The sequence below is a fragment of the Marinobacter sp. P4B1 genome, assembly GCF_001447135.1.
Classification (GTDB): Bacteria; Pseudomonadota; Gammaproteobacteria; order Pseudomonadales; family Oleiphilaceae; genus Marinobacter; species Marinobacter vinifirmus.
Window position 1 is genome coordinate 171502 of record NZ_LLXM01000013.1, and the last position, 57501, is coordinate 229002.

53 protein-coding genes and 1 pseudogene (2 of these 54 cut by a window edge) are annotated in these 57501 nt (G+C 57.8%); 24 read left to right on the forward strand and 30 right to left on the reverse strand.

The genetic code is table 11. The features are described 5' to 3' along the window. From AQ621_RS10225 to AQ621_RS10235, 3 genes are all read left to right on the forward strand, one after another. Positions 1–29 carry the final stretch of an enoyl-CoA hydratase/isomerase family protein gene (locus tag AQ621_RS10225; RefSeq protein WP_058341368.1) on the forward strand. Its footprint begins 787 nt before the window's first position, so 29 of the gene's 816 nt are visible here — the last part of the coding sequence; the start codon falls outside the window, past its left edge; it ends in the stop codon at positions 27–29. A 228-nt stretch (positions 30–257) separates the two neighbouring features. After that, positions 258–2222 carry an acetyl/propionyl/methylcrotonyl-CoA carboxylase subunit alpha gene (locus AQ621_RS10230; RefSeq protein WP_058341369.1) on the forward strand — a complete coding sequence of 655 codons (1965 nt, stop codon included), beginning with the start codon at positions 258–260 and terminating at the stop codon, positions 2220–2222. 49 nt (positions 2223–2271) lie between these two features. Next, positions 2272–4101 (forward strand): long-chain-acyl-CoA synthetase, encoded by a 1830-nt coding sequence (locus tag AQ621_RS10235; RefSeq protein ID WP_058341370.1) that lies wholly within the window; start codon positions 2272–2274, stop codon positions 4099–4101. 404 nt (positions 4102–4505) lie between these two features. On the opposite strand, the gene AQ621_RS10245 is transcribed toward AQ621_RS10235, so the two are convergent. Continuing rightward, a complete protein-coding gene (locus AQ621_RS10245) occupies positions 4506–5486 on the reverse strand; it encodes an NADPH:quinone oxidoreductase family protein (RefSeq protein ID WP_058341372.1) in 981 nt (326 codons plus the stop codon). Between the two features lie 267 nt (positions 5487–5753). On the opposite strand from AQ621_RS10245, the gene AQ621_RS10250 reads away from it, so the two are divergent. From AQ621_RS10250 to AQ621_RS10270, 5 genes are all read left to right on the forward strand, one after another. Then, positions 5754–6371: a trimeric intracellular cation channel family protein gene (locus AQ621_RS10250; protein ID WP_022989973.1), complete on the forward strand. Its 618-nt coding sequence runs from the start codon at positions 5754–5756 to the stop codon at positions 6369–6371. A gap of 130 nt (positions 6372–6501) precedes the next feature. Further along, complete coding sequence (locus tag AQ621_RS10255; RefSeq protein WP_058341373.1) at positions 6502–7800, forward strand: NCS2 family permease; 1299 nt, start codon at positions 6502–6504, stop codon at positions 7798–7800. Positions 7801–7822: 22 nt separating this feature from the next. Next, the gene (locus AQ621_RS10260) at positions 7823–8365 is read left to right on the forward strand and encodes an adenine phosphoribosyltransferase (RefSeq protein ID WP_058341374.1); all 543 of its coding nucleotides are present in this window, start codon (positions 7823–7825) and stop codon (positions 8363–8365) included. Positions 8366–8386: 21 nt separating this feature from the next. Next, entirely contained in the window at positions 8387–9049 is a 663-nt protein-coding gene (locus AQ621_RS10265) for a fumarylacetoacetate hydrolase family protein (RefSeq protein WP_058341375.1), read from the forward strand. Between the two features lie 58 nt (positions 9050–9107). Then, positions 9108–10412 carry an ABC1 kinase family protein gene (locus AQ621_RS10270; protein WP_058341376.1) on the forward strand — a complete coding sequence of 435 codons (1305 nt, stop codon included), beginning with the start codon at positions 9108–9110 and terminating at the stop codon, positions 10410–10412. A 160-nt stretch (positions 10413–10572) separates the two neighbouring features. Here AQ621_RS10270 and AQ621_RS10275 read toward each other — a convergent pair whose 3' ends face one another. Next, positions 10573–11250, reverse strand: a complete 678-nt coding sequence (locus AQ621_RS10275) for an SIR2 family NAD-dependent protein deacylase (protein ID WP_058341377.1) — start codon at positions 11248–11250, stop codon at positions 10573–10575. After that, the gene (locus tag AQ621_RS10280) at positions 11250–12653 is read right to left on the reverse strand and encodes an FAD-binding oxidoreductase (RefSeq protein WP_058341378.1); all 1404 of its coding nucleotides are present in this window, start codon (positions 12651–12653) and stop codon (positions 11250–11252) included. The genes AQ621_RS10275 and AQ621_RS10280 overlap by 1 nt, the downstream gene beginning before the upstream one ends. A 185-nt stretch (positions 12654–12838) precedes the next feature. Here AQ621_RS10280 and serA point away from each other — a divergent pair, with 185 nt between their 5' ends. Next, a complete protein-coding gene (serA, locus tag AQ621_RS10285) occupies positions 12839–14068 on the forward strand; it encodes a phosphoglycerate dehydrogenase (protein ID WP_022989980.1) in 1230 nt (409 codons plus the stop codon). Positions 14069–14144: 76 nt separating this feature from the next. On the opposite strand, the gene AQ621_RS10290 is transcribed toward serA, so the two are convergent. Then, the gene (locus AQ621_RS10290) at positions 14145–14804 is read right to left on the reverse strand and encodes a YiaD family glycine zipper/OmpA-like lipoprotein (protein ID WP_036219953.1); all 660 of its coding nucleotides are present in this window, start codon (positions 14802–14804) and stop codon (positions 14145–14147) included. 56 nt (positions 14805–14860) lie between these two features. Beyond that, positions 14861–15850 carry an alpha/beta hydrolase gene (locus AQ621_RS10295; RefSeq protein WP_058341379.1) on the reverse strand — a complete coding sequence of 330 codons (990 nt, stop codon included), beginning with the start codon at positions 15848–15850 and terminating at the stop codon, positions 14861–14863. Positions 15851–15920: 70 nt separating this feature from the next. On the opposite strand from AQ621_RS10295, the gene AQ621_RS10300 reads away from it, so the two are divergent. Next, positions 15921–16814: an alpha/beta hydrolase gene (locus AQ621_RS10300; protein WP_058341380.1), complete on the forward strand. Its 894-nt coding sequence runs from the start codon at positions 15921–15923 to the stop codon at positions 16812–16814. On the opposite strand, the gene AQ621_RS10305 is transcribed toward AQ621_RS10300, so the two are convergent. From AQ621_RS10305 to AQ621_RS10320, 4 genes are read right to left on the reverse strand one after another with little or no spacing between them, the layout of a single operon-like run. Next, positions 16792–17070 carry a GIY-YIG nuclease family protein gene (locus tag AQ621_RS10305; RefSeq protein ID WP_058341381.1) on the reverse strand — a complete coding sequence of 93 codons (279 nt, stop codon included), beginning with the start codon at positions 17068–17070 and terminating at the stop codon, positions 16792–16794. The two genes, AQ621_RS10300 and AQ621_RS10305, sit on opposite strands and share 23 nt — an antisense overlap. After that, a complete protein-coding gene (locus AQ621_RS10310) occupies positions 17063–17968 on the reverse strand; it encodes a DMT family transporter (RefSeq protein WP_058341382.1) in 906 nt (301 codons plus the stop codon). The genes AQ621_RS10305 and AQ621_RS10310 overlap by 8 nt, the downstream gene beginning before the upstream one ends. Continuing rightward, a complete protein-coding gene (locus tag AQ621_RS10315) occupies positions 17965–19350 on the reverse strand; it encodes a sigma-54-dependent transcriptional regulator (RefSeq protein WP_227508295.1) in 1386 nt (461 codons plus the stop codon). Before AQ621_RS10315 ends, AQ621_RS10310 begins: the two co-directional genes overlap by 4 nt. Beyond that, on the reverse strand, positions 19347–20816 hold the full coding sequence (locus AQ621_RS10320; protein WP_058341383.1) for an ATP-binding protein: 1470 nt from the start codon (positions 20814–20816) through the stop codon (positions 19347–19349). Before AQ621_RS10320 ends, AQ621_RS10315 begins: the two co-directional genes overlap by 4 nt. A 232-nt stretch (positions 20817–21048) precedes the next feature. Here AQ621_RS10320 and AQ621_RS10325 point away from each other — a divergent pair, with 232 nt between their 5' ends. After that, the gene (locus tag AQ621_RS10325; protein WP_058341384.1) at positions 21049–21450 is read left to right on the forward strand and encodes a DUF4168 domain-containing protein; all 402 of its coding nucleotides are present in this window, start codon (positions 21049–21051) and stop codon (positions 21448–21450) included. Positions 21451–21503: 53 nt separating this feature from the next. Here the strand turns inward: AQ621_RS10325 and AQ621_RS10330 are convergent, their stop codons facing one another. Genes AQ621_RS10330 through AQ621_RS10340 form a run of 3 tightly spaced genes read right to left on the reverse strand, consistent with a single transcriptional unit; the run spans position 21504 to position 24393 of the window. Then, a complete protein-coding gene (locus AQ621_RS10330) occupies positions 21504–22304 on the reverse strand; it encodes a mechanosensitive ion channel family protein (RefSeq protein ID WP_058341446.1) in 801 nt (266 codons plus the stop codon). Between the two features lie 9 nt (positions 22305–22313). Next, positions 22314–23534 (reverse strand): hypothetical protein, encoded by a 1221-nt coding sequence (locus AQ621_RS10335; protein WP_058341385.1) that lies wholly within the window; start codon positions 23532–23534, stop codon positions 22314–22316. 19 nt (positions 23535–23553) lie between these two features. Continuing rightward, a complete protein-coding gene (locus tag AQ621_RS10340) occupies positions 23554–24393 on the reverse strand; it encodes a 23S rRNA (adenine(2030)-N(6))-methyltransferase RlmJ (RefSeq protein ID WP_058341386.1) in 840 nt (279 codons plus the stop codon). Positions 24394–24517: 124 nt separating this feature from the next. Here AQ621_RS10340 and AQ621_RS10345 point away from each other — a divergent pair, with 124 nt between their 5' ends. Continuing rightward, on the forward strand, positions 24518–25831 hold the full coding sequence (locus AQ621_RS10345) for an MFS transporter (RefSeq protein ID WP_227508296.1): 1314 nt from the start codon (positions 24518–24520) through the stop codon (positions 25829–25831). A gap of 70 nt (positions 25832–25901) precedes the next feature. Here AQ621_RS10345 and AQ621_RS10350 read toward each other — a convergent pair whose 3' ends face one another. From AQ621_RS10350 to AQ621_RS10375, 6 genes are all read right to left on the reverse strand, one after another. Beyond that, on the reverse strand, positions 25902–27374 hold the full coding sequence (locus tag AQ621_RS10350) for a thrombospondin type 3 repeat-containing protein (RefSeq protein ID WP_058341388.1): 1473 nt from the start codon (positions 27372–27374) through the stop codon (positions 25902–25904). Positions 27375–27394: 20 nt separating this feature from the next. Continuing rightward, entirely contained in the window at positions 27395–28453 is a 1059-nt protein-coding gene (locus tag AQ621_RS10355) for an OmpA family protein (protein WP_058341389.1), read from the reverse strand. A gap of 379 nt (positions 28454–28832) precedes the next feature. Next, positions 28833–29195 carry a DUF4870 family protein gene (locus tag AQ621_RS10360; RefSeq protein WP_058341390.1) on the reverse strand — a complete coding sequence of 121 codons (363 nt, stop codon included), beginning with the start codon at positions 29193–29195 and terminating at the stop codon, positions 28833–28835. 167 nt (positions 29196–29362) lie between these two features. Next, on the reverse strand, positions 29363–31396 hold the full coding sequence (locus AQ621_RS10365) for a PhoX family protein (protein WP_058341391.1): 2034 nt from the start codon (positions 31394–31396) through the stop codon (positions 29363–29365). Positions 31397–31602: 206 nt separating this feature from the next. Continuing rightward, on the reverse strand, positions 31603–31929 hold the full coding sequence (locus tag AQ621_RS10370; protein ID WP_058341392.1) for a hypothetical protein: 327 nt from the start codon (positions 31927–31929) through the stop codon (positions 31603–31605). Between the two features lie 78 nt (positions 31930–32007). Further along, positions 32008–32259: a hypothetical protein gene (locus tag AQ621_RS10375; RefSeq protein WP_058341393.1), complete on the reverse strand. Its 252-nt coding sequence runs from the start codon at positions 32257–32259 to the stop codon at positions 32008–32010. A 179-nt stretch (positions 32260–32438) separates the two neighbouring features. On the opposite strand from AQ621_RS10375, the gene AQ621_RS10380 reads away from it, so the two are divergent. Continuing rightward, entirely contained in the window at positions 32439–33710 is a 1272-nt protein-coding gene (locus AQ621_RS10380) for an alkane 1-monooxygenase (RefSeq protein WP_058341394.1), read from the forward strand. Positions 33711–33949: 239 nt separating this feature from the next. On the opposite strand, the gene AQ621_RS10385 is transcribed toward AQ621_RS10380, so the two are convergent. Beyond that, positions 33950–34729, reverse strand: coding sequence for a crotonase/enoyl-CoA hydratase family protein (locus tag AQ621_RS10385; RefSeq protein WP_058341395.1), 780 nt, complete (start codon positions 34727–34729; stop codon positions 33950–33952). Between the two features lie 422 nt (positions 34730–35151). Beyond that, complete coding sequence (locus AQ621_RS10390) at positions 35152–36954, reverse strand: acyl-CoA dehydrogenase (RefSeq protein WP_058341396.1); 1803 nt, start codon at positions 36952–36954, stop codon at positions 35152–35154. Between the two features lie 287 nt (positions 36955–37241). Here AQ621_RS10390 and AQ621_RS17915 point away from each other — a divergent pair, with 287 nt between their 5' ends. The 7 genes from AQ621_RS17915 (at position 37242) to AQ621_RS10425 (ending at position 44307) form a co-directional block, all read left to right on the forward strand. Then, the gene (locus tag AQ621_RS17915) at positions 37242–38234 is read left to right on the forward strand and encodes a GlxA family transcriptional regulator (RefSeq protein WP_058341397.1); all 993 of its coding nucleotides are present in this window, start codon (positions 37242–37244) and stop codon (positions 38232–38234) included. A gap of 303 nt (positions 38235–38537) precedes the next feature. Next, positions 38538–41339: a monovalent cation/H+ antiporter subunit A gene (locus tag AQ621_RS10400; RefSeq protein ID WP_058341398.1), complete on the forward strand. Its 2802-nt coding sequence runs from the start codon at positions 38538–38540 to the stop codon at positions 41337–41339. Continuing rightward, positions 41339–41692, forward strand: coding sequence for a Na+/H+ antiporter subunit C (locus AQ621_RS10405; protein ID WP_022987973.1), 354 nt, complete (start codon positions 41339–41341; stop codon positions 41690–41692). The genes AQ621_RS10400 and AQ621_RS10405 overlap by 1 nt, the downstream gene beginning before the upstream one ends. Beyond that, entirely contained in the window at positions 41689–43206 is a 1518-nt protein-coding gene (locus tag AQ621_RS10410; RefSeq protein WP_058341399.1) for a monovalent cation/H+ antiporter subunit D, read from the forward strand. Before AQ621_RS10405 ends, AQ621_RS10410 begins: the two co-directional genes overlap by 4 nt. Continuing rightward, positions 43206–43694: a Na+/H+ antiporter subunit E gene (locus AQ621_RS10415; RefSeq protein WP_058341400.1), complete on the forward strand. Its 489-nt coding sequence runs from the start codon at positions 43206–43208 to the stop codon at positions 43692–43694. Before AQ621_RS10410 ends, AQ621_RS10415 begins: the two co-directional genes overlap by 1 nt. Next, positions 43691–43960, forward strand: coding sequence for a K+/H+ antiporter subunit F (locus tag AQ621_RS10420; protein ID WP_022987970.1), 270 nt, complete (start codon positions 43691–43693; stop codon positions 43958–43960). The genes AQ621_RS10415 and AQ621_RS10420 overlap by 4 nt, the downstream gene beginning before the upstream one ends. 14 nt (positions 43961–43974) lie before the next feature. Then, positions 43975–44307 carry a Na+/H+ antiporter subunit G gene (locus tag AQ621_RS10425; RefSeq protein ID WP_022987969.1) on the forward strand — a complete coding sequence of 111 codons (333 nt, stop codon included), beginning with the start codon at positions 43975–43977 and terminating at the stop codon, positions 44305–44307. Between the two features lie 874 nt (positions 44308–45181). On the opposite strand, the gene AQ621_RS17330 is transcribed toward AQ621_RS10425, so the two are convergent. Further along, positions 45182–46339 (reverse strand): C4-dicarboxylate TRAP transporter substrate-binding protein, encoded by a 1158-nt coding sequence (locus tag AQ621_RS17330; RefSeq protein WP_082641030.1) that lies wholly within the window; start codon positions 46337–46339, stop codon positions 45182–45184. A 172-nt stretch (positions 46340–46511) separates the two neighbouring features. Here AQ621_RS17330 and AQ621_RS17335 point away from each other — a divergent pair, with 172 nt between their 5' ends. After that, positions 46512–47597: an alcohol dehydrogenase gene (locus AQ621_RS17335; protein WP_082641032.1), complete on the forward strand. Its 1086-nt coding sequence runs from the start codon at positions 46512–46514 to the stop codon at positions 47595–47597. Between the two features lie 61 nt (positions 47598–47658). Here the strand turns inward: AQ621_RS17335 and AQ621_RS10445 are convergent, their stop codons facing one another. Genes AQ621_RS10445 through AQ621_RS10455 form a run of 3 tightly spaced genes read right to left on the reverse strand, consistent with a single transcriptional unit; the run spans position 47659 to position 50969 of the window. Beyond that, positions 47659–49122 carry an NAD-dependent succinate-semialdehyde dehydrogenase gene (locus AQ621_RS10445; protein WP_058341404.1) on the reverse strand — a complete coding sequence of 488 codons (1464 nt, stop codon included), beginning with the start codon at positions 49120–49122 and terminating at the stop codon, positions 47659–47661. A 19-nt stretch (positions 49123–49141) separates the two neighbouring features. Then, positions 49142–50455, reverse strand: a complete 1314-nt coding sequence (locus tag AQ621_RS10450) for a TRAP transporter large permease (RefSeq protein WP_058341405.1) — start codon at positions 50453–50455, stop codon at positions 49142–49144. Further along, positions 50448–50969, reverse strand: a complete 522-nt coding sequence (locus AQ621_RS10455) for a TRAP transporter small permease (protein WP_058341406.1) — start codon at positions 50967–50969, stop codon at positions 50448–50450. Before AQ621_RS10455 ends, AQ621_RS10450 begins: the two co-directional genes overlap by 8 nt. 268 nt (positions 50970–51237) lie before the next feature. Here AQ621_RS10455 and AQ621_RS10460 point away from each other — a divergent pair. Next, positions 51238–51525 (forward strand): annotated as a pseudogene (locus AQ621_RS10460) (AMP-binding enzyme); the annotation flags it as partial. A gap of 62 nt (positions 51526–51587) precedes the next feature. Here AQ621_RS10460 and AQ621_RS10465 read toward each other — a convergent pair. From AQ621_RS10465 to AQ621_RS10490, 6 genes are all read right to left on the reverse strand, one after another. After that, entirely contained in the window at positions 51588–52841 is a 1254-nt protein-coding gene (locus AQ621_RS10465) for a D-amino acid dehydrogenase (RefSeq protein ID WP_058341408.1), read from the reverse strand. 36 nt (positions 52842–52877) lie between these two features. Next, on the reverse strand, positions 52878–53237 hold the full coding sequence (locus tag AQ621_RS10470; RefSeq protein ID WP_058341409.1) for a translation initiation factor Sui1: 360 nt from the start codon (positions 53235–53237) through the stop codon (positions 52878–52880). 19 nt (positions 53238–53256) lie between these two features. Further along, on the reverse strand, positions 53257–53784 hold the full coding sequence (locus AQ621_RS10475) for a DUF4136 domain-containing protein (protein WP_022987965.1): 528 nt from the start codon (positions 53782–53784) through the stop codon (positions 53257–53259). A 75-nt stretch (positions 53785–53859) separates the two neighbouring features. Continuing rightward, a complete protein-coding gene (locus AQ621_RS10480; protein ID WP_058341410.1) occupies positions 53860–54465 on the reverse strand; it encodes a YigZ family protein in 606 nt (201 codons plus the stop codon). After that, the gene (locus tag AQ621_RS10485; RefSeq protein ID WP_058341411.1) at positions 54462–55778 is read right to left on the reverse strand and encodes a sensor histidine kinase; all 1317 of its coding nucleotides are present in this window, start codon (positions 55776–55778) and stop codon (positions 54462–54464) included. The genes AQ621_RS10480 and AQ621_RS10485 overlap by 4 nt, the downstream gene beginning before the upstream one ends. Beyond that, a complete protein-coding gene (locus AQ621_RS10490; RefSeq protein ID WP_058341412.1) occupies positions 55775–56464 on the reverse strand; it encodes a response regulator transcription factor in 690 nt (229 codons plus the stop codon). Before AQ621_RS10490 ends, AQ621_RS10485 begins: the two co-directional genes overlap by 4 nt. Before the next feature lie 165 nt (positions 56465–56629). Between AQ621_RS10490 and AQ621_RS10495 the strand changes: the two genes are divergently transcribed. Further along, a complete protein-coding gene (locus tag AQ621_RS10495; protein ID WP_058341413.1) occupies positions 56630–56986 on the forward strand; it encodes a hypothetical protein in 357 nt (118 codons plus the stop codon). Positions 56987–57044: 58 nt separating this feature from the next. After that, positions 57045–57501: the beginning of a GNAT family N-acetyltransferase gene (locus AQ621_RS10500; protein WP_058341447.1), read on the forward strand. It continues 707 nt past the right edge of the window; only the first 457 of its 1164 coding nucleotides appear in the window; it begins with the start codon at positions 57045–57047; the stop codon falls past the right edge of the window.

Sequence of the window (57501 nt, forward strand, 5' to 3'; positions counted from 1 at the left end):
AGCGTGAGCCAAAGTGGGCTGAGAATTAACACATACAAAAACTTGAACAAGCCACTCAACAATCATTGGGCAGGCAAACACCCAAGGTCGAGGGAGCGCCACTGGCGGGATCAGCCTCCGGAAAATTTCGAAGGCCAAGGATGGCCTGAGAGAAGCGCACATGGATGTGCTCGTAGCGGTTTTCCGGAGGCTGATCCCGCCAGTGGTGCGGACGAACACCAATCTGGGGCGGTCCAGTAACAAGGTAGATAACGCGTATGCTAAAAAAACTACTCATCGCTAACCGAGGCGAAATCGCCGTCCGGGTCATCCGCACAGCCAAAGCGCTGGGCTACCGAACCGTTGCCGTCTACTCCGAAGCCGACGCCAACGCCCTGCACGTTGAACAAGCCGACGAAGCCGTCTGCATTGGCCCGGCACAAGTCGCCGCATCCTACCTGAACGCCGACGCCATCCTCGATGCCGCCGCCAAAACCGGCGCCGACTGCATCCACCCCGGCTACGGATTCCTCTCCGAAAATGCAGGCTTCGCCAAAGCCATCAAACAAGCCGGCCTCACCTTCGTAGGCCCGCCCGAAAACGCCATCGAACTCATGGGCAGCAAACGCCGCTCAAAAATCGCCATGCAGGAAGCCGGCGTACCGGTCGTCCCCGGTTACGAGGGCGATAACGCAGCCGACGACGAACTCATCGCCGCCGCCAAAGACATCGGCTACCCCCTCATGCTCAAAGCCTCTGCCGGTGGCGGTGGCCGGGGCATGCGCCTGGTCGAGAGCGAAAGCGAGCTGGCCGACAACATCAAACGGGCCCGATCCGAAGCCAAACAGGCCTTCGGCGACGACGAACTGATCATCGAAAAAGCCGTCATCGAACCCCGCCACGTAGAAATCCAGGTCTTCGCCGACCGCCACGGCAACGCTGTGTACCTCGGCGAACGGGACTGCTCCGTACAGCGCCGGCACCAGAAAGTCGTGGAAGAAGCGCCCTCACCTTTTGTCACCCCGGAACTGCGCAAAGCCATGGGCGAAGCGGCCGTCAAAGCCGCCCTGGCCTGTGGCTACGAAGGCGCGGGTACCGTGGAATTCCTGGTCGACAAAGACCGTAACTTCTACTTCCTGGAAATGAACACCCGCCTGCAGGTAGAGCACCCGGTCACTGAGCTGATCACCGGGCAGGACCTGGTGGCCTGGCAGCTGATGGTGGCCGAAGGCCGGCCACTGCCGCTGGCCCAGGAAGAGATCGAACTCAACGGCCACGCCATCGAAGTGCGCCTGTACGCCGAAGACCCGGCCAACGGCTTTACCCCGCAAACCGGCACTTTGCACGAGTTCACTCCGGCCGAGGGAGAAGGCCTGCGGTTCGACACCGGCGTGCGCTCCGGCGATGTAGTCAGCGCCCACTACGACCCCATGCTGGCGAAAGTCATCGCCTGGGGCCAGAACCGGGACGAAGCCCGCCGACGGCTGGTCCGGGCCCTGGAAGACACTACCGTGTTCGGCGTAACCACCAATCGCCACTTCCTCAGCCGCATCATCGCGGATGACACCTTCGGTGCCGGTGAAGCCACCACGGCGTTCCTGCAGCAGGCGTTCAAAGATGACCCATCGCTGGCACCGCAAGCACTGAGCATCCGCGAACTGGCCCTCAGCGCCTGCGCCCTGAGCCTCAACAGTACCGGGCAGGAAGGCTGGAGCAACGCACCGGCCACAGTGATTCCCATGAAGCTGGAGATCCAGGAAAAAACCGTCGAACTGCTGGTGCGTCACAGCGGCCACAAACTGCTGGTCTCCCATGGCGATGACCAATATGAACTGCTGATCCAGAGCCACGAACAAGGCCAGCTGTGCATTATCGACAACGGGATTCGTCAGCGGTGCCAATACTCCCGGGCCGGTGATTCCCTATATTTGCAGGCACTCGGCCGGTCGTGGTCGGTAACCGACATCACCCACCAGCCTGCCACAGGTGCCCAGGGCGCCGGCAGTGGCCGTATCCAGGCCAGTATGGACGGGGCGATTATCGATGTGCTGGTTGCCGCCGGCGACACCGTACAACAAGGCCAGACGCTGGTGATCCTGGAAGCCATGAAAATGGAGCATCCGGTGAAAGCGGACAGGGATGGCACCGTTGCCGCGGTGCACACCAGCAGCGGAGACCAGGTACGGCGCAGCCAGTTACTGGTAGAGCTGGCCGCCAACGAAACCGAAGAACAAACACAATAACAGGCGCAGGGCAGCACCCCTGCCCTGTCAGCAACGGAACGGACGCGCCATGAGCCAAGACAACGTAACCGCCAGAGACCTGATGCGCAGCCTGCCGGGCGTATTGCGCCGGTTCCCATTCATCGCCAGGGGGCTTTATTACTACGCCGTTAAAGATGACAAAAAGGAACTGACACTGGGCAAGCTGGTGGAGCGCAATGCCAGTAAATACCCGAACCGGCCCGCGATACTGTGCGACGACCAGACCATCACCTGGCAGGAATTCGATGCCTGGAGCAACCGGATCGCCCACTACCTGAAAGACCAGGGCCTGGTAAAAGGCGACGCCATTGCCGTGCTGCTCGACAACCGCCCGGAGCTGCTGGCCCTGGTGGCCGGCGCCGGCAAAGTAGGCGTGGCCTGTGCCATGCTCAACACCTCTCAGAAAGGCAAGGTGCTGACCCACAGCATCAACCTGATTGAACCGAAAATGCTGGTGGTCGGGGACGAACTGCTGGAGCACGCCGAAGGCATTCGCAAAGAAATCGATCTTAAACACAGCAACCCGTTCCTTTACCTGGCCGACACCAACACCCTGAACATCTACGGCGACGCGCCGGAGGGCTACGTCAACCTGGCACAGGAAGTCAGCCGTTGCCCCTCGGCCCGGCCAACCCTGAGTAACCCGGTGGTAATGGGCGACACCGTGGTGTACCTGTACACCTCCGGCACCACCGGCCTGCCCAAGGCAGCCCCGGGTTCACACCGCAAATTCATCCGCGCCTACGGCGGCTTCGGCATGCTGTCCCTGGCCATGGAACCGGAAGACGTTCTCTACTGCACCCTGCCTCTGTACCACGGCACTGCGCTGCTGGTCTGCTGGGGCTCGGTACTGGCCGGCGGCTCAGCCATCGCCCTGCGCCGGAAATTCTCTGCCAGCGCCTTCTGGGACGATGTCCGCCGCTACAAAGCCACCACCTTCGGCTACGTGGGCGAACTCTGCCGCTACCTGCTGAACCAGCCCCCCAGCGACCAGGACCGCAACCACAGCCTGACCAAGATGATCGGCAACGGCCTGCGCCCCTCCATCTGGAAGGAATTCAAGGACCGCTTCGGCATTGAAACCGTGGCGGAGCTGTACGCCTCTTCAGAGGGCAACATCGGCTTCAGCAACTTCTTCAACATGGACAACACCGTCGGCTTCTCCACCGCACCCTACAAACTGGTGAAGTACCACGAAGGCACCCGGGACCCGATCCGCACCGAAAAAGGCCAACTGGAAGAAGTGGAAAAAGGCGAACCGGGCTTGCTGATTGGCGAAATCACCAAGAAGTGGGCATTTGAGGGTTACACCCAGAAAGAAGCCACCGAAAAATCCATCTTGCGAGACGCCTTCAAAAACGGCGACGCCTGGTTCAACACCGGCGACGTTCTGAAAGAAATCGGCTGCCGGCACCTGCAGTTCGTCGACCGAATGGGCGACACCTTCCGCTGGAAGGGCGAAAACGTCTCCACCACCGAAGTGGAAAACATCATCGACGGCTCCGGCATGGTGCAGGAAGCCATCGTTTACGGCGTGGAAATCCCGGACACCAACGGCAAAGCGGGGATGGTAACCCTGGTGCCCCAGGATCCGGAGGCGGACTTCGATGTGGACAAGCTGTTCGCTTACCTGAGCGACAACCTGCCGGCCTATGCGGTTCCGGTGTTTGTGCGGGTAACCCACGCCATCGAGAAAACGGGAACCTTCAAGTACCGGAAGGTGGATATCCAGAAGCTCGGCTATTCCCTGGACCGGCCCCACGAGGAAGTCTATGCCTGGCTTCCCGGTACGTCCGGTTATACCCGACTGACGCCCAAGCTGGTTTCTGACATCGACTCTGGTGGGGTTCGGTTTTAGCCTTCAGCCCTGAGTTGGGGCCTGTTTTTGGCCCTAGCCTGTTGGTTTTTGGGGGGCGGCGTCTGTGGGGCATGCCTCCCAAAAACCGCTCCTTACGGCACATCCCTGTGGCGCTTCTGCTCCGCCATCCATGGCTCCGCAAATTTTTGGGAGGCATGCCCCACAGACGCCAGTCCAACTTCGCAGTAATAGTCAAAAAAACTCACCTTTGCCGCAATCAGCTTACTGACTATTACTCGTAGGCTGAAAGTCCGGGTTGGGGCGCGCTTCCAAAAAATTTCGGAGGCCATGGATGGCCGGAGAGAAGCGCACAGGGACGTGCTTGTAGCGGTTTTTTGGAAGCGCGCCCCAACCCGGGCACACCCCCGAAACAAACAGGCTAGGAGCCCAAGTTAAGCACCCACTCAAGCCCCGACGCGAAGCACGACCTTGCCGGTAGCCCGACGACCCGTCAGGGCGCCCAGGGCTTCCGCGTATTGCTCGAAATCGAACACCTCGCTGACCTTCGGGTCGATTTTGCCCTCCGAGTACATCTGCAGCAGCTCCATCATGTTCCGGGCACTCACCTCCGGCTCATTGCGGGTGAAGGCACCCCAGAACACGCCGACCACCGAGCAGCCCTTCAACAACGTCAGGTTGGCCGGCACTTTCGGGATTTCGCCGGCGGCGAAGCCGATGATCAAGTGGCGGCCGTTCCAGGCCATGGTGCGCAGGGCCTGTTCGGTGAAGTCGCCGCCGACCGGGTCGTAGATCACGTCCACGCCTTTGCCCTTGGTGAGTTTCTTCACCGCATCTTTCAGGGGCTCGTCGGTGTAGTTGATCAGCTCGTCGGCGCCGGCATCCTTGGCGATGCGGAGTTTCTCGGAGCTGCTGGCGGCGGCAATCACTTTCGCCCCCATCGCCTTGCCCAATTCCACTGCAGCCAGGCCAACGCCGCCGCTGGCGCCGAGCACCAGCAGGGTTTCGCCGGGCTGGAGGTTGGCGCGCTGTTTCAGGGCGTAGTAGGAGGTGCCGTAGACCATCATAAAGCCGGCGGCTTTTTCATCCGGCATGTTGTCCGGTACCGGCAGCAGGTTGGATTCCGGGGCGACGACTTCCTCGGCAAAGGCGCCGAAGCCGGTCAGGGCGGCTACCCGGTCGCCGGGTTTGAAGCGGGTAACCTTGTCGCCCACTTCAATGACTTCACCCGCCAGCTCGCCGCCCGGGGAAAATGGCATGGGGGGCTGCAGCTGGTACTTGCCTTCAATGATCAGGGTATCGGGAAAGTTCAGGCCGGCGGCTTTCACGCGGATTTTTACGCCCCGGTCGCCCATTTTCGGGCTGGGTACGTCTTCGATGACCAGTGTTTCAGCGGGGCCGTACTCTTTGCACAAAATGGCTTTCATGATCTCTCCTGATGGCGCCGCCACACACAGGGGGCACCGTTGTTGTTCGGTATTTTATTGAGGGAGATCAAGCTAAACAGAGTTCCAGTATGAAGCAAATAAAGTTAGCTTATCGGACTTTATTAGCCGGGCTAATAACAACGCGTGAGCCCTCCCACTTCAAGCACCTTGCGTTATCGACCGGATGAATCACCGGGAATTTTCGGCTATCCTTCGCGCACTCTTTATGAATGCATTTTTCATCCACTTTCAGCCCCAGAGCCGGCCATGTTCGACATTATCTACACCCTTGAAATGATCGGCATTGTGGCGTTTGCCATTTCCGGCATGATTGTCGCGCGCTCAAAAAACATGGATCCGGTGGGGGTCTTTGCCATCGGTTTCATTACCGCTCTGGGTGGCGGCACGCTGCGCGACCTGATCATGGACAACCACCCGCTTTACTGGATCAAGCACGAAGAACAGCCGATCCTGATCCTGGCCATGGCTATTGTGTTCAGCTACTGGAGCCGGGCCCACAGTCTGAAAGAGTCCCGCATTGTGTTTCCGGATGCCATCGGGCTCGGCATTTTCTCCATCCTCGGCGCCCAGCTGGCGCTGGATCTTGGGCATTCGTGGTTTATTGCGTCCATGTTGGGGGTGATGACCGGATGCTTCGGCGGCGCCCTGCGCGACACCCTGTGCAATGAAGTGCCGTTTATCTTCCGTAAAGACCAGATCTACGCCTCCATCGCGTTTGCCGGCTGCTGGCTCTATTTCGTCTGCCAGTGGTTCCTGGAAAGCGAGTCCCTGGCCCTGACCATCGGCCTGCTGTTTATTGTCATTGTGCGGATGGCCGCCGTGCGTTTTGATATCCGTCTACAGAGAGATAACGCGGCTCACTGAACTGTCAATCATCCCTTGGCCTGAGGCCCGTGAGCCGGTAACATTGCCGTTTTTTCACCCAGTTCACGATTTCCGCACGTCAAAAGATTTTAAACTCCAACCCAGGCATCCTGAGAGGCAGACCCCCGTCATGCTTGAACGACTGTTCCAACTCCAGGCCCACGGCACTACTGTTCGTAAAGAAGTGGTAGCGGGCATTACCACCTTCCTGACCATGGCTTACATTATCGTGGTCAACCCCAGCCTACTTTCTTCCACCGGCATGGATTTCGGCGCCGTGTTCGTGGCGACCTGCCTGGCGGCGGTCATCGGCACACTGATCATGGGCCTGTGGGCCAACTACCCCATCGCACTTGCCCCGGGCATGGGCCTGAACGCGTTTTTCTCGTTCACCGTGGTCGGCAGCATGGGTTACAGCTGGCAGGTGGCGCTGGGGGCAGTGTTCCTGTCCGGCTTGCTGTTCTTCCTGCTGAGCATTTTCAAGGTGCGGGAATGGATCATCAATTCCATCCCCCTGTCCCTGCGATTCGGTATTTCCGCAGGTATCGGATTCTTCCTGGCCCTGATCGCCCTGAAGAACGCCGGCATTGTGGTGGATCATCCTGCCACGCTGGTCAGCCTGGGTGACGTGAAAGTGCCGGAGGCCCTGCTGTTCTTTGCCGGCTTTGTACTGATCTGTGCGCTCTCTTTCCGCCAGATTACCGGTTCTGTGATGATCGGCATTATTGCTATAACCGCCGCCGCCATGATGCTGGGCATGGTGGAGTATCAGGGTATTGTGTCTGCACCGCCGAGCATCGCCCCCACCTTTATGCAACTTGACCTGGCCGGCGCCCTGAACGTTGGCATGATCAGCGTGGTCTTTGCCTTCCTGTTTGTAGACCTGTTCGACACCTCCGGCACCCTGGTGGGCGCAGCCCAGAAAGGCGGCCTGCTGGACAAAGACGGCAAACTGCCGCGCCTTGGCCGTGCCCTGATGTCTGATTCCGTGGCTACCATGTCTGGCGCAGCCCTGGGCACCTCAACCACCACCAGTTACGTGGAGTCCACCGCAGGTATCGCCGCCGGCGGCCGCACCGGCCTGACCGCTGTGGTCGTCGCCCTGCTGTTCCTGGCCTGTTTGCTGTTCTCGCCCATTGCCAGCGTAATTCCGCCATACGCCACGGCTCCGGCCCTGCTGTATGTGGCCTGCCTGATGGCCAGCGGCCTGAAGCTGATCGACTGGGACGACATCACCGACACCGCACCGGCTATCGTGACCGCCCTGATGATGCCGCTGACGTTCTCCATCGCCCACGGCATCGCCCTTGGCTTTATCACCTATGTGGCGGTAAAAGCCCTCGCCGGCCGCTGGTCTGACCTGAACTGGAGCGTCACTGTGATTGCCGTCGTCTTCGTTCTGAAATTCATGTTCCTGGACCTGGCGTAAGCCGGGCCCGCACAGGTGAGTTATGGATTATTTTTCCGAAAGCATTAAAAAGGCCATCCGCACCGTACCGGACTGGCCCAAGCCGGGTGTGTCATTCCGCGACATCACCACGGTGCTGCAGGACAAAACAGCTTTTCGAAAGCTGATTGACGCCTTTGTACACCGCTACCACGGCCAGCATATTGATGCCGTAGCCGCCGTTGACGCCCGCGGTTTTATCATCGGCTCGGCCCTGGCCTATGAGCTGAACGCCTCGCTGGTTCTGGTGCGCAAGAAAGGCAAGCTGCCCTTCGACACCATGGTGGAAGACTACGAGCTGGAATACGGCACCTCGTCTGTCGAACTGCACAAAGATGCCTTCAAGCCCGGCGACAAAGTGGTGCTGGTGGACGACCTGATCGCTACCGGCGGCACCATGCTGGCCGCCACCCGGCTGATCCGCCGCATTGGTGCGGAAATTGTGGAAGTGGCCGCGATGATCGACCTGCCGGATCTGGGCGGCTCCCGCAAGCTGCAGGAAGAAGGCCTGCAGGTTTATACTGTGTGTTCATTCGACGGAGAATAACCACAGTTACAGGAGGCGACCATGCCCGATTATCAGCACCACTGGAAAGACGGTACCCCCGTTCACCTGCCCCTTGGCAAGATCGTGTGCATTGGTCGCAACTACGCCGAACACGCCCGGGAACTGAATAACCCGGTGCCGGACGAGCCGCTGCTGTTTATCAAACCCTCTACAGCAGCGGTTCACATCACCCGCCCGCTGGATTTCCCTCGCAATCAGGGCGCGGTGCACTTTGAAACCGAACTGGCGGTACTCATCGGCCGCCCGCTCACCAACGCCTCCGCCAGCGAAGTGGAAAGCGCTATTCTGGGTTACGGCCTGGCGCTGGACCTGACCCTTCGGGATATCCAAAGCAAGCTCAAGGAAAAGGGCCAGCCCTGGGAACGGGCCAAGGCCTTTGACGGCGCCTGCCCGCTCTCGCCTTTCGTGCCCGCCGACAAACTTCCGAAGGACAACATTCACTTCACCCTGGACATTAACGGCCAGCGCCAACAGACCGGCGACACCCGTGATATGCTGAACCCCATCGTACCGCTGATTGCCCACATGAGCAGCCAGTTCACCCTGCAACCGGGGGACGTGGTACTGACCGGAACCCCGAAAGGCGTTGGCCCGCTGGAATCCGGCCAGACCCTGTCGCTGGAACTGGAAGATCTGCTGTTTGTGGAAACCACAGTGGTCTGAAATGCCTGCCTGAACGCATACTCAGGCACATCATCAGTTTCAGGGAACACCCAGCACCATGGCGAAGAAACCGGTAACCTCACGCACAGGTCGATTCTTCAAACTGGCCGGCATGACTGCCTCGGTGGCCGGCCAGTACGCCGGCCAAAGGGCACGGCGCATGTTCCGCACCGTCGATGACGAAAGCGCCCGCAGCGAAAGCTACACCCGCATGGCCGACGAGATTGCCGACACCCTGGGTGAGCTCAAGGGCGCCGTCATGAAAGTGGGCCAGATTGCCTCCCAGACCCAGGACTTTCTGCCCAAGGAGTTCTCCCAGGCACTGGAAAAACTCCAGAAAGAAGCCCCACCCATGCCCTTCGAGGTGATTCTGGAACAGGTGGAAAGCGAACTGGGCAAACCGGTGGGCGAGTTGTTCGAATACCTTCAGGAAACACCCTACGCCTCCGCCTCCATCGGCCAGGTACACCGCGCCCGCCTGCACGACGGCACGGACGTGATCGTAAAGGTTCAGTACCCCGGCGTGGACGAATCCTGCGACTCAGACCTGAAACAGCTGCGCCTGGCCCTGAAACTGGGCGGCCTTTTGAGAATGCCGAAGGAAACGGTAGACCAGCTGTTCGGCGAAATCCGCCTGCGCCTGAAAGAAGAACTGGATTACGAAAACGAAGCCCGCAACCTGAAACTCTTCCACGACTTCCACAAAGACCAGCCGTGGGTACTGATTCCGGAAGTGATCGACAGCCACTCCACCCGTCGGGTTTTGACTCTGGAACTGGTGGAAGGCGACCACGTAAGCAAGGTCACCCCCGAACGCTACAGCCAGGAAACCCTGAACGACATCGGCCACCGCATCTTCACCATCATGGCCGACCAGCTGTTCCGCTTCCAGTGCATCCACGGCGACCCACACGCTGGCAACTTCGCCTACCGGCCGGACGGGACGATCATCATGTATGACTTTGGCTGCGTGAAGAAACTGAAGCCGGAGATTGTGGAGGCGTACCGTAAAGCTCTGATCGCCGCTCTGGATGAGGACTACCAGGCACTCGACGAGTACCTGATTGATTTGGGCGCCCGCGTAGACAACCAGCCGGCGGTCGATGAAGCCTACTACGCCATGTGGCGCGACATACTGATTATTCCGTTCCTGAACGATGAACCTTACGACTTTGCCGAGGCAGACATCCACAAGCACGTCGCGGCGAAAACCAGTACGGTGTTCAAGTATCTGGATTACTTCAAGCCGCCAGTGGAAAGTATCTTTATTGACCGAATGATTGCCGGGCATTACTGGATGTTAAAAAGACTCGGCGTACAGGCCGCATTCAGAAATGAACTGGAGAAATACCTCCGAGGTTGAGCCTTGTGATGGGCCCCGGCCCCCAGCACAGCCCTGTTGCGGGATAGACCTTACAAAACACGCTCCTTGCGGCACATCCATGTGGCGCTTGGGCTCCGCCATCCATGGCTCCGCACAGTTTTGGAAGGTCTATCCCGCAACAGCGCTCCAAACTTGGGAGCTAGCCCAGAGAGCGAACCCATTCATTCAAGCCATCGCTGGCGCCTTTCCGGATCACTCTGGCACGTGAAACCGAGGCTGGTTCTCCCGGATCAATCACGGTGATGGGCACATCGATGTCCACTTCGTAGACCAGCCCAGCGGCCGGGTATACCTGTAGTGACGTTCCCACAATCAGTAACTGGTCTGCCGTGCGCACCACTTCTGCAGCGGCATCCAGCATCGGCACTTCCTCACCAAACCAGACAATGTGCGGCCGGAGCTGGGTACCCAGGTCACAGGTGTCGCCGGGCTTGATGTCGTTGTACCCGATATCGTAGATCAGATCGGGGTTAACCGAGCTGCGTGCCTTGGTGAGTTCACCGTGAAGGTGGATCACGTTGGAGGAGCCGCCCCGCTCGTGCAAGTCATCAACGTTCTGGGTGACCACTGTAACCCGGTAGCGGTTTTCCAGTTCGGCTAGCAGGCGGTGGGCAGGGTTCGGCTGGACCGACAGCAACTGCCGGCGGCGTTCGTTGTAGAACCGTAACACCAGGTCACGGTTGCGTTCGAACGCCTCCGGCGTGGCTACGTCGTACACACTGTGCTGCTCCCACAACCCGCCGTTGTCGCGGAAGGTGGAGAGGCCGCTTTCGGCGCTGATACCAGCGCCGGTGAGTACTACGATGTGCTCTTGCATCAGTCGAAGATCTTGCCCGGGTTGATGATACCGTTGGGGTCGAACACCTGCTTGATACCCTTAAGATAGGCGATTTCCGCCTCGCTGCGGGTGTAGTGCAGGTATGGCTTCTTGGTCATGCCCACGCCGTGCTCGGCAGACACACTGCCCTGGTAACGCTCGACAATTTCGAACACCCACTTGTTCACCTGCTGGCACTTCTCGAAGAAGTCTTCCTTGGCCATGTCTTCCGGCTTCAGGATGTTCAGGTGCAGGTTGCCGTCGCCAATATGGCCGAACCAGATGATTTCGAAGTCCGGGTAATGTTCGGTGACGACGTCGTCGATTTCCTGCAGGAAGCCCGGCACCTTCGAGACCACCACAGAAACGTCGTTCTTGTAGGGAATCCTCGGGGCGATGGACTCGGAAATCCGCTCCCGCAGCTGCCACAGGTTCTGGGCCTGGGTTTCGCTCTGGCTGATTACGCCGTCCAGCACCCAGCCTTCCTCTACGCAGTGTTCGAACAGGGACATGGCATCGTCCATGACCTGGTCCGAAACCGCCTCGAATTCCAGCAGCGCGTAGTAAGGCGCTTCGGTCTCGAACGGGGCCTGTACCTGGCCGTGGGCCAGTACGTGGTTCATGGCCTGGTGGGAGAAAAATTCGTAGGCGGTCAGGTCCAGCTTGCTCTGGAACTTCTGCAGCACGTCCATGGTGTTGGTCAGGTCGCCCAAACCCAGCACCAGTACCGTGAGGTTATCCGGCTGGCGGGTAAGCTTCATGGTGGCTTCGGTAATGAAGCCCAGGGTGCCCTCGGCGCCAATAAACAGGTGGCGCAGGTCGTAGCCGGTGTTGTTCTTTTCCAGGTCCTTGTTCAGGTCCAGGATATCGCCCTTGCCGGTGACCACTTTCAGGCCGGCTACCCAGTCGCGGCTCATGCCATAGCGGATCACCTTGATGCCACCGGCGTTGGTAGACAGGTTTCCGCCCAACTGGCTGGAACCGGCAGAGGCGAAGTCCACCGGGTAGTACAGGCCGTTTTCCTCGGCGAAGTTCTGTAGCTGTTCGGTGACCACGCCCGACTGGCAACGCACCGTGCGGTCGCTGGCATTGAATTCCAGGATCTGGTTCATGTTATCGAACGCCACTACCACCTCGCCGTTGGCGGCAACGGCGCCGGCGCTCAGGCCGGTACGCCCGCCGGACGGTACCAGGGCCACCTTGTGCTCGTTGGCAAACTTCACCACAGCCTGCACCTGCTCGGTGGTCTTCGGCAGCACGATCGCCAGGGGCTTGGGCGGATGGATTTTGGTCCAGTCCTTGCCATAGGAGTCCAGGTCGGCCGGATCGGTCAGAACCTTGCCCGGAGCGTCGCCGGTAGCCACCAGCTCTTTAAGGGAAGCAATGATCTGTTCGGAATTCATGGGTGTGTCTGTCTCTCAGGTTGGGCCGCGCGTGGTCAGAAGGCGTTCACAAAGAATTGATTCAGGCAAACCGGCGCGCTGTGAAAATCTCCGTTTATGGTATCATACCGCCCCTGTTCTGTGAGCCGGGTTGACGATCCCCGGCCGCGGTCATTTCACGTGACGAAAGGTTCGGAAGCTAGCCCATGTCAAATACGTCTCTCGAAAAGAGCAAAATCCGGATCCTGCTGCTGGAAGGCGTGCATCAATCTGCCATTGATACCCTGAACGCTGCGGGTTACACCAACATCGAGTACCTGACCCATTCACTGGGCGAGGAAGACCTGATCGAGAAGATTGCCGATGCGCACTTCGTCGGTATCCGGTCTCGCACCCAGCTGACCGAGAAAGTATTTGAAGCTGCCAAGAAGCTGGTGGCTGTGGGCTGTTTCTGCATCGGCACCAACCAGGTGGACCTGCAGGCTGCAACCCGCCGTGGTGTTGCCGTTTTCAACGCACCTTTCTCCAACACCCGTTCCGTAGCCGAGCTGGTTCTGGCCCAGGCCATCCTGCTGCTGCGTGGCGTGCCCGAGAAGAGCGCCAAGGCGCATCGGGGTGAGTGGATCAAGTCCGCCAAGAACAGCTACGAAATCCGCGGCAAGAAGCTGGGCATCATCGGCTACGGCAACATCGGTACCCAGTTCAGTGTCCTGGCCGAGAGCCTGGGCATGGACGTTTATTTCTACGACGTGGTTTCCAAGCTGTCGATCGGTAACGCCACCCAGGTGGGCACCCTGCAGGAACTGCTGAACATCGCAGACGTGGTTTCCCTGCACGTGCCGGAAACCCCGGCCACCAAGTACATGTTCAAGGCCGAGCAGTTCGCCCAGATGAAGCCTGGCTCCATCCTGATGAACGCTTCCCGCGGCACCGTGGTCGACATCGACGCGCTGGCCGACGCCCTGCGCTCCGGCAAGCTGCTGGGCGCTGCGGTAGACGTATTCCCGGTTGAGCCGAAGTCCAACGATGAAGAGTTTGTATCTCCGCTGCGCGAGTTCGACAACTGCATCCTGACTCCGCACGTAGGTGGCTCCACCATCGAAGCCCAGGAAAACATCGGCCGTGAAGTGGCCGAGAAGCTGGCCATGTACAGCGACAACGGCACCTCTGTGTCTTCCGTGAACTTCCCGGAAGTCGCCCTGCCGTCGCACCCGAACCAGCACCGCCTGCTGCACATTCACGAGAACGTGCCGGGCGTGATGTCCGAGATCAACCAGGTGTTCTCCGAGAACAGCATCAACGTGTGCGGCCAGTACCTGCAGACCAAGGAAGATATCGGCTACGTAGTCGTGGATGTCGACAAGGCCTACGGCGAACTGGCCCTGGAAAAACTGCGTCAGGTGAAAGGCACGATTCGCTGCCGCGTTCTGTTCTGACCCGGTTTTCACCAGCCATAAAAAAACCCCGCAGGCTTTCGCCTCCGGGGTTTTCTTTTGCGCTGGGAGCGGAGAATTACTGCTCCATCGGCACCAGCGTCAGCTCAACGCGACGGTTCTGCTCACGGCCGGCTGAGGTATCGTTAGAAGCAACCGGGTAGCGCTCGCCATAACCGGTCGCACGGGTACGGCGCGGCTCGATGCCCTGGTTCAGCAGGAAGTCCCGCACTGAAGAGGCACGGCGCTCACTCAGCAGCTGGTTGTAGCTGTCGGAACCGGTGCTGTCGGTGTGGCCTTCAATCTGGATGATGGTCTTGTCGAACTCTTTCAGTACCAGGGCCACAGACTCCAGGGTGCCGGTAAAGCCGGAACGGATGCTGGACTGGTCTGTGTCAAAGGTGATGTTGCCCGGCATAACCAGCTCGATCTGGTCGCCATTACGGACGACGCGAACACCGGTGCCTTCCAGCTTCTGACGCAGCTGCGCTTCCTGGCGGTCCATGTAGTAACCGATACCACCGCCTACAGCCGCACCACTGGCAGCGCCGATCAGGGCACCCTTGCCGCGGTCACTGCTGCTGGATGTAGCCGCACCCACGGCAGCACCGCCCAGGGCACCGATAATGCTGCCCTTGGTGGCGTTAGAGGTTTTCTCTTCGCCGGTGTACGGGTCGTACGTCATACAGCCACTCATACCAACGGTGGCAACTGCGAAAGCAAGGATTGTCTTCTTCATGGTTTTCTCCTGCGTCGGTTTTTCTTGCGGCCCTGCCAGATCCGGCGCCGGCCATTTCATTCCGAGAATGTTTCAATAATGGTGTTAAACACCGTAGCCTGCAAATCCTGGGCTTCGTTTACCAGATGATGACGACCATCCGGAATTCTTCGTTCCCTCACAGAGGAAAATTTATTACGGATAATGCGCAGATTGTGCTGCCAGTCTACGGTGGTGTCTTTCTCGCCCTGCACCACGGTAACCGGAAAATCCACCGGCCTGGCCGACTCGATGTGCGGCACCCATTTTTTCAGGGCCGTTACCCAATCAACGTGCACCGCACGGGCCTGGAGCGGGTCATGCTCACGCAAAAACTGCAGAAACCGCGTATTCCCGCTGTTTTCGTTAAAGGCTCGCTTCCATCGGGTCAGAAACGGTTTGACCACGCTGTGCAGCACCCTGGCACCTAACCAGCCCATGGGCCGAACGAGGGGCGCCAGCAGGACCACTCTCCGGAATGCGGAGGTGTCCTGGTCGTGGTGGTTGGACAGCAGGTAGTCAATCAGGATCGCCCCACCGGTACTCTGGCCCACAGCAAACCAGGGCCCGCGCACCATGTCTTTCACCTCAGCCATGACCTCAGACAACACCGCCTGGTATTCCAGGAAACTGCCAATGGCTGCCGGTGTACCGCTGGACAGCCCGTGCCCGGGCTGGTCGTAGGTCAGCACATCAAAGCCGGCGCCCAGGCAACGGTCAATCAGCTGGGTATACAGCCCCACGTGGTCAAAATAACCATGCAGGATGAACACCGTGCCCTTGCTCCCTGCCGCCTCCGGCAGCCGGAAGTAATGCACCATGACTTCGTGCCGGTCTGCCTTTACGTAGCCCTGATGGTAAGCCACCTCCGGGTGCTCCACCCAGAGATCCAGGCCGTAAAAACGGCAATAGGCTTCCATCTCAACACCGAGGTCCCGGCGCTCGGCCGGGTCGAAAGGCTCCAGACGCTCCAGCAGGGAATGTCTGTCCCAATTCGGTATTTCTATGGTATCTGTTTTCCAGTACACGTAGAGTTAAACGCCTGTCATGAATCAATAATTGACCGTCATCCTAACCCATTCACGAGGGAGAACACAGATGTTCCAGCCGCTTCTTGAGGCAGGGTTACGCCAGACCATGCACCGCCTGGTGCGCCCCATGCTCTCGAATGCTGTACCGCTGTCACTGCAACGCCGGCTGGTTCGCCAGGCCTATCGCAGCTCGGTTCCTCCCCGTGATGTCCGCTTCCGCAAAGACGACCTTGGTAATGTGCCGGTACTGAGGGCTACGCCGGCGCAACCGGCAATCGGCACCATCCTGTACCTGCATGGAGGTGGCTATATCATCGGCTCGGCCGCCACCCACAAAGGCATTGCCGGGCACCTGGCCAAGCTGAGCGGTTGTGAAGTGATCGTTCCGGATTACCGGCTGGCACCGGAACACCCCTACCCGGCCGCACCGGATGACGCAGAATCGGTTTACCGGGCACTGCTAAGCCAGGGCATTCCGGCAAGCTCGGTGGCGCTGGCGGGCGATTCGGCCGGGGGTGGGCTGTCGTTAGTCCTCGCCATGCGCCTGCGGGACCAGAACAAGCCGTTGCCGTCTTCCATCACCTGTTTTTCCCCGTGGACCGACCTGACCCAGCAACAGCTCTACCAACCGGAATGCGAACCGGTCTTGCACGCCAGCTGGACCAAAAATGCAGCCCGCCTGTATGGCGGCCAGACACCCTTGACCAATCCGATGATTTCACCGGTGTTCGGTGACCTGAGCGGCCTGTCACCGCTGCTCATTCAGGTGGGCAGCCAGGAAATACTGCTGAATGATGCCACCCGGCTGGCGGCAGTGGCCAAGCGCGACGGTGTGGACACTACGCTGGAGATCTACAACAGCCTGTGGCATGTGTTCCAGGTACACAGCGGCCAGCTGGACCGGGCCACCGAAGCCGTGGCCGTGGCCGCCGACCATATCAGGCGTCATCTGGCAGGCTGACTTCGCCCTTCAGGAGCGCTTCTTTTCGAACCCGGGGCCAGCGTTTTACCTGCCATTCCAGTTTCGAGGCCCGGCTGCGATCGCCGGCCGGGGCCTGGAACTCCAGGGTCAACGGGCCTTTACCGCGCAAGCTGCGGGCCCCCTTGGGCGCACCGGCCTGATGCTCGGCGAAGCGCCGCCCAACGTCGGTGGTAATTCCGGTATACAGCGCACCAGAGGCGGTACGCACCAGGTACAGAAACCAGCCCTCAGCCATGTTCCAGCGCCTGCTCCCGCTGTTTCACTTTTTTCTGCTGCAGCCAGAGCCCGGCAATAATCAGCACCAGCCCCACGTAGGTGGATGGCAGAATCACCTCGCCCAGAATGAAATAGATAAACACCAGTGATAAAAACGGGGAGATGAAGATCAGATTGCTCACTTTCGAGGTATTTTCCGCCTTTTTCATGGCCTGGGACCAGAGCACAAAGGCAATCCCCATCTCAAACACCCCCACGTACAGGGCCGCTGCCAGCGAGCCACCCAAAGGAAACTCCAGCCCGACGGTATACCAGCACACCAGGGCGATCACCGGCAGGCCAAACAGGAAATTCAGGAACAGGCCAACTACAGGGTCACGGGTGTCCCGGGTGGCAATAATCCAGTAAGACGCCCAGACCACTGTACTGCCCAGTGCCAGGGAGACCCCCAGCGGGTCTGAAAAACTCAGAGAGGTAACCGCCCCGCGAGTGGCAATCACCACTACCCCGGCATAGCACACCAGCCCGGCCAGGATATCGATACGGCGCAGCTTCTGGCCCAGGAACGGCACAGACAGATACGCCAGCACCAGCGCCCAGGTGTAGTTCAGGGGCTGGGCCTCCTGGGCCGGCAACCGGTCAAAGGCGCCGAACAACAGGAAATAATACAAGCAGGGATTGATCAGCCCCATGCCGATAGACTGAAGGTACTGGCGGCGGGAAAGCTGGAACACCTCCTGCCAACGCCCCATGATCACCAACGCTCCGCCCATCACCACAATGGAGGCGGCACAGGCCACCAGCAGCATCTGCACCGGCGCCAGGTCCGCCAGGGCCAGCTTGAACGCCGTAGCCACGGTAGACCAAAGCAATACAGTACCCAGACCAAACAACATGGCCTGCTTCTGGTTTTTCATGAATTCTGCTCCGGATTGGTTTCGAGCCAGCGATAGAGTGTCCGCCGGTTAATACCGAGGATCTGTGCAGCACGGCGCTTGTTGCCATCAACCGCCGCCATCACCTTGCGCACATAGTCCTGCTGCAGGGCTTCCAGTGTAGGCCATTCCGGGATGTTATCGGCCACAGGGTCAGCCGGGGGCGCCTGAAGCGAACTTTGCCGCTTGCGAATCCGCTCTGGCAGATGCTCCGGTTGGATGGTGTCGCCATCACAGAAGGTCACCGCCCGTTCAATGGCACTGGACAACTCCCGGACATTTCCCGGGAATGGATAGTCCCGGAGCACCCGGAGGGTGACATCACTGAACTTGATGAACCCCCGGTTGTGTCGCCGGCATGCTTCTTTCAGGAAGTGCATGGCCAGCATTTCCACGTCTTCATCCCGGTCCCGCAGTGGCGGCACCTGCAGCGCGAGGGTTTCCAGGCGGTAGTACAGATCTTCCCGGAACAGCCCGCCTTCAACGGCCTTCATCAGGTTTACATGGGTAGCCGCCAGAATGCGCACATCCACGGTTTCTTCGTGATCCGCCCCGACCGGCTTGATAGCGCCTTCCTGCAGCACCCGCAGCAGCTTGGCTTGCAGTGACAGCGGCATTTCACCGATCTCGTCCAGCAGCAAGGTACCACCACTGGCTTCGGCGAACAGGCCTTTGCGGGCCTGGCGGGCGCCGGTAAAGGCGCCGGCTTCGTGGCCGAAAAACTCGCTTTCCATCAGGTCTGGCGGAATGCCGGCGCAGTTCACCGCCAGGAACGCCCTGTCCGCCCGGTCACTCTGATTGTGAATGGCACGGGCTACCAGTTCTTTACCGGTGCCACTCTCACCGTTAATAAGCACCGCCGCCTGGCTGCGGGCCACCTGGCGAATTTCACCCCGAAGGCGCTCCATGGCCGGGCTGTCACCCACCAGCCCCATATTCTGTTCACCCTGCTGGCGGGACTGGATTTCTGCCAGTTGCCGGTTCACATCGGCCTGTGCCAGCAATCGTTTGATTTTCAGCCGCAAATGGTCGGTCGACAACGGCTTGGTGAGAAAGTCATCCGCTCCCGCCTTCAAGGCCTCAACCGCCTGGTCTACGGTGCCAAAGGCGGTGATCACAATAAAAGGGATGCCGGGGTGCTCGGCCTGCTGAAAGGCCAGCACCTGCATACCGTCGCCATCGGGCAGCCGCAGATCCGACACGATCAGGGCCGGCCGCTGTTGCTGCAACAGCCCCCGGGCCTCTTGCACAGTGGCGGCACGTTTGACGGCATAGCCATCCATTTCCAGCTCCTCGGCCAGGAGCTGGCCCAGGCTGGGATCATCTTCTACCAGCATAATGGTGGCAGCTGTTGCAGACATCATTCGGACTCCTTGGGGAAATACAGGCTCATGCGGCAGCCACCCAGATCACAGCTGCCTACATCCACCCGGCCTCCGTGTTCTTTCAGCACACTGTTGACCACCGCCAGCCCCAGCCCCGTGCCTTCACCGGCGGCCCGGGTGCTGTAGAAGGGTTCAAAAATCTGCGCCCGTTGCGGCTCCGGAATGCCGGGGCCATCGTCTTCCACCCGCACTTCCCAGCAGTCGCCGGCATCGTGGGCAGACACCCGTAACCGTGACTGTGCAGACTGACAGGCGTTGCGAATCACATTCAGGCAAGCCAGCCCCACCCGCAAAGGCTCCGCCCGTACCGGCATAGCCGCATCAAGGCCTTCGGTTTCCAGGGTTCTGGCTGCGCAGCGGTTATCGTCCGCCACCCGCTGCATCACATCCGCCAGCACCGAAGACAAATCCAGTGGCCTGCGGGAATCGGGCACATGCCGGAAACAATCCAGCAATTGCTGGATAATGGCGGTCATACGGGTGACCTGGTGCTCAATATCGGTCAGGTGGCGTTGCTGGTCCTCCGGCAAGCCCGAGCGGGCAAGGATTCGGGCCCGGCCCTGAATCACATTCAGCGGTGCCCCCAGTTCGTGGGCCACCCCGCCGGCAACCCGGCCGATCATGGCGACTTTTTCCTGATACTCCAGCTGCTCGGCCAGCGCCCGTTCCCGGGCAATACGACCCTCGATTTCCGATTCGGCGCCCGCCATCCGGCGGCCCAGCTCGAGAATGCCTTTGTGTATCTGCCGGATTTCCCGGGGGCCGGACGGTGGCACCGCCAATACCCATTGGCCGGGCGCAAGGCCTGCCATGTTTTCCAGTAAACGGTTCACATGCCGGCCAACGGTCCGGTAATGGCCGAGTACAACCACAAGGATGATGATGGCCGACAAGGCCGACCAGATACTCACTGCCCACCATCGGGATGAGGCGACCAGGTCATGGAAATCGCTGCGCTGGCGGGTAACCTGGAGCAGCCCCTGTATGCGGCCGTCCTCGCCCACCAGCGGGGTGAATTGGGAAAACACCGATTCGCCGTCGACCCGGCGGAAGGCTCCCCCCAGCTCACCGCTGGTGATCACTTTCTCCGCACTGGCGCTGTTGGTGACATCTGAATCCGCTACCCCCAGGCTGGCTACCCGGTTACCGGCATCATCAAACACCGAGGCCCCGGAAATGCGGCCGATCTGGAAAATGGATTTCAGGGACTCCCCCAAGACCAGCTCATCACCCTGGGACAGGGCATTGGCAACCGGCCCGGTGACGGCGCGGGCAACCAGTTCGAGGTCTTCCCTGAGCCGGTCATTCAGGGCCCGCTCCACCGCCCCCAGTCCGATGTAGATGGCGATGCCACTGAATAACAGCAGGGGCACAACGATACTCAGTACCAGAGTCAGCTGCAGGGAGCGGAATAAATCCCGGAAGCGCCGGCCAAGGGAAACCATAAACCTGTCCTTCGCAAGAAGTGTCACACCATTTTTGACACATGTGGCATTTTGCCACAACCCAAGTTACTCACCTGTAATGGCAAACACAACAATAAGCAACTGATTTAAAAGAACATTATTAGATTTGGAAAAGTTGGCACGGCGACTGCAACACACTGACCGTCATTCACTGAAATCGGGGAACACCAAATTCTTCCCCCGACCCGTTAAAGCGAAAGGAGCCTGACCTATGAACAAGCTACTCGTATCTGTAACCGCATCCCTGGCACTTCTGGCCGCAGCACCCGCGATGGCACAGCAGAACCAGCAAGAGCCGGCAGCCCAGCAGACCCAGAGTTCCGGCTATTCTGACCCGGCCGCAGCGGGCACCCAGGACACCAACTTCAGCGATGCCCAGCTGAAAGACTTCATCGAAGCCCAGGAAGGTGTCATGGAAGTGCGCGAAGAGTACATCCAGAAGATCGAAGCGGCGGATTCCCAGCAGAAAGCCCAGGAACTGCAGATGGAAGCCAACGACAAAATGGTTTCCGTGATTGAAGACGTAGGTATCGACATCCCCACCTACAACTCCATCGCAACCGCCTACAGCAGCGAGCCGAAAGTTCGCAACCGTGTTGACGCCCTGATGTAAGCAAACCCGCATCCGGTTCGTCAGTTGCCCCGCCTTTGCGGGGCTTTTTCGTTTCAGTGCAGCATCAAAGGCCGGGAGATCATTCTGACCCCCTCAGCCGCACAGATCTCCGCGGCACGGGCCGTCAGGTCAGAAATAAACCGGGTCTGGTCCCGCGGCTCCAGCGGATAAGCCTTCAGGCGGTACTTCATACCGGTGTCTCCGGCGGACACAGCCACTATCACCGGCTGATGGGTCTTGGTCAGCGGACAGGCATAGATGGTGTCGCGAAAAAGCAATTGCATGCGCGCCACATCGTGGTTCGGGTCCAGATAAACCTCAGCCACACACATCAGGTTATCGGTTCCGTCATTGCTATTGGCCAAGAGGGTGTTCCACAACAGGCCATGAGGAATCACGATGACCGTGTCATCCAGGGTGACAATCTCTGCTGCCCGGGTGCCGATGGAGCGCACCTCGCCATACTGGCCGTTCACTTCAATCCAGTCGCCGGGCCGGTAAGGCATTTCGTACAGGGTGACGATGCCGGCAATCAGGCTGTTGGCGTAGTCCTTGAAGGCAAAGCCCAGGGCCAGACCCAGGGCACCGAAGATGGCCACCATGTTTTCAAATGAAGGCTCTACCAGAACCGGTACCACCATGGTGATGGTGAGGATGATAATCAGCAGCCGGAGCAGCGGCACAGACGCCAGCAGATACAGCCGGGGCTTGCCGGACAGTTTTCCGGCCACTGCCGGCACCAGCTTCTGCACCATCAGAATCAGCAGCGACGCTACCACCACCAGGATAGCGGCTTCCAGCAAGGCTTCAGAGGTTATGGATGACAGTGCACCCTTAATATCCAGATCGCCCATCATAGCCTCCTAGAAACCGTCGACCGGGTAACCCCGGGACTGCAGATATTTTCGCACGGCGGGATAGCCCAGCGGCGTAACCCTGAACGCGCCTACGGTGTCGCCCTGCGTGACCAGGTCGGCACGCTGGAACCGCGCCAGCGACAAGCTGATCTCCTGCCCCGGCAAGCCGGTCACCAGTTGTAACTGCTCGGAGGTCAGGCCGTTGTGCAGCAACAAGGCATGCAGAATATGCCCCGGTTGCCGGCCGTTGCTCTGGGGAACCGCCGGCAGGCTCAACTGCTCCAGCGGCGCTACCCAGCAGCTCGGGCCGTTGTCAGGACTATCTTTCTTCTCTTCTTTATCGCCGTTCTCGGTGTCTTCCTCGGCCCTGGCCCTGAGGGTTCTTTGCCAGATAGCATGGGCAACCCCGCGGTTGCCCCGGGCCATGGTGGCCAGGTCCCGGGCGAAGTCGCTGTACTTGCGTTCACAACCCTCCTCCGGAGCCGGCAACACATACAGGCCATCGTTGGTCATGCGAGCGGTGAGCGGCCCACCCGCCGTACCCGACGCCAGGAAAGCCAGCCACCGGGTAAGCCGGTCATCCGTCAGGGGCGCGACCGTCAGCGGCGCCACATGCAATTCTGGCAGGTACTGCACCCAGAACTGCCAGCACCAGCTGGAACATCCCACCATGCCCTTGCCGGCACCCTCCATTGCCACCCGGGCAAAGAACTCTTTCAGCAAGCCCATGCCAGACCGATGCCTGAGCCAGAAATCCGCAAGCTCCGGTACCACCCAGTCATCGCCCGCCAGCTGCTCATCCCACCAGCCGGAGATGTCTTTCTCCGCCATCAGCAGGTTATCCGGGGGCGAGATCGCCCGCAGTCCGCTGGCGCGCAAAGCCCCCTGAATACCGGAAAACGGCGGCGCAACCAGAAAACTCACCTGCCGGTTGTGGGTGCCCCCTTGCCGCAGTGATGCCAGGCATTCATTGATCGCCCCGGCCAGCTCTCCGGCCTCCGGCTGCGGTGCGTAACGGCCAAGCTTTGCATGGGACAGTGCCGGCAGGTCGTCCAGGCTCTCGAAGGCCTGGTCCTCCGGCGTCATCCCGGCGCGCAATTGCTGAAGGATATCCCGCAAGCCACTGCGTAAGGTCTTTTGCACAGAGGTTTCCGGGGTTTTCCATTGGTCCAGCGCAATCAACCCGCCGGGCAGGCAGGGGTTTTCCTGAGCGGTCTCGGATGTCAAAGATGCTACTCCAGCCAGATTATTCGGGAACCAGCCAGGTGATCGAAGACGACCACCCCAACCCGTTTTCGCCCTGCAGTTCGTCCATCATGGCCGCAAAGCGTTGCTCAAAGCCCCAGGGCGGATTCACCACCAGCATACCTGAGCCAACCATGCCCCGCTCCGGCGGCGTATCCAGCATCACTTCGCTACGCAGAACCTTACGCACTTCACCGCCTTTCAGGGCAGAAACCAGCTGCTCCTGCAAGCCACTGGTCAGTATCGGATACCAGACAAGATAGACCCCATGGCGGCACTTTTTCCATGCCTTGGTGAGGGTTTCGGCCACTGAGGTGTAATCACTTTTGATTTCGTAGGAGGGATCAATCAGCGTCAGCAGCCGAGGCTGGGGCGGCGGCAGTTTCTGCAGCAAACCTTTCAGGCCGTCTTGCTGCACCACACGAACTCCCGCACCCCGGGCCCAGCCAGCCAGTTGCCGGCCCTCGGTAGGGTGCAGTTCAAAGGCGGTGACCGTATCGGCATCACGGGCAAAGCCCGCCAGCCAGGCCGGCGAGCCGGGATACGTTTCGAGCTCACTGTTGCCAGGATTTTCGCTTGCCAGAACCTCCAGCATGGGCTGCCAGTCCGGCGACGACAGGCTGTTCCGTAACCGCCACAGCCGCTGTACACCGGTGTCCGCCTCGGCGGTTTTTCGGGCGCGCTCACCGGTCAGGTCGTAAACCGCACTGCCGGCATGGGTATCAAAACAGGCAATAGGTGTTTTCTTGGCCTGCATCATGGCCAGCGCCAAGGTTAATGCGGCATGTTTCTGTACATCCGCAAAGTTGCCGGCGTGGAAGGCGTGAAGGTAACTCAGCATATCGGGCTCCTGCTTTCAGGTGCACATTAAGCACCAGCGGCAAGCCACAGGCAACTCCGGCAGACGGTTAAGCCACGCCGAATGTCCTGCTATGCTTGCGGGCCTGACTACGGGAGGAAAAACATTGTCCAGCCAGAACAAAGCAACGGTTGACCAGCTTTACAGCCTGATCGCCAACGAAGAAGACGCACGGGTCTGCAAAGACATTCCGGAGGATGCCTGCAGGGAAGTGCCCCGTAACTTCTTCCTGATTCTTTTCAGTAACGTACTGACCAAGCTCGGCGACTTGCTGATCAGCCCGAAAACCGTGCTGGCCTGGCTGATGAGCGCCGTGGGTGCGCCGGCCCTGGTGGCCTGGCTGGTACCCATCCGGGAGTCCGGCTCTATGGTGCCGCAGATGGTGATTGGCGCCTGGGTTCGCCGCAAAGCCGTGCGCAAGTGGTTCTGGACCCTGGGCAGCTTTGGCCAGGCGGTCAGCGTAATGGCCATGGCGGCCAGTGTGTGGTTTCTGGAAGGCTACGCGGCCGGCGGTGGCATTGTTGCGGCGCTGGTTGTGTTCTCCCTGGCCCGGGGCTTCTGCTCGGTTTCCATGAAAGACGTTCAGGGCAAATGCATTCCGAAAACCCGCCGGGGCCGGCTGTCCGGCCTGGCCAGCACTATTGGCGGTACCGCCACCGTTATCCTGACCGGGCTGCTGTTCTGGGACCGGGGCGACCCCACCATTGGCTTCTACGCCATGCTGCTGATGCTGGCCGCAGCCCTGTGGATTATCGCCGGCTTTCTGTTTGCCGGGGTTGAGGAATACCCGGGCGAAACTTCCGGTGGCGCCAATGCCCTGCCGGAGGCATTCCGCAGCTTGTCCCTGCTGCGGGACGACGCTCCGTTCCGTAACTTTGTCATCACCCGGGCCCTGCTGTTGTGCTCCGCCCTGGCCTCACCCTACTTCGTGGTGCTGGCCCAGAAAGAATCCGACATCGGCTGGATGCTGGGCGTCTTCCTGCTGGCCAGCAGCCTCGCCAGCTCACTCAGTGCCAGCTTCTGGGGCTGGGCGGCCGATGTATCCAGCCGACGAGTAATGATCCGCGGCGCGGCCATGGCCAGCGGTATTTGCCTGGTGGTGGGTGTGCTCGCCCTGATCTTCGGCCCCGGCTTCGGCGGCGCCTGGTTCTACCCGATTGCCTTCTTCGTGTTGAGCATTGCCCACGCCGGCGTACGCCTTGGCCGGAAAACCTATCTGGTGGACATGGCCGGCGGCAACAAACGCACCGACTATACCTCGGTAAGCAATACCGTAATCGGGCTGCTGTTACTCGTTACGGGCGCCTTCACCGCAGCTATCTCGATGATTTCCGATGTGGCGGTGATTATTGTGCTCGGGCTGATGGGGCTGGCGGGGATGTTCAGTGCCTTACGGCTGGAGGAAGTGACGGAGGAGTGACTGTTTTTCTTCGGTGAAATGGAAAGGGCCGGCGGGTGCCGGCCCTTTGAGTTGATAGTCACTCACTGACTTAAGGCTGGGCCACCTCCTCTTTAGAGGCACAGACGCCATAGGTATTGTATTCATCCAGGGCCGTAAGCAGTTCAAACTCGCCGCTCACGATTTCAACCGCATCAAACCGTTTCGATGTCTGAAATACCAGGAAACCGACTTCGTTCCCGCCCAGTAAACCGGAAAGCCCCAGCAAATCGAGATCAGCGCCTACTTCACCATTGGTCTGTTCCTGAATCTCACCGTCTAGCAAAGTCCGAACCTGCAGGCCTCCGTTCGACAACAAGTCTAGCTGAAGCACTTGTGCCGCTTCAGCCAGCGAAACACCAATAACGTTTTGTCCCGGGTAGGCAAATCCTGACGTTGCAGCGACTCGCAGACTGACGTTAGAAAGTCCCAACAGGTTAGTATTTGAAATGGTAGCGAAGTTGTTCAGATCATCATCAACTACGTTGTTCTCCCCAACCACGTCGCAAAGCAGACCACCGGTCAACAAAAGACAATCTGAAACATCCTTGGATGCCTGAGCCTGGATATCCTCATCACTGGCCAGCATGGGCGAGAACTGCTCACCAACACCACACGAAAACTCAACGTCATTCACCAGGTCACAGACATCACCGATGCCGTCGCCGTCCGTATCAGCCTGGTCCGGATTGGCAATCAGCGGGCAGTTATCCTCGGGCTGGCCGATCAGGTTGGTATCGTTAATTCCGTCACCATCGGTGTCTTCATCACAGGCATCGCCAATGCCATCGCCGTCCAGATCCGACTGGGAGGGATTGACGACATCCGCGCAGTTGTCCCAGGGCGTGCTGCCATCAGCCCTCAGGTTCGGAATGCCATCGCCGTCGGTATCGACCGCCTCGCTGCACATGGCCTCATCATTGCCTTCCACATACGGGCAGGCATCCTCGTCATTGAGAAAGCCGTCGCCATCGATATCGTCATCACAGGCATCACCTACGCCATCACCGTCCAGGTCCGCCTGATCCGGATTTGGCACCAGCGGGCAGTTGTCACCCTCGTCCGATGCCGCTATTACTGCAAAGCTGCCATCGTCATTCCGGACCTTGTCTTTAACGCCATCACCATCAGCATCTGTGTCACAGGCGTCGCCATACAGGTCACGATCAGCATTTTCCTGGTCCGGGTTGGGAATGGTCGGGCAGTTATCTTCACCATTCGGCACACCATCGCCATCGATATCCGTTGACGACGCAATGCGGGCATCGCACGCATCGTCGATACCATCGGCATCGGCATCAACCCCGGAATTTCGGGTATTCGGGCAGGAATCCTCGTTATCAGGGATGCCATCCCCATCAGCATCCACCGCGCCACCGGTGCCGCCATCGCCCTGCTCCCCGGTTTGCTGCCCCGAGCCATCTTCAAACGACACACGGCTACCACTGTCGGACTTACACCCGGCTACGGCCAGAAACGCCGTAACCATCAAAATCAAAGGCCAGTTCAGATTGTTCAGTCTCATTTCCAAATTCCTTCTTGCTATCACTTAGAAACCACGTTGAATTCGACTCGGCGATTGCGCTCGCGGCCTTCCTCGGTATCGTTACTGCGGACCGGGCGGGCTTCGCCATAGCCTTCGGCACTCAGCTGTTCCGGAGCCACACCCAGGTCAAGCAGGTAGTTGCGCACGGCGTCTGCCCGCTGCTGTGAGAGTTGCTGGTTGTAGCTTTCAGCCCCCACGCTGTCGGTATGGCCGGCCAGCTCTACCTTAAGGTCTGGCTGTCCTTTCAGGGCCTCGGCGGCGGGAATGAGGATGTCGCGTGCGTTGGCGGTCAGCCGGTTGGAGTTGAACTCGAAAGTCACCCCCTGCAATACCACAGACTGGGCCTTGTCGGTTTCAACGCAGCCAACGGCGTTCACTTCCAGGCCTTCCAGGGTGTTGGGGCACTGGTCTACCCCATCCACAACGCCGTCTTTGTCGGAATCCGCGAGCTGTTGCTCTACCACCACCGGCTTTTCAACAACGGTCGTTTTTTCCACGATACGGGTGCGAGTAGCGCCGATTGGAATGGTCAGGCCGACACTCAGGTGAATGTCAGATAATCCGTCGTCGTAGGAATCCCACAGGTAACGGACGTCGCCCCGCACACGCAGGCCAGACTCGGTAAAAGGGGAGGTGATGAGGCCGAGGGCGGCATTGGCATAGCCGGCAAATTCGCTGGCCGGGTTGTCAGCTACATCGTTACGGGACAGGCCACCACCAACGGATACATACGGCGTGAAGGATTCGCTGTCGAAAAACCGGTAGCTCAGGTCCGCTCCCAGGGTTTGCTGGTAGTAATCCGTTGCGCCGGTAACACCCGTCTCGATAATTCCGGAGAACAATTGAGGCTCAAGCCACCAGTGCTTACCGAAACGGTGACTGTAAATGCCCCGCAAACCGCTGCCGTACTCATCAGTCCTGTCACTGTCGGGCTCAATGTAAGCCCCCAGCACTGACACTTCACTTTCGTGCTTGACCGCATTCGCTTGCACTGCCGTCGCTGCCATCGCGGCGCACAGCCCTGCAACCGATACCGCCAGAAGTTGCTTTCTTGCCATGTGAACACTCCTTTTCCTTTAGCCCTGCCAGTTACACAAAAGAAACAAACTGCCTCTGTTTCTTGGCAGTTTGGGCCAGCTACTGGCGTATTAACTTGGCATTTTATTCACATATTGTTGTCATTTTTGCCAACCATATACTGAACTAACAGTGATCCATTTTATCGTATGGACTTATTTATGTTGAAAGCCAATGGTTTAGCTGAAATTCAGGCCTGAGGTCGCCGTGCTTACAGGCCGATGGACCGGAGGGGGATTTTGCAATTTTTTACATTTTGGCCGGGCAAGGAGCCCAAAGGGAGGTGCAAAAGACTGCCTTGCGCCCCGAAGGGCGTCTGGACAAAAGGCGCAAAGCTTTCAGGGAAAGAAGAGGAATGGATTAAATAGTCTTGCCGTCGTTCAGGGCCAGGGCACCCTTTACGATGCGATAGATCACCCAGATCGAGATACCGAGCAGAATAAACCAGCCGATGATCAATGGGGTGGTAACAATGCCAACCACCGTCCACAACAGCCCGATCCAGAAGGTACGGATTTGCCAGCGGAAATGGCTTTCGATCCAGCTGCCACGTACATCATCCAGCTTCACGTAATTGACGATGACGCCAACCAGGCCGGTGATGCCGCCGAGAAAAAAGGACAGGGCCTGAAGGATGTAAACCACGACCGCCAGGTTGCGGCCAGGCTCCGGCTGACGTTCATTGCCGTTGGGGTTTGCGGGAATAAATTCGGGTTCAGCCAAGGTGATAACTCCGGATCAGGACTTTTCCGCAGTCTACCACAGCCCTTTCGCAGCCGGCCTCGGGGTTTTTGCGGACCTTTCCACAATATGACCCTCTGCAAAAACAAAAACCGGCCCAGGTAAAACCGGGGCCGGCTTTGGTGCTGCCTTGTGGCTAACCGCTATGATCAGGCGCCGATTACGCCGCCGTCGTTGCGGGTTACGATGACGCAGGCATCGCGGGGACGAGGGTCGTTAGCATCCGGCCAGTTGGCTTTCGGGTGCTGGATATTCACGAACATGGTTTTGCTGTCCGGAGTGGTGACCACGCCGGTGACCTCACAGCCCTGGGGGCCCACGAAGAAACGCTTGATCTCACGGGTTTCCGGATTCGCAGCCAGCATCATCTGGTTACCGAAGGTTTCGTCGCTGTATCCGTCAGTCTGGATCCACAGACGGCCGTTGTAATCGAACCACAGGCCATCCGGACTGTTGAAGATGTTGTCGTCATTCAGCGTAACAACGGCGTCGCCATCAACCACGGTCTCTGTGCCCTGCTCACCGGCGAAGACAAAGATATCCCATTCGAAGAAACCGGCAGTGTAATCGTTACCGGCTTCCTGCCAGCGAATGATGTGGCCGTTCTTGTTCTGGGCTACCGGGTTGGCTGCATTCACCTGGTCTTCTGTGCGCTTGGTATTATTGGTGAGAGTGAAGTAAACCTCGCCGGTATTCGGATCAACCGCACCCCACTCCGGACGGTCCATTGGTGTGGCACCGGCAATGTCAGCGGCCAGACGGGTGTTCAACAGCACGTCGGCCTGGTTCTCGAAGCCGTCAAATGCCACATCACCAACGGTCGTACCCTTGGCAGCATTAACCTTGGAGGCAAAAGCCGGGTTGTCGAGATCCAGGGCCAGCCATTCACCACTGCCGTCTTCGTTGAATCGCGCTACATACAGCGTGCCTTCATCCAGCAGGTAACCACCAGCGGTGGCTGCATAGTACGGTTTGGAAGACACGAACTTGTAGATGTACTCGAAGCGGGAGTCGTCACCGGAGTAACAGACAACCGGCTCACCTTCTTTGGCCGGTGCGAAAATTACACCTTCATGGCCGAAACGACCGAGGGCTGTGCGCTTCTGAGGTTTGCTTTCGGGTGAAAACGGGTCAATCTCGACCATGTAACCGAAAGTATTTGCCTCGTTTCGGTAATCGGTTGTGGCAGAACCATCCACAGTCGGCGTCACATCGAAACGACGATACTGGTCCAGACCACTGTCTGCTTTTTCCCAGTCGTAGCGGGAACTACCGCCGACACCATGGCGAGCATATTCGCGAGGACGTTCTGCGACGTCGGTATCAAACGCAAAATAGCCATGCCAGTTCTCTTCTGCCGTCAGGTAGGTGCCCCACGGAGTCGGGCCCATTGAACAGTTGTTAAGCGTGCCGCGAGTCGCTGTCGCGTCCAGACTATATGGTGTTACAAGCTTTTCATATCCACGCAACGGCCCTCTGATATCCATAGCAGTACCACCGGTAACACGACGGTTGTAAGCGCTCTGAACTACGTCCCAGACACCATTGCTATCACGCTTGATGTGGACAACTGAAACACCGTGGGCAGCGATTTCCTTACGGACCTCATCCGCCGGGCGCGAACCATCTGTGTTGACGGTAGCCCCATTTGGATGGATGGCACTTTGGTTAATGTACTCATGGTTCATAACCAACAGACCTTCTTCCGAACTGCTGCCCCCGGACTTCTGGTCGAGCGGGAAGAAATGCATACCATCGTGATGCATGCCAACCTGCTGCTCCTGATCGGCACCAGTGTTCGTACCATCAGGGCGGTAGTCAGGATATGAACCTGTTATCGGCGTTCCCCAAGGCAGAAATGCCTCTGCGGAATAGCCCGACGGGACAACAACCTCATTGGCGGTGGATACCGGAATAGCCTGAAAACCTAACGTTCTTTCAGTTGTGCCGGGCGTTTGGGTATTTCCTGAAGTGGTATCCTCGTCACTGTCGCTGTCACTACCGCAGGCGACCAGGCCTAGCCCCATAACGCTGGCCAGAGCCGCTCCAACGGTCCCTTTCATCACCGCACGGCGCTGCATGCGCGCAGACAGCACCTGGTGAAAAGGCAGGTTCTCGGAATGGTTAACCACCGGCTCGTAGTTAGGGTCCAGATAATTCGGATCAATGTCGTGCTTGGCCATGTTCTGTCTCTCTCGAAATCGGAAGGAAAGGGCTTTAACGAGAGGCAAGTTTCAACCTGAAAGATGACAGAACAACAAACGTTCCGCGTCATTCTGGTTAAAGTTATTTTACAGCTAACCACACCAGCCAAACTTTGTTGTCAGAACCAAAAAAGGGGCGCCACCCCAGCGCCCCTTTTCCGGAAGAAACAACACTCAGCCAATGATCACTGAGTCATCTCGTCATAACCTTCTTCCATGGCATCACCCGCTTCATCAGCGGCTTCACCGACACTGTCCGCAGCGCTCTGGGCACCATCGCTGACTTCATCCGCCGCGTTCTGGGCCCCTTCCTTGATTTCACCCCAGGCACCTTCGTCCTGCCCTGTGGCTTCTTCATAGGATTCCTCGACGGAGTCGGCGGCGTCATCCATCATTTCACCGGCGTTCTCCCCGGCCTGCTCGAAATCGGCCCCTTCATCGCTTTCCGAACTGCAGGCAGCCAGGCCGAGTGTCATCAGTAGAGCCAGTGCGCTCAACGTGAGCTTGTTCATACCATATCCCTCTGTTGGTAAGTATTTACAACGCAAACAGCCTAGAGCGGTTCACCTGCACAGGCAATTACCGGGCGATTACCCTTTCGTTAGCCGCTGGCCGTCGATCATGATCACATGCTCAACACCAAGCACCTTGCCCGAGCCCAGTACCAGAAAATCATGGCCGGCCCGGCTCAGAACGTCCCGGATGTTTTCATGAACCAGGCAAACCTGCCCGTTGGTATCCTGGTAAATGATCTCGGCCAGCCGTCGCCCCTGGACATACTCCACAAGCATTTCCCGAACCGGCAAAGACACAGTCTCTGGTGAGGGGGTTGCAGCACTCATGTTCCATCGTCCCTGTTGTTTTTGTTTTGCAGAAGTCTGGACCACAAATCCCGAATCCGCCAACCGGGGCCGAATTGTCATGTCAGGCCACTTTCCGATGACATTCGTAAAAATTGTTGTATTGCCCGATTGTCCGACATAAATTGAGGGCAACCAAGAACAAAACGGAGATCCCTGATATGAACGCCAAGGCCAATCAAGCAGTCGGGCAACAACCGGCAAATTCCACTCCCGCCTCCGGTGAAAAAGACTGGAAAGATCCCAAGCGTTACCTGTGGCTGCTGGGCCCTGCCCTGCCTGGTATCGGCCTGGCCGCTTTGACCGGATACGCGCTGGCGCCCAAGAAGCTGAAGGCACTGGCGTGGACCGGGCCGGCACTGGTGCACGGCATTATCCCGGCGCTGGACCGGGCAATCGGGGAAGACAAGAGCAACCCGCCGGAATCCGCCGTGCGGTCCCTGGAGCAGGACAAATACTACGACCGGATTGTAAAAGCCTTTATTCCTACCCAGTACGCCATGACGGTTATGGGTGCCTGGCTGGCCAGTCGCAAGAAAACCCCGATCGAAGACAAGATCGGCCTGACCCTGACGGTGGGCGCAATCAACGGTGTGGGCATCAACACCGCCCACGAGCTGGGGCACAAATCCAACAAACTGAACAAGTTGATGGCCATGGCGGCACTGGCGCCGACCGGTTACACCCACTTCGTGGTTGAGCACAATTTTGGTCATCACAAGCGGGTTGCCACACCGGAAGACCCGGCCAGCAGCCGGATGGGCGAGAGTTTCTGGAAGTTCCTGCCGCGCACGGTGTTTGGTGGCATGAAGTCCGCAGTGAAAATCGAGAAGGCGCGGCTTGAGCGCAAGGGCAAGAGTTTCTGGAGCCTGGACAATGAGTTGCTGCAGGGCTGGGCCATGAGTGCCGGGCTCTTTGGTGCGACTACGCTGGTCTGCGGCCCCAGGGCGGTGCCGTTCCTGGCGGCGCAGGCGGTTTATGGGGCAAGCTTGTTGGAAAGCGTGAATTACATTGAGCACTATGGCCTGCTGCGCCAGAAGGACAAGAACGGCAAGTATGAACGCACCCAGCCGGAGCACAGCTGGAACAGCAACCATGTGGTGACCAATCTGTTCCTGTATCAGTTACAGCGGCACTCTGACCATCACGCCCATCCAACCCGGAGTTATCAGGCCCTGAGGCATTTCGAGAAGGCGCCGCAGTTGCCGGGTGGTTATGCGTCGATGTTGTTGCCGGCTTATGTGCCACGGTGGTGGTATGAGACGATGGATAAGCGGGTGATTGATCACTATGAAGGTGATCTGACGAAGATTAACTGGGATCCGGATCGCAAGGACGAGCTGATGGCCAAGTATGCGGATTATGCTGCGAAAGTGGCGGCTGAGGCCTCTGCCCGAAAAGCAGGAAGCAAAACTGAGTCTGAGGCTGCCTGAGATCTGACTGATTTATTGGCTTGATTGCCGGCCCTAGCCTGTCGGTTATGGTGCCGGCTGCGAGTTGGGGCCACCCTTCCGGGAGACGCCGTGAACCCATCCATGGGGGCTTGAGCGCAGCATCCCTGCTGCGCACACTCCCGGAAGGGTGGCCCCAGCCCGCTGCTTACGCTTCTGTGGGATAGTCGTTGATCCTACGATTCGCTACGGACGAGATTTTGAATGACGGGCCAATCCAGCTATTTACCTTTGAACACCGCTTCCCTTCTCTCCAGGAATGACTGGATTCCTTCTTTTACGTCTTCGCTGGCCATGACCGGACGTAGTTCCGGGAACAGGCGCTCCTTGGCCGCTTCCTGGCCTTCTGAAACGGCAATCTTGGACGACTTCAGACTGCCCTGAACGCCTAACGGGGCCGCTTTGGCGATCTTTTCAGCGATTTCCATGGCTTTATTGAACTGCTCCCCGGGCTCCACCAGTTCCTGAATCAAGCCCCACTGATACGCCTGCTCGGCCGTCCATTCGTCACCGGTTAGCAGGTAGCGCTGGGCGTTGCCCCAGCCGATTTCCCTTTGCAGACGGATGGTAGCGCCGCCGCAGGCGAAGATGCCGCGCTTGACTTCCAGCTGCGCGAAGCGGGTGCCTTTGGCGGCAACGCGGACGTCGGTGTTGAGCATCATTTCAACGCCACAGGTGAAGCAGATGCCCTGGGCGGCAAAGACTACCGGCTTGGTAAGTCCCTCGCCTGTGATATGGAACGGATCAAGTTCACCTTCACCGGGCTCGATGCCTTTGCCGTTAGCGAACACGCCGGCCCAGTCGTCCAGTTGCAGGCCGCTGGTGAAGTGGTCACCTTCGGCGTACATGACGGCGACGCGCAGTTCCGGGTCGTTCTGGAGCTGGTAATAGGCGGCAGCGATTTCGTGGTACATGGCCCGGTTCATGGCGTTCATTTTTTCCGGGCGGTTCAGGCCTATCTTCAGGATGTGGCCCTGTTTTTCTACGTTTACCAGTGGCATTGTTCGTGTCCTCTAATTTGGGAACCTAGCCTGGATGTTCGGGGGGGGGCTGCGCAGTCAACGGGGAGGGCTTTTCAGGACACGCCACGAGTACGTCCCTGTAGGCTCGTTTCGGGCCGTCCATGGCCCTCAACGGTCCTGAAAAGCCCTCCCTGTCGCCCGCGCGTCATACTTCTGCGATATACCAGGCCACAGATTCAGAAATAGAACTCAGGTTTTGCTGAAACTTGCATCTCTAGCCTGCGCCCCCACCGTTGCTTGGGTGTGAGCGGCTGGGCGCCCTTTCAGGGACCGTCTGTGGCCATGGATGGCCACAGTCGAGCGCACAGGGAAGTGCTCGTAGCGTGTCCCTGAAAGGGCGCCCAGCCGCTCACACAACCCCCCAAAACGAGCAGGCTACGAACAGAACCAAGACTCCAGAGCTAGAACCAATCGGCCTTCATATTCAGACACGTATCATCCTGATTCCGCAGTAACACCAGGTCCTGGGCCACCGTTGGCAGCTCCCAGTGGAAGAAGTACTGGGCGGCCTGGAGTTTGCCCTGGTAGAAGTTGCGCTCGCTGTCGCTGTTGGCGGAAGCCAATGCATTAGCCGCAGCATTAGCCTGGCGCAGCCACATCCAGGCGACGATGATGTGGCCGAACAGGTGCAGGTAGCAGCTGGCGTTGGCCAGGGTTTTGTCTACCTCGCCACCCATCAGGGATTTGCCCAGGCTCTGGGTGACTTTCACCGCCTGCTGCAACGTCTCACTCAGAGACAATGCCCATTGCTGACAACGGTCAGTGGTGGCCGCTTGCAGGTCTACCTGCATTTCCTGCATCAGCAGCTGCAGCCCGTGGCTCTGGTCTTGCCAGATCTTGCGGCCCAGCAGGTCCAGGGCCTGGATGCCGTTGGTGCCTTCGTGGATGGGGTTCAGGCGGTTGTCGCGCCAGCATTGTTCCACCGGGTATTCCCTTGTGTAACCAGCGCCGCCATAAACCTGGATCGCCAGGTCGTTGGCTTTTGGGCCAAACTCGGAAGGCCAGGCTTTGATCACCGGGGTGAGAAGGTCCAGCAACTTGCCGGCTTCCATTCGTTTCTGTTCATCCGGGTGGGTGTGCTGGTCGTCCATCAGGCGAGCACCATACAGGCACAGGGCCAGGCCGCCTTCGCTGTAGGCTTTCTGGGCCAGCAGCATGCGGCGCACGTCGGCGTGGTCGATGATGGGCACTTGCGGGCTTTCGGGGTTCTTTTCGCTGGCTTTGCGGCCCTGCAGGCGGTCTTTGGCGTATTCCAGGCTGTGCATGTAGCCGCGGTAGCCGATCACTGCCGCGCCAAAGCCCACACCGATGCGGGCTTCGTTCATCATCTGGAACATGTATTTCAGGCCCTGATGAGGCTCGCCCACCAGGTAGCCGTGGCAGGGCGCATCATCGCCGAAGCTGAGGGCGGTGGAGGTGGTGCCGCGATAGCCGAGTTTGTGGATCAGACCAGCCAGGCTGACGCCGTTGCGCTCGCCGGGGTTGCCGTTTTCGTCCACATGGAATTTCGGGACGATAAACAGGGAGATGCCTTTCACGCCGGCCGGCGCGCCTTTGATCTTGGCCAACACCATGTGAACGATGTTTTCGGTGATGCTCTGCTCGCCACCGGAGATGTAGATTTTGGCACCTTTGATCAGGTAGTGGCCGTCGTCGGTGGGCGTGGCGGAGGTGCGGATGTCCGCCAGGCTGGAGCCGGCGTGGGGCTCGGTCAGGGCCATGGTGCCGCTGTAGCGGCCGCTGAGCATGTTGGGCAGAAATTTGGCTTTCTGTTCGTCGTTGCCGAACACGCGGATGAGGTTGGCGGCCGCGGTGGTCAGGAACGGGTAGCCTGCGGTGCCGGGGTTGGCGGCGGTGAAGAAGCCGTTGCAGGCGGCCATGACAGATTCCGGCAGTTGCATGCCGCCGAGGTCGTAGTCGTATCGACCGGCTAGGAAGCCGGCTTCGGCGTAGGCATCGAAGGCCTGTTTGACCTCGGGGAGCATTTCTACCTGGCCGTTGACGAATCTGGGTTCGTCTTTGTCTGCCGCGCTGTTGTGGTTGGCGAATTTTTCTTTGGCCATTTTGTCAGCGGTTTCGATGACGGCGTCGAAGGTGTCTTTGCTGTGTTCGCTGAAGCGCTCACGCTGGGTGAGGGCTTCGGTGTCCATGACTTCGTAAAGCTGAAAGGCGAGGTCGCGGCGGTCGATCAGGGTGTCGGTCATTCTGGGTCTCCTGTTTATTGCCGTTAGCCTCTCACAACCACTACACTGGTTGGAATTGTCATTTTTGACTTATTCTTGGTTGAATCCGCCAACCTTTGTTCTGACAAGACGGCCACTGTCGTGGGTATTGCCTTCCGGGAGACGCCGTGAACCCGTCCGTGGGGGCTTGAGCGCAGCTTCCCTGCTGCGCACACTCCCGGAAGGCAATACCCACGCCAGCAGCCTGATTGGGCGATGGCCGTCGCGCCATTTCGGGCACTACTAACAAGCCGTACAGGAGCCAGCTTTTGAAAACCGTCACTATCATTGGCTTCAACGGTGCGCTGGCCAGCGCTATCACAGGGATGATCGACCTGTTTCGCCTCGCCGGGGTGACCTGGGCACGTATTCACGGGGAGCAGCCTTCTGCACAGTTCAAAACCCGGCTGCTGACCGAGAACGGTGAGCCCTGCCAGTGCATCAATGGTGTGACAATTCTGGCTGACGGTTCCTGGCAGGATGTTGATGATCTGAGGGCGGATGACGTGCTGATTATTCCGACCATTGGCGCGCCCATTGATGAAATTCTGAAGACAAACAACCCTTTGATTCAGTGGCTTTCACAGTTTCAGGACGCAACTCCCGGCGATGTCCGCGTAGCAAGTAACTGCACCGGGGCGTTTTTACTGGCCGCCGCCGGGTTGCTGGACGGGCGGGAGGCGACGACGCACTGGGGCTTCAGCAATCAGTTCCGGGAGCGGTTTCCAGCGGTGGATTTGCGGCCGGAGAAGCTGGTGACGGTGGGCGGGCCGGTGGCTTGTGCCGGGGGAGGCATGGCCTGGTGGGATTTGGGGGTGTATCTGGTGGAGCGGCTGGCGGGGGCGCAGGTGGCGCGGGAGTTGGCTAAGGCGTTTGTGATTGATGCGGGGCGGACCAGCCAGGCACCCTACAGTGCTTTGCAGGCTCGCCGGTATCATTCGGATTCGGTGGTGCTGGGGCTTCAGGATTGGCTGGAGGGGCATTTCCGGGAGGCGGTTTCTGTGGCGGATCTTGCCACGAGGGCCAGGTTGTCGGAGCGGTCGTTGCTGCGGCGGTTCCGGCAGGCGACCGGAGACACACCAACTACCTATCTTCAATTGCTGAGAATCGAGGAAGCCCGGCGGTTGCTGGAGAGTTCACAGGCTGGCCTGGACGCGATTACCCGGGCCGTAGGTTATGAGGATGTGAGCTCTTTCAGCCGGTTATTCCGTAAGCAAACCGGGCTTTCTCCGGGGGCCTATCGTTCGAAATTTGGCCGTTAAATCCTTTGGTTGACTTGACCTGACCGCCCCGGCACGTATTATCAACCGTCAAGTTTCACAGACGGAGCAACCATGACCGTAAGGTCCAGAGGCTGCACAAACATTCCAGGATTGCCCCTGACCGCTGACATCGTTCTGCAGCGGGGCCGCCTTCCCTATTTTCCGGATCCCCCCTTCTCTGCCTGATCAGCAAGTGAGCCTTAAACGGGCCGCTTTCGTGTGCACGCAGGCTTTCTGAACGCTACACTCAGACTGCTTCGTACTTCTTTCCCATGTAAAAAGAAAACCGATAACGAGGTTGCGATGTCGCTACCCCTGGTTGTATTTCTGCCCTTTCTGGTGGCTATTGCTGCGCCACTGTTTGCCCAGGGCGGGCGAACGGCGATTGCCATAGTCTCTTCCATACCGGCTATTATTGGCCTGGCGGCCCTGTTTCCCCACTGGGAAACGCTGGCTGGCGGCGGTGTAGTCCATAACTCCTGGGAATGGCTGCCGGCGCTGGGCATTTCCTTCAGTTTCCGGCTCGACGGGCTGGCGCTTCTGTTTGCGTTGCTGATCCTGATCATCGGCCTCCTGATTATCCTGTATGCCCGCTATTACTTGAAAAAAGGCGAGAACATCGGAAAGTTCTACGCCCTGCTTCTGTGCTTCAAGGGCTCCATGCTGGGCATTGTTCTGTCCGGCAACCTGTTGCTGATGATGATTTTCTGGGAACTGACCAGTCTGACCTCGTTCCTGCTGATCAGTTTCTGGACCCATAAACAGGATGCCCGCCGGGGCGCGCGGATGGCACTGGCGGTTACCGGCGGTGGTGGCCTGGCGCTGCTGGCCGGCATTCTGATCATCGGTAACATCGTGGGAAGTTTCGAGCTGGATGCCGTGCTGGCCGCTGGCGACCTCATCAAGAACCACGCCATGTACCCGGTGGCACTCACCCTGATTCTGCTGGGCGCGTTCACCAAGTCTGCCCAGTTCCCGTTCCACTTCTGGCTGCCCCACGCCATGCAGGCACCCACGCCGGTATCTGCGTACCTGCACTCGGCCACCATGGTGAAGGCCGGGGTGTTCCTGATGGCGCGCCTGTACCCGGCCCTGGCCGGCACCGAGCAATGGTTCTACATGGTGAGTTTCACCGGCATGGCTACGCTGTTGGTGGGCGCCTATGTGGCCATGTTCAAGCACGACCTGAAAGGCCTGCTGGCCCACTCCACCGTCAGCCACCTGGGCCTGATCACGCTGCTGTTCGGCATGGGTACCGAGCTGGCAGCGGTAGCTGCGGTCTTCCACGTGATCAACCACGCCACCTTCAAAGCCTCCCTGTTTATGGCGGCCGGCATTATTGACCACGAAACCGGCACCCGCGACATGCGACGAATCAACGGTCTCTGGCGCTACATGCCCCATACCGCAACCCTGGCGATGGTGGCGGCGTCGTCCATGGCCGGGGTGCCGCTGCTGAATGGCTTCCTGAGTAAGGAAATGTTCTTTGCCGAGTCCCTGCAGCTGAACCTGCCTGGTATCTGGGCCTGGATTCCGCCGATTGTGGCCACGCTGGCCGGTATTTTTGCAGTGGCCTATTCCGCCCGTTTCGTGCACGACGTGTTCTTTAACGGCAAGCCGGTCAACCTGCCGATCTACCCGCCCCACGAACCACCCCGGTACATGAAGATTCCGGTGGAGATCCTGGTGTTTGCCTGTGTGATGGTGGGCGTATTCCCGGCCTACTCGGTAGGTCCGCTGCTTTACTCCGCTTCGGCCGCTACCCTGGGTGGCGAGGTTCCGGACTACCACCTGGCTGTCATGCACGGCTTCAACCTGCCGCTGATGATGAGCTTTGCCGCCTTTATCGGTGGCCTGATCATGTACTCACAGCGCCAGAAGTTTTTCGATTTCCACGCCCGGTTCAAGGAAGTGGATGAAAAAGCGGTCTTTGAAGCCGTGGTCTCCCGCTTTGTGGAACTGGCTAACCGATTCACTGCACGCATCGAAAACGGCTCCTTGCAGCGCTACGCCATGCTGCTGGTTGCCAGTGCGATTGTGGTGGCGATGGTCCCGCTCGCCACTATGGGCATCTTCGTGGGCGAGAACGGGCTGTCACCGGTGGACTGGCCCACTGCCATTGCCGCTGCGGTTCTGATCCTCTGCGCCCTGGCCTCTGCATTCCTTCACCGGGGACGGTTTACCTCCCTGATGTTCCTGAGCGTGGTGGGGCTGCTGGTGGCGCTGGCCTTTGCCCGCTTCTCGGCACCGGACCTGGCCATGACCCAGCTGTCGGTCGAAGTAGTGACCATGGTGCTGCTGATGCTGGCCCTGTTCTACATGCCTTCGTGGACGCCGCTTGAAACCTCCGGCACTCACCGTGCACGGGACATTGTGCTGGCCCTGCTGGCCGGTGGCGGCATGACACTGGTGACGCTGGCCATGTTGACCCAGCCGTTTACCTCCATCAGCGAGTTCTTCCTGGAAAACAGCAAGACCGGTGGTGGCGGCACCAACGTGGTGAACGTAATCCTGGTGGACTTCCGGGGCTTCGATACCCTGGGTGAAATCACGGTATTGGCCATTGCCGCCCTTGGCATCTATGCCATGCTCAAGGACACGGCGCTCACACCGCCGCCGGGTGATGGTGAAGGCCATGCCTGGACCCGTGACGCCTACCCGCTGATGCTCAAGCAGATTGCCCGGCCCATGCTGCCGCTGGCGCTGATGATTTCGGCCTACATCTTCCTGCGCGGGCATAACCTGCCGGGCGGTGGCTTTATTGCCGGCCTGATCACCTCGGTTGCCCTGATTCTCCAGTACATTGCAAGTGGCATGGTCTGGACCCAGGATCGCATCGGCATCAAGTATCACAACGTGATCGGCCTGGGCCTGATGTTTGCCACCATCGCCGGCGCCGGCAGCTTTGTTTATGGCCACCCGTTCCTCACTTCAACCTTTGACTACATCACCTGGCCGGTGGTGGGCAAGTTCGAGGTAGCCTCAGCCCTGGTGTTTGACCTCGGCGTGTATCTGGCCGTGATTGGCGCGACCCTGCTGGCCCTGGTCAGCATCGGCCGGTTGTCCCCCCACTCTGCGATCAGAAGCCCCCGGGAGAATGTGTAATGGAGCTTGTTTTTGCACTGGTTATAGGCGCCCTGACGGCGTCTGGCGTTTACCTTTTGCTTCGGGCACGAACTTTCCCGGTGGTTGTGGGGCTTACGCTCCTGTCTTACGGGGTTAACCTGTTCCTGTTCGCCTCCGGCCGGCTGGCCACGGGCCAGCAGCCGATTCTGGGCAGCTCGGCCAGTTATGCCGACCCCCTGCCCCAGGCCCTGGTATTGACGGCCATTGTTATCGGCTTTGCCATGACCGCCTTTGTGGTGGTGTTGTCACTGCGAAACCTGGCCGACAACCAGGACGACCACGTGGATGGCAACCGCAAGCAGGATGAAGACAGCGAGGAGGCCAAGCAATGAACCATTGGCTGACCGCACCCGTCCTGATTCCGCTGCTGGGTGGCATACTGCAGACGTTTATGGGCTACGCCCCGATTGCGCTGCGCCGGACACTGGCGCTGGCAACCACCGTTCTGCTGGTGGCCACCAGCCTGGTGCTCCTGACCATGGCCGACGATGGCAGCTACCGGGCCTACGCCTTCGGCAACTGGCAGCCACCCTTCGGCATTGTGCTGGTGCTGGACCGACTGGCAGCTTTCATGCTGGTGATGACTTCAGTACTTGCCCTGCTGGCCCATATTTTCTCGCTGGGCGGTGCCGACGAAGGCAACCGGCAGTTCCACACCCTGTTCCTGTTCCAGTTGATGGGGCTGAACATTGCCTTCCTGACCGGAGACCTGTTCAACCTGTTTGTGGCCTTCGAGGTGCTGCTGATTGCCTCCTACGGACTGCTGATGCACGGTGGCGGCACGGTGCGCACGGTTCCGGGCCTGCATTACGTGGTGCTCAACCTGGTAGGTTCATCGCTGTTCCTGATCAGCGTAGGCATGATCTACAGCGTAACCGGCACCCTGAACATGGCCGACCTGGCCGTCAAAGTGCCGCAGGTGACCGGTGAAAATGCCCTGCTGGTAAAAGCCGGTGGCATGATGCTGCTGGTGGTGTTTGCCCTGAAGGCGGCGGTGTTGCCCCTGTGCTTCTGGCTGCCGAAAGCCTACGCCAGCGCTACGGCTCCGGTCGCCGCGCTGTTCGCGATCATGACCAAGGTTGGCATTTACGCGATTATCCGTGTGTATTTCCTGGTTTTCGGCGACGATGCCGGCGAACTGGCCAACCTCGGCATGGACTGGCTGTTCCCGCTGGCGCTGATCACCCTCGCCATGGGTGTGATGGGTGCACTGGGTGCTGACAACCTGAAATCCCTGACCGCCTGGCAGGTTATTATTTCGGTGGGCACCTTGCTGGCACCGATTGCCCTGGGCTCAGCTGAAAGCCTTTCTGCCGCCTTGTTCTATATGCTCAGCACTACCTGGATTGTTGCCGGCCTGTTCCTGGTGGCAGACCTGGTGGCCTCCCAGCGCGGCAGCGCCGGAGACCGGATTATTACCGCGCCGATGATGCGTCATCGCACCTTCCTGAGTGTTCTGTTCATGATCGGCGCCGTTGCCGCGGCCGGCCTTCCGCCATTCAGCGGCTTCTTCGGCAAGTTGCTGATCCTGATGTCGGTTGAGCCCAGCCCTCGGATGGCGTGGCTCTGGGGCACCATCCTGGTAGGCGGGTTCCTGACGCTGGTGGCCTACAGCCGTGCCGGCAGTATCGTGTTCTGGCGTACTGTTGATGGCCACGTTGAAACCGCCCGCCCGCTCAAAGGCACCACCGCCGTAGCGGCGGGCGCCATGATTGCGCTCACTGTGGTGATTGTGGCCATGGCAGGCCCGATCAACCGGTACACCGAAGACACTGCCGCCCAGATCCTGGATACATCGGCCTATATCGACATACTGCAGACCCCCATGGTCGGGGAGGATGACTGATGCTGGACAGACTTAGCTTTCCGCAGCCGTGGCTCAGCCTGATTCTGTTTCTGACCTGGCAATTCCTGAGTGATGGCATTTCCGGCGGCAGCCTGGTACTGGGCCTGGTGCTGGCCTGGGGTATCCCCCAGCTGACCCAGGGCTTCTGGCCAGAGCGGCCTGCCTTCATGAAATCCTGGCGCATGCCGACTTATCTGCTGGTCGTGCTCTGGGACATCGTGATTGCCAGCTTCTCGGTCGCCAAGCTGATCCTGAGCCCACGCAAACCGGAACCGGTGTTCGTTTGCTACCCGCTGCAACTGGAGCATCCGCTGGCTATTTCCATTCTGGCCAGCACCATTTCACTGACCCCGGGCACCGTCAGTGCCGATATCAGCGATGATGAAAAGATGTTGCTGATCCACGCCCTGGACGCCCGAAGCGACGACGAAGTGATCGATGCCATCCACAAGCGTTACGAGAAACCCCTGATGGAGATGTTCAAATGATCACCATCGCGCTGTACGCCAGCATTGCCATGGTTACCCTGGCTGCCCTGCTGAATGTCTACCGCCTGATACAGGGCCCGGATGCACCGGACCGTGTATTGGCGCTGGATACCCTGTATATCAACGCCATTGCCCTGATCATCCTGCTGGGCATTACGCTCGGCACCCGCATGTACCTGGAATCCGCCCTGCTGATCGCCGTGATGGGCTTTGTCAGCACGGTGGCCACCGCCAAGTACCTCAAGCGCGGCAGCGTGATTGAATAACCCGGAGGACAACCATGAGCCCGTTAGCTGAATACACCATCTCGGCGTTGCTGATCATCGGGGGAGCCTTCACCCTGATCGGCGCCATCGGCCTGGCCCGGTTACCGGATTTCTTTACCCGGTTGCACGGCCCTACCAAGGCCACCACACTGGGCGTGGGCGCCGTGATGCTCAGTTCCGTGGTTTACTTTTCGAGTACTGGCCAGGGCATCGGCATCTCTGAAATACTGATCACCGTATTCCTGTTCCTGACCGCCCCGGTCAGCGCCAACATGCTGGCCAAGGCTGCCATGCACATTGGTGTGAAAACCATGGATAACACCCGGGGTAAACCCTGGGATCAATAACGATCGTAAATCCCGAATCATCTGGATCACAGGCTTGATGCAGAAAAGCACAACTAGGTTCTGGCTTGATGACATAACCTACTATCTGGAGTGACCAGCTTCGAGGTTATCTAGCGATAGTACCGGATCTGTGCGCTCACCGCGTTATTGGTTGGCAATTTGCTCCAGTCGAAACGCGGGTCTAGCTACAAAAGCTCCGAATAAAACCTGGGAACAGCGTCGTCGGCCAAAGAAGATCATTTTTCAGAAGTCGGATCAGGGAAGCCAATATGCCAGTCGTAATTTCCGCCAGAGGCTCTGGCGTTATGGACTAACACAAGGCATGAGTCAACTTAGTAAGTGCTGGAACAATGCTACAATGAAAAGGCTGTTTCGGAGCCTCAAGTCCGAACAAATACCGGCCCCTAGCTACTAACACCTGGTCAAAGTTCAGAAGTATGTCGGGAGCCAATTGATAACCTAATACAACCGGCAGCAACATCACGTCTTCAATGGTAGCGTTTCAACTTTTGCTGCTAAGGAACACCTTAAAATACTGTTCAGGATTAATAGACCATTACAGTCGGGCACTAAAACACGCAGGCAAGCATAAGAGATTCCGACATCAAACTCCGGTGAACAGAAAATCTTAAAACAAAAAATATGACATCAAACCCCTCTTGGACTAATACATGCTCCTCCGACACCTCTCTTATTTAAAAGAATACCCTCACCAATTGCCTCAACAAAAGAATACAAAATGGGCCAGCATAGCCGTTGCAAACCCAAGAGTTTGCGACAAAAGTTTAGCCATCATTATTATTCTAGCCCATCACTCGGGCCTCAACGAAAAATGTAAAAAAGCGGGCCCTAAAGGCCCGCTTACAAACACGCATCACTTGCCGTAACTAGAAGGCTCAAGCTTGGAATAAACTTCACTCCAGTAAAGCTCCGCAAGCTGATCCGCTGTTTCTATATCCCCAACGAGACCATTCCATTTTTTAATCAAACTAGACATGGTATCCGCCAGCTCCCTGGTTCTTTTCGAATCAATGCCATATTCGCCCGAATAAAACTCGGGAATAAATTCGAGATCTGACTTAATGAACTCTCTTGATCTTTCAAGGAGGTCACTATCCGCCTCTATAATATTTATGCCTTTGCTACGTGCTTTTTCCATATCACTATGAGCTTGCTCTTGATACAGAAATGTCACATAAGCCGCCATAACAGAGCCAGCCTTCAGCATCGCCTCTTTTTCTTCATCATTGAAGCGATTCCATGTATCTCGATTTAAAGTCGCTGCACCTCCAGCCGCATATAAGCCGCCAGGAACATCGGTAGTAATATTCTTAACAACATCAATGAGATTGAAATTGGTTAACTCTGTAGGCGATAAGAAAGTGCAGTCAACGACGCCTTGCTCGAGCGCCTCATATATCTCAGTAATCGGGAGCGCAACTGGGGACCCACCAAAATCTTTAACCCAACGAGCCCATGGCGCACCGGAAATCCTCATGCGCTTTCCTTTTAAATCTTCAGCACTCTTTACCGGCTCATTGCAGAACATAACATATGCTGGCGTTGATACGACAGAAGTGTAAACTTGATTATTCGATGAAAATTCATTTTGGCACTCTGGACAATTAAGCATGATATATTCAAGCATTGCTCCAGAATAAGCATACCCCTCTCTTCCTAACACATCACCCTGAAGCGCCGTTTGCATCGACATATCGGCACCTAGATTTGAGTGCGGGTAATCAGATGGCGAATAAGCCGTAAGAAGATAGCCCAAGTCAGCCATTCCTTGGCTTATTCCAGAGGACATTTCACTATGATTCAGAAGCGATAATTCATAGATTTTTACCGAGTGCTCATTATTAGTATTTTCCTTAACCGACTCCGCATACTTCTTTGCCGCCTCTATTGGAGCTCCAGATGGAAAACCAACAGCAAATCTAAGGGTATCGGCCTGCGTCACGCCTACGTTGATTGTCGCCGAAAGTCCGACACCAAGCGCGGCGGTATATAAAAATTTTCTGCAATCCATAACATTTACCTACCATCTATTATTTTTTGGATTAATGTGTCCAGAACTGTTATTTCTGTTGCACAGAAACAGTATATTCAGTAGCCTTTATTTGTCAAAGCAATTGATCACTAAAACCTTTTCTCTTTGACCTTATAAATTACGATAACTCAAATAATCAGGAGTGATTGCAATGTCAAAGCATTTTGATGCTAATGGCGACTATGTTCGCTATGAGTTTTCTGAATTCGGGGGCAAATTCCGTCCGACTAATTACGAGATCCCATCCCCAAGAGGACAGGAGGTTCTACTCAAAGTAGATTTTTGTGGCGTATGCCACAGCGACGTCCATGTGCACGAGGGTTATTACGGCCTTGGCCAAGGTCGCAAACTCGATCTTGGGGAACGGGGCATAAAGCTTCCGGTAACACTTGGGCATGAAGTGGTTGGAACCGTCGTGTCCGTTGGTGATGAAGTAAATAACGTACTTATTGGGCAGCAAAAGCTGATATACCCCTGGATAGGATGCGGTGAGTGCTCGGTATGTCAACGAGGCGAAGAAAACTTGTGCACAAAGCCTGGCTCGTTAGGAATCTTCAAACCAGGGGGATATTCTGAGTATATTTTGGTCCCCCACCATAAATACCTAGAAGACTTGGGAAAACTTAACCCGGCTAATGCATCGCTGTTGGCATGTTCTGGCTTGACTACATTTTCAGCGATAAAGAAGATACAACCGATTCATAGTGATGAATTTGTTGTTGTTATTGGTTGCGGAGGACTTGGGCAACTAGCGATCAAGACTCTGGTACTATCCGGCAATAAAAATGTGATTGCAGTGGATGTGTCCGAGGAAAAACGGGAGATTGCCAAAACATCCGGTGCGCGATTTGCTTTCGATCCTCGGGATAAAAAAATAGCTGAGCAAGTGACGGAAGCTGGAAGTGACAACTGCATTGCAGTGCTTGATTTCGTTGGTAACGATGAGACCATGGAGCTTGGTTTAAACGTTCTTAGAAAAGGCGGGAAGTTTGTGGCCGTGGGATTACACGGTGGCGAAATTCGTTACCCTATTCCCTTTTTGATTACCAAAGCAATCTCAATTATTGGCTCATACACCGGAACCCTCACTGAAATGAAGGAGCTGGTAGAGTTTGCTAACAAACATGACCTAGCTAACATTCCAGTTGAAATCAGGCCACTTAAGGATGCCTACTCCGCGGTTGAAGATCTTTCAGCTGGAAAAGTCCCTGGCCGTATAATCCTGAAAAACGATTAACTAACGTCGAGGGGGCGCGAGCCCCCCCTTTAAAAACTGATGGAATTTTCGCCGGATTGCGCTATTCGGCCTTTATGCAAACATAATGCATTTCAAGGAATTCATCGATACCATGGGAGGAGCCCTCACGCCCAATTCCAGACTCTTTTACTCCACCAAAAGGCACTGTTTCTGAGACAAAACGCGGTGTATTAACTCCGACCATGCCGTACTCTAGAGCCTCTGAAACTCTGAAAATTCGACCTGCATCCTTAGTATAAAGATAACTAGCTAAACCATAGGGTGTATCATTCGCAAGGGCGACCGCATCTTCCTCAGTCGAAAATTTGTAAACCGCAGCAATAGGCCCAAAGATCTCTGATCGAAAAATCTCCATATCCCTTTCGACATCGGTCAACACTGTGAATTCGAAAAAGTTCGCTCCTAAGTGTGGCAACGTATCTCCACCCCGATAGACTTTAGCCCCTTCTCTTACGGTTAAATCGACCAGATCTTTGATTTTTGTGATGGCCTTTTCGTTAATCAAGGGGCCATGGCTAACATTATCATGGAGTCCATAACCCTGAACAAGCTTGTCGATTGCCTCATTATATTTTTTCAAAAACTCATCATGAATACTTTCCTGAACTAGAAGTCGGTTAGCACAAACGCAGGTCTGGCCACTATTATAAAATTTGATGGAAATCGCACCATTCACCGCCGCGTCAAGGTCAGCGTCTTCAAAAACGATGAAAGGCGCATTGCCACCTAACTCAAGGCTAAGCTTCTTAACCGTACTAGCACATTGCTCCAGTAGAATCTTCCCTACTGCGGTAGAGCCGGTAAAGGAGAGTTTTTTGACTGTCGGATTTTTACTAAGTTCAAGGCCTACTTCCGCCCCACTGCTGGCAGTAATTACATTAATTACACCTGCTGGAATACCGGCCTCCACCGCAAGTTTGGTCAATGCCAGTGCCGACAGCGGTGTATCCTCAGCAGGTTTAACGACAACAGTGCACCCCGCGGCCAGAGCCGGTGCGACCTTACGCGCAATCATCGAGTTGGGGAAATTCCAGGGAGTAATTGCCGCAACCACGCCAATCGGTAACTTTTGCATATATTCAAAGTTCCCATTGGCACTGCGGGGCAGGGTTTCCCCGGTTACCCGCATGGCTTCATTGGCGAACCATTCAATATATGCAACGGACGACGCAACTTCTCCGCGCGCTTCCGCTAGCGCCTTTCCCTGCTCCATAGTCAATATGGTGGCAAGGCTTTCCAGATTGTCGCTAACTAACTCCGCCCAGCGCTTGAGGATAGTACTCCGCTCTTTGGGCGTGAGACTTTTCCAGCCCGCAAGCGCAATGTGAGCAGCATTTATTGCTTCTCTGGTATCTTTTTGACCTTGATCGGGTACTTGGGTGATCCGCTCATTTGTGGCGGGGTTGACCACTGAAAAGGTTTTTCCGCTTTCAGCGTCAACCCACTGACCATTCACATAAGCCTGATGACGGATCAGCTTTGCTACCTGTTCGGGAATACTCATGAAAACTCCAGTTCTTGTTTTAACGTCCACCTACCAGATTTGGCAGGTACATGATGATGTCCGGCACCGCAATCAGGAGCAGAACAATGAGCAAGTCCATCGCTAGGAACCAGAGGATGCCTTTGAATATTGCTGAAGTGGTGACCAGATTCCCAACCACGCTTTTGATGACAAAAACATTCATCCCGACAGGCGGCGTAATCATACCGACTTCCAGTAGTTTGGTGAGAATCACACCAAACCAGATCAGGCTGTACTCCGTACTTTCAATCACCGGAAGAATAATCGGCAAAGTAAGCAGCATGGCTCCGATTGGCTCCAAAAACATGCCGAGCGCCAGATAGATCAGCGCAATACCCAAAATGATCAGCAGATCGTTGACGTCAAAAGACAGAATCAGGTCAGAGATGTAGTCGCCGGCCCCGGAAAACACCAGAAACCGCGTCAGCATGCTCGCACCAACTGCAATAATAAGTAGCGCACTGGTGGTGACCAGTGTCTCGAGCAACGAAGACTTGAAAGCGCTCCAAGTCATCTGGCCTTTAACCAATGCAACGATACAAGCCAGAGAGGCACCTACAGCGCCTGCTTCGTTAGGGGTGAATATACCCGCGAAGAGCCCACCGAAGATGCCGAACATGATGGTAAAAATCGGCCAGGTATCCTTCAAGGATCGAATTTTCTCTTGGGTCGAAATTTTTTCCTTCACATCATGGGCAAGCTCCGGGTTCAGCTTAACTCGGATCCAGACTACGAGAACGTACCCTGCCATGGTAATGAGACCTGCGGAGATGCCTCCAAGAAACAACTGCGATACTGATGTCTGTGCGATCACCCCATAGAGAATCATGATTATTGAGGGGGGAATCAGGGCGCCAATCGTTCCAGCTACTGCAACAGTTCCCGTAGCTAAGCCAGGATCGTATTTGTATCGCAGCATTTCTGGAACCGCAATTCGGCCCATTGCTGCCGAACAAGCAATAGAGGAACCAGATACCGCAGCAAAACCTGCCGAACCAAAGATTGAAGCAATTGCGAGCCCACCGGGCACCCCTGCTAACCAAGCGCGCGCAGCCTTGAACATGCCCTGAGTCAATTGAGTGTGGTAGCAAACAAATCCCAGGAACAAGAACAATGGAACTGAACTAAGTGTCCAGTTTGAGGCGAAGTTGTAGGGAATAATCCCTAGAGAAGACAACGCGACCTCGACGCCAATCAGGGCCCATATCCCCACAAATGACACCAGGATCAGGGAAATTCCGATAGGGACTCTTAGGGCGATCAGTGCAAATAGCGAAGCCAGACCGCTGAAACCAATGGCGATGTCAGACATGAGCCTCCTCCACTGCCGTAGCCCGTTCGGAGCGGGTTATAAACGACAGAAAGCGAAGCACACAATAGCAGCCCAAAAGAAACGTCCCTGCACAAAGAATAAAATAACTTGGCCATGTGATGATCGTGTAGTCGCCCTGCATGACGGAGGTGTTCGAGTGATAATTCTTAATGGCCACTTTAAAGGCCTCACTTGTCATCACAAAAGCAGTAGCCCCAATAATCAGGTGGGTCCAACCGTTCACGCGATGTTGCGCCTTGTGGGAAAACCTTGTAGTCAGAATCTCAACTGCGATCGACGAGTTGGTCTGTTCAGCGTATGCCAAGGGCAGGAAAATCGCGATGAGCATGTAGTAGTGGGCAACGATCGTTATAGTGCCGGGCAGCGGGGTGTTAAACAGAAAACGAGCAAGAATATCCAGACTGATATGAATCATCATAAGGGCTATTGCAAGCCCGCCTAGAAATGTAACTACCTTGTTGACCTTATTGATCAACCTTTCCATGTGTTTCATAAAGTTACAACCGTCGCTATCCGTATTAGTTTTATTAATGTATCGGCCTGACCCCATAGAATCAGACGCTAAAGCGAACCGTCTTAGATTGCACAACTTCCTGATAGTTGGCTATTTTGAAGTGGTTAATGGGGGCTTAAGAAAATATTAATGACGCATAGTTTTTCATGAAATGGTACGAACTCATTGGCGGTACCGCACCGGATAAAAGCCTGATCGATACGCTGGCGAAGCCATCGGCAAGGTGGTTACTCACGGGACCTGAGGGGCCCTGGACCTGGAAAACCTGATCAGCCAGCATCCGGCCGTTGCCGGTGCCGCCGTAGTGGGTGTACCGGATGAGAAATGGGGCGAACGGCCCTATGCCCTGGTTACCCTGAAACCCGGCGAGAACATCGGGCTGGAAGACATCCAGAAGCACCTGCAGCAGTTTGTGGACAGTGGCGACATCAACAAGTGGGCCATTCCCGGGCAGATCGACTTCGTGGAAGACATTCCGAAAACCAGCGTTGGCAAGATCAATAAGAAGCTGATCCGGGACCAGCTGACGGACTGATCCACCCACCCCAAAAAAGCCGGTGTCTGTTTTTCAGGCGCCGGCTTTTTTGTGGGTAAAAATCAGAGGCCGGTGAAGGTGAAGTCCAGCTCCGGAGTGCGGCCAGCCACGATATCGGCCAGGGCCGCGGCCGAGCCGCAGGAATGGGTCCAGCCCAGGGTTCCGTGGCCGGTGTTCAGGTAAAGGTTGTGGAAATGGCTTTTGCCAATATAGGGCACGTTGGAGGGCGTCGTTGGCCGCAAGCCTGTCCAGTACTCGGCCTGGTCCCAGTGTCCCGCCCCCGGCAAGATCTCGGCCGCCCTGCGCACGATCGCCCGGCAGCGGATGAAGTCCAGGTTCCGGGTGTAGCCGTTCAGCTCTGCCGTACCAGCCACCCGAATACGGTCACCCAGCCGGGAATACACCAGTTTGTACTCGTCATCAGTCAGGCTTACCTGGAATGCCGCGTCCGGATTCTTCACCGGCACGGTGATCGAATAGCCCTTGGCCGGATAGATATTCAGGAACAAACCCAGCCGCCGGGCCAGCACTGCGCTGAAACTACCCAGGCAGAGTACGTAACTGTCGGCCCGCAGAACCTGGTGCAGGCCTTCAGTTAACGTCTGAACACCGAGTATCCGATCCCCTGCCTTGTCGAACCCCAGCACCTCGGTGCCGTAGCGAAACTCCACGCCTGCTTCGGCGCAACGGCGGGCCAGGGCCTGGGTAAATTTCCGGGCATCGCCGCTTTCGTCATCGGCGGTGTAGGTGGCACCGGCAATCCGCTGGCGCACATCTTTTAATGCCGGCTCCAGTTCTACCGCGCGGTTGGCATCGATTACCTGCCGGTCACAGCCCAGCTCCCGCATAATCCGCGCCGGCTCCATGGCGGCATCAAATTCCTGCTGGCTGGTGTAAAAATGCAGAATGCCTTTCTCGAGATGGTCGTAGTCCAGATCCAGCTCTTTACGCAGAGCCTGCAACTGGCTTCGGCTGTAGGTGCCCAGATTCACCATCTGGCGGATATTATGGGCCGCCCGGGCAGACGTACATTGAGTCAGAAAGGAAAGCCCCCAACGCCACTGGTAGGGATCCAGGCGGGGCCGGTAAAGCAGTGGGGCTTCGGGCTGGAACAGCCATTTCAGAATTTTCAGGGGCGCGGAGGGGTTAGCCCAGGGCTCAGCATGGCATACGGAAATCTGGCCGCCATTGGCATAGCTGGTTTCAAGGCCGGCCTGCACCTGGCGATCCACAACCGTTACCTGGTGCCCCTGCTGCTGCAGAAACCAGGCCGTTGTGATACCCACAACGCCCGCGCCCATGACCACTATGTGCATGCCTGCCTCCCCTCAACGTCTGAATGTGGTGAAGCGTCAGCCGCCGGCCTTTTTAACCGTCCACCCCTTTTGCTCAAGCAAGGGCACCAGAAGGTCCCGCTGGTCGCCCTGAATCTCCACCACGCCGTCTTTTACTGTACCACCTGTGCCGCATTTGGCTTTTAGCACTTTGGCGTAGGCCTTGAGTTCTTTGTCGTTCAGGGGAATACCGGTAATCAGCGTTACACCCTTGCCCTTGCGACCCTTGGTTTCCCGGCTTACCCGCACCACGCCGTCACCGGCCGGTCGTTCCGGCTGGCCACAGGTGCACTCGGCCACTGGCTGCCGGCACTCCGGGCACATGCGGCCCGTTTCAGTGGAAAATACCAGGCCGCCGTTTCTGTTCTTCATACCCATTGTTGATCCCGTGTACTGATCAGTTCAGGCCCGGAGGGTATTTGGAAAACATCTCGGAGACAACCTCGTCGATCAGCTTGCGCCGGGTTTCCGGAGACTGGTTTTCATTCAGGTAGCGACGACTGGCTGCGCGCCAGACCACCTCTTCGTTGCGCCGGTCAGCCAGCTCAACCACCAGCTTGCCTTCGGTGATTTCCCGCACAGGTGGCGGTGCCGACAGGGCCCAGCCAAAGTTACCCCGGCCAAAGCCGAAACCCAGCCCGACGCCTACCTGCTCCAGGCGCTCTTCCGGCACAATCTGCCAGCTCACCAGCAGGTCGGCCTCGGTATCGGGCAGTTTTTTCATCGCCTTGCGGGTAAATTCACGCTCAATGGCATTACGAACCCGGCTGTCATCCAGCGAGGTAAAACCGGAATCCTGCTGGTTGGGCGCAAAGGCCCAGCTGGCGTAGTTACCGAACACGGTTGCCGAGTTGTAGTCGGTCACGACATTGCTGGCACAACCGGCCAGAACCAGCGCCATTGCTGCTACAAACAGAATACGCATCGCTCTTCTCCCCTGTTTAATTGGCCGCTTGATCCAGTATACGCCGGCAAACGGTCAGCCGGATGCTGCTAACTTCTATGTGTCAAAACGGTAATCGAGTTTCTGGGCATCGCAGAAGGCGGCAAACTCCGCCTGCCGCACTTCCGGCACCGACACCCGGGCATTCACACGGGAACTGTAGGTAATGTCTTCAACGGTGCCTTCATGGCCGTCGCACCAGTGCCGTAGCGGCTGTTCATCGGCAAAGCCAAGTTCCACATCCGCCAACACCCGCGTCTGCTGCACGGTACGGCCAACTTCCGACAACACGCTCTCGGCAGCGCCTGCGTAGGCACGCACCAGGCCGCCTGCGCCCAGCTTGATGCCACCAAAATAGCGGATCACGATCACCAGCACATCGCCCATATCCTTGTGCTGGATCACGTTCAGAATGGGCTTGCCGGCGGTGCCCGAGGGTTCGCCATCATCGTTCATGGCGGCTTCCGCTGCCGAGCCGGGGCGGCCTATCTGGTATCCCCAGCAAACATGCCGGGCGTCCGGAAAGTCCGCATGGGCCCGGGCAACGTGTTCTCGCACCTCATCCCGGCTGCTCACCGGGTACACGCGGGCAATAAAACGGCTTTTTTTCACTTCCGTTTCCCGCTCAAGGTATCCGGACGGGACCGGGTAATCTTTACTCATGATGCTCTCTCAACCGGCAACCGGATGTTTACCTCAAGCCCACCCCCGGGCTGGTTCCGGGCGGTAATTGTTCCTCCATGGGCCGCTACGATGTCCCGGGCAATCGCAAGTCCAAGGCCCCAGCCTTTACCACCCCGGGACTTGTCCGCGCGAAAGAACGGCTCGAACAGGTGCTGCAACAGCTCCTCCGGAGCGCCCGGGCCGTCATCGGCAATATCCACCTGAAGACTGCCATCGGGGGCCGACACTGACACCCGCACGGATTTACCCGAAGGCGTGTGGTCAAGGGCATTCTGCAGCACGTTATCAAACGCCCGCTGCAACAATCCGGCATCGCCCCGTACCGACACCGCCCGGGAAGCGTCAGTAGCATCCAGCTGGCAGTCCACACCCCGTTGTGCGGCAAAGTCGGCGGCATCCTGCAGCACCCGGTTGATCAACTCCAGTGGCTGCACCGGTTCCCGCTCCATGGCGTCACCGTTCTCCGACACCCGGTACAGCGTCAGAATCTGACCGGTCATGGTTTCCAGCCGCTCATTCTGGCGCAGGATACTGGCCATCATGGCGGGGTCTGCCCCGGTGTCACTGGCCAACTCTATGGCCACCCGTTGCCGGGCCAGGGGTGTTCTCAGGTCGTGGGAAATATCACGCAGAAGATGGTTCTGGCGTTCCAGTAACTGGCACAGCCGGTCGGTCATGGCGTTGAAGGCGGTGGCCAGTTGCCCCACCTCGTCACGCCGCCGGGCAATACGCTGAGGCACCCGCAGCCGGGTGTCGCCACCAGCAATGGCCTGGGCGGTGCTCTCCATATGTTTCAAGGGCTTGGACACCAGACGGGCAATCCACCAGCAGGCCAGGGAGATCAGGACAAACGCCAGTGCAAATTCCAGGAAACGGAACAACCTCGGGTCCAGCCAGCCGTCGCCCCCCATCCGGGGCCAGGCAACCAGCTGGTAGCCTTCCTCCAGGTTAATCAGTGCCGGCTTGTTGGGGTACCAGCCCGACTGAATCCGCTCACGGATATTACGCGGCAGCCCCCGATGCCCTTCTTCTTTCTCGATCAGCATCAGGTGCAGGTCAAGGCGCTCGCCCTCTGACCGCAGGAACCGCCACATTTCGCCGCGGTTTTCCCGGTTGCGAAGGTTCAGGGCCTCCCGGGCGATCTCATGCAAGCCAACTTGCCGTTCAATGGCCTGCCGCTCCCGATCCAGCAGGTAACGGGTGGCGAGGTTACTGGCCACAACGGTAACGGCCATCGCCAGCCAGATCGAAATAAATATCCGCCAGAACAGCGGGAACATGAATGACTTCATTGTGCCGGTACCCGATAGCTGTAACCCAGCCCCCGCACAGTTTCGATGCGAGGCGGATCATCGTTCCCCAGCTTTTTGCGCAGGTTGCTGATATGCATATCTAGGGTACGGTCGTAAGCCTCCAGCCGGCGGCCCAGGGCCCACTGCATCAGGTCGGTTTTGCGCACCACACTGCCGGCATGGGCCAGCAACACCTGCAGCACTTCGTATTCGGTGGCAGTTAACTCCAGCGGAGCGTCATCCTGGTAAATACGCCGCTGGCCCGGTTCTACCCGCAAGTCGCCATAGGTTCGGGTGGCATCCACATCGGTTTTCTGATCCCAGGCAATACGGCGCAGCAACGCCTGCAGGCGGGCGACCAGTTCACGGGGGTTACAGGGTTTGGGGATGTAGTCGTCTGCTCCCACTTCAAAGCCGACAATACGATCGGTTTCGTCTCCACGGGCGGTCAGCAGAATCACCGGCAAATGGGTTTCGGCTCTCAGTTCACGCAGCACATCCAGGCCATTGATATCCGGCAGCATGATGTCCAGCACTACGATATCGCAATCGTGGGCCAACGCCAGTGCCAGTCCGTCACGGCCGTTGGCGGCCTCGCGCACGCTGAAACCCTGGGTTGTCAGATACTGCGCCAGCAGTTCCCTGAGTTCGTCATCGTCTTCAACCAGCAGTACCCGGTTCTGCATATCCGTTTCTCTCCTGTTGCCCGGCAACAGTCTAACACGGCGCCCGGGCACGGCTGACGGCCAGGCATTTGCCTTTACCGAACCTTTACACCAGCCTGACACCAACTGACGTTGCACCGGCGTACTATGATCACCACAGGAACACCAACCGATGAGGCAACAACCATGAAAGCAAAAACATCCTTACTGACCGCCGGCGTACTGATGGCCGCCATGTTCGCCGCCAGCCCCGCAGCTATGGCCCAGGATCAGGGCATGAAGAAGCAGGGTGGCAAATGGGACCAGAAAGAAATGTGCGAGAACTTCCGCGAAGGCAAAGGCAAGTTCAGCGCCGAGTACCGTGAAGAGCGCCAGGCCGAAATGCAGAAATACCGGGCTGAAATGGCCGACCGCCTGAAGCTGACTGACGAGCAGCGCGAGATCTGGGACGAGATCCACCAGGAGCGTCAGCAAAAGCAGCAGGAGCGTATGGGCAAGTGGCAGCAGAAGATGGAAAAGCGCTGCGGTAACGCCCAGAAGTGATTACAAGCCGGGTTCTGTCGTATGGTATAGGGAAAGTTAACAGAGCATGCCCGAAACCATGGCAGAACCCGCCTCACCTGACATCACCCTGACCACCTGCGCCAGCATCACGGACATTCCCCGTGACGACTGGCAACGGCTGGCCGGGCGCAGCAATCCTTTCCTGCGCTACGAATTCTTTCAGGCGCTGGAAGATTCCGGCTGTACCCGTACCGAAACCGGGTGGACACCCTGCCACCTGGTTTTTCGCGTGCAAGGCAAGATCTGCGGCCTGGCCCCGGCCTACCTGAAAAACCACTCCAGGGGCGAATACGTGTTCGACTGGAGCTGGGCCGAAGCCTACCAGCGTTACCAGCTGTCCTATTACCCGAAGCTGCTGATCGCCATTCCGTTTACCCCGTCACAGGGGCCAAGGTTATTGCTGGATGCTTCGTTACGGGCACAACTGACGCCCGCCCTGCTCGATCAGTTACTGGGCAATCTGACCCAGCAGCTGGGCGCCCATTCCTGGCACC

Coding starts and splice junctions, on each gene's coding strand:
- AQ621_RS10230 (WP_058341369.1), top strand. CDS start 258: ATGCTAAAAAAACTACTCATCGCTAACCGAGGCGAAATCGCCGTCCGG.
- AQ621_RS10235 (WP_058341370.1), top strand. CDS start 2,272: ATGAGCCAAGACAACGTAACCGCCAGAGACCTGATGCGCAGCCTGCCG.
- AQ621_RS10245 (WP_058341372.1), bottom strand. CDS start 5,486: ATGAAAGCCATTTTGTGCAAAGAGTACGGCCCCGCTGAAACACTGGTC.
- AQ621_RS10250 (WP_022989973.1), top strand. CDS start 5,754: ATGTTCGACATTATCTACACCCTTGAAATGATCGGCATTGTGGCGTTT.
- AQ621_RS10255 (WP_058341373.1), top strand. CDS start 6,502: ATGCTTGAACGACTGTTCCAACTCCAGGCCCACGGCACTACTGTTCGT.
- AQ621_RS10260 (WP_058341374.1), top strand. CDS start 7,823: ATGGATTATTTTTCCGAAAGCATTAAAAAGGCCATCCGCACCGTACCG.
- AQ621_RS10265 (WP_058341375.1), top strand. CDS start 8,387: ATGCCCGATTATCAGCACCACTGGAAAGACGGTACCCCCGTTCACCTG.
- AQ621_RS10270 (WP_058341376.1), top strand. CDS start 9,108: ATGGCGAAGAAACCGGTAACCTCACGCACAGGTCGATTCTTCAAACTG.
- AQ621_RS10275 (WP_058341377.1), bottom strand. CDS start 11,250: ATGCAAGAGCACATCGTAGTACTCACCGGCGCTGGTATCAGCGCCGAA.
- AQ621_RS10280 (WP_058341378.1), bottom strand. CDS start 12,653: ATGAATTCCGAACAGATCATTGCTTCCCTTAAAGAGCTGGTGGCTACC.
- serA (WP_022989980.1), top strand. CDS start 12,839: ATGTCAAATACGTCTCTCGAAAAGAGCAAAATCCGGATCCTGCTGCTG.
- AQ621_RS10290 (WP_036219953.1), bottom strand. CDS start 14,804: ATGAAGAAGACAATCCTTGCTTTCGCAGTTGCCACCGTTGGTATGAGT.
- AQ621_RS10300 (WP_058341380.1), top strand. CDS start 15,921: ATGTTCCAGCCGCTTCTTGAGGCAGGGTTACGCCAGACCATGCACCGC.
- AQ621_RS10305 (WP_058341381.1), bottom strand. CDS start 17,070: ATGGCTGAGGGCTGGTTTCTGTACCTGGTGCGTACCGCCTCTGGTGCG.
- AQ621_RS10310 (WP_058341382.1), bottom strand. CDS start 17,968: ATGAAAAACCAGAAGCAGGCCATGTTGTTTGGTCTGGGTACTGTATTG.
- AQ621_RS10315 (WP_227508295.1), bottom strand. CDS start 19,350: ATGATGTCTGCAACAGCTGCCACCATTATGCTGGTAGAAGATGATCCC.
- AQ621_RS10320 (WP_058341383.1), bottom strand. CDS start 20,816: ATGGTTTCCCTTGGCCGGCGCTTCCGGGATTTATTCCGCTCCCTGCAG.
- AQ621_RS10325 (WP_058341384.1), top strand. CDS start 21,049: ATGAACAAGCTACTCGTATCTGTAACCGCATCCCTGGCACTTCTGGCC.
- AQ621_RS10330 (WP_058341446.1), bottom strand. CDS start 22,304: ATGGGCGATCTGGATATTAAGGGTGCACTGTCATCCATAACCTCTGAA.
- AQ621_RS10340 (WP_058341386.1), bottom strand. CDS start 24,393: ATGCTGAGTTACCTTCACGCCTTCCACGCCGGCAACTTTGCGGATGTA.
- AQ621_RS10350 (WP_058341388.1), bottom strand. CDS start 27,374: ATGAGACTGAACAATCTGAACTGGCCTTTGATTTTGATGGTTACGGCG.
- AQ621_RS10355 (WP_058341389.1), bottom strand. CDS start 28,453: ATGGCAAGAAAGCAACTTCTGGCGGTATCGGTTGCAGGGCTGTGCGCC.
- AQ621_RS10365 (WP_058341391.1), bottom strand. CDS start 31,396: ATGGCCAAGCACGACATTGATCCGAATTATCTGGACCCTAACTACGAG.
- AQ621_RS10370 (WP_058341392.1), bottom strand. CDS start 31,929: ATGAACAAGCTCACGTTGAGCGCACTGGCTCTACTGATGACACTCGGC.
- AQ621_RS10375 (WP_058341393.1), bottom strand. CDS start 32,259: ATGAGTGCTGCAACCCCCTCACCAGAGACTGTGTCTTTGCCGGTTCGG.
- AQ621_RS10380 (WP_058341394.1), top strand. CDS start 32,439: ATGAACGCCAAGGCCAATCAAGCAGTCGGGCAACAACCGGCAAATTCC.
- AQ621_RS10385 (WP_058341395.1), bottom strand. CDS start 34,729: ATGCCACTGGTAAACGTAGAAAAACAGGGCCACATCCTGAAGATAGGC.
- AQ621_RS10390 (WP_058341396.1), bottom strand. CDS start 36,954: ATGACCGACACCCTGATCGACCGCCGCGACCTCGCCTTTCAGCTTTAC.
- AQ621_RS10400 (WP_058341398.1), top strand. CDS start 38,538: ATGTCGCTACCCCTGGTTGTATTTCTGCCCTTTCTGGTGGCTATTGCT.
- AQ621_RS10405 (WP_022987973.1), top strand. CDS start 41,339: ATGGAGCTTGTTTTTGCACTGGTTATAGGCGCCCTGACGGCGTCTGGC.
- AQ621_RS10410 (WP_058341399.1), top strand. CDS start 41,689: ATGAACCATTGGCTGACCGCACCCGTCCTGATTCCGCTGCTGGGTGGC.
- AQ621_RS10415 (WP_058341400.1), top strand. CDS start 43,206: ATGCTGGACAGACTTAGCTTTCCGCAGCCGTGGCTCAGCCTGATTCTG.
- AQ621_RS10420 (WP_022987970.1), top strand. CDS start 43,691: ATGATCACCATCGCGCTGTACGCCAGCATTGCCATGGTTACCCTGGCT.
- AQ621_RS10425 (WP_022987969.1), top strand. CDS start 43,975: ATGAGCCCGTTAGCTGAATACACCATCTCGGCGTTGCTGATCATCGGG.
- AQ621_RS17330 (WP_082641030.1), bottom strand. CDS start 46,339: ATGGATTGCAGAAAATTTTTATATACCGCCGCGCTTGGTGTCGGACTT.
- AQ621_RS17335 (WP_082641032.1), top strand. CDS start 46,512: ATGTCAAAGCATTTTGATGCTAATGGCGACTATGTTCGCTATGAGTTT.
- AQ621_RS10445 (WP_058341404.1), bottom strand. CDS start 49,122: ATGAGTATTCCCGAACAGGTAGCAAAGCTGATCCGTCATCAGGCTTAT.
- AQ621_RS10450 (WP_058341405.1), bottom strand. CDS start 50,455: ATGTCTGACATCGCCATTGGTTTCAGCGGTCTGGCTTCGCTATTTGCA.
- AQ621_RS10455 (WP_058341406.1), bottom strand. CDS start 50,969: ATGAAACACATGGAAAGGTTGATCAATAAGGTCAACAAGGTAGTTACA.
- AQ621_RS10465 (WP_058341408.1), bottom strand. CDS start 52,841: ATGCACATAGTGGTCATGGGCGCGGGCGTTGTGGGTATCACAACGGCC.
- AQ621_RS10470 (WP_058341409.1), bottom strand. CDS start 53,237: ATGGGTATGAAGAACAGAAACGGCGGCCTGGTATTTTCCACTGAAACG.
- AQ621_RS10475 (WP_022987965.1), bottom strand. CDS start 53,784: ATGCGTATTCTGTTTGTAGCAGCAATGGCGCTGGTTCTGGCCGGTTGT.
- AQ621_RS10480 (WP_058341410.1), bottom strand. CDS start 54,465: ATGAGTAAAGATTACCCGGTCCCGTCCGGATACCTTGAGCGGGAAACG.
- AQ621_RS10485 (WP_058341411.1), bottom strand. CDS start 55,778: ATGAAGTCATTCATGTTCCCGCTGTTCTGGCGGATATTTATTTCGATC.
- AQ621_RS10490 (WP_058341412.1), bottom strand. CDS start 56,464: ATGCAGAACCGGGTACTGCTGGTTGAAGACGATGACGAACTCAGGGAA.
- AQ621_RS10495 (WP_058341413.1), top strand. CDS start 56,630: ATGAAAGCAAAAACATCCTTACTGACCGCCGGCGTACTGATGGCCGCC.